54 protein-coding genes (1 of these 54 running past the window's edge) are annotated in these 56438 nt (G+C 72.5%); 29 read left to right on the top strand and 25 right to left on the bottom strand.

Features of this window, described 5'->3' with window-relative positions; translation table 11 throughout:
• Positions 1–380 carry the start of a universal stress protein gene (locus tag Msi02_RS35960; protein ID WP_204052271.1) on the bottom strand. Its footprint begins 529 nt before the window's first position, so 380 of the gene's 909 nt are visible here — the first part of the coding sequence; the start codon lies at positions 378–380; its stop codon lies beyond the left edge, outside the window.
• A 24-nt stretch (positions 381–404) separates the two neighbouring features.
• Positions 405–2090: a sensor histidine kinase gene (locus Msi02_RS35955; protein ID WP_204052270.1), complete on the bottom strand. Its 1686-nt coding sequence runs from the start codon at positions 2088–2090 to the stop codon at positions 405–407.
• A 166-nt stretch (positions 2091–2256) separates the two neighbouring features.
• Here Msi02_RS35955 and Msi02_RS35950 point away from each other — a divergent pair, with 166 nt between their 5' ends.
• A complete protein-coding gene (locus Msi02_RS35950; RefSeq protein WP_204052269.1) occupies positions 2257–2697 on the top strand; it encodes an OsmC family protein in 441 nt (146 codons plus the stop codon).
• On the opposite strand, the gene Msi02_RS35945 is transcribed toward Msi02_RS35950, so the two are convergent.
• Both Msi02_RS35945 and Msi02_RS35940 read right to left on the bottom strand, forming a co-directional pair.
• On the bottom strand, positions 2664–3467 hold the full coding sequence (locus Msi02_RS35945; protein WP_239109057.1) for an SAM-dependent methyltransferase: 804 nt from the start codon (positions 3465–3467) through the stop codon (positions 2664–2666). The two genes, Msi02_RS35950 and Msi02_RS35945, sit on opposite strands and share 34 nt — an antisense overlap.
• Before the next feature lie 34 nt (positions 3468–3501).
• Positions 3502–4287 carry an IclR family transcriptional regulator gene (locus tag Msi02_RS35940; RefSeq protein WP_204052268.1) on the bottom strand — a complete coding sequence of 262 codons (786 nt, stop codon included), beginning with the start codon at positions 4285–4287 and terminating at the stop codon, positions 3502–3504.
• A 69-nt stretch (positions 4288–4356) separates the two neighbouring features.
• Here Msi02_RS35940 and pobA point away from each other — a divergent pair, with 69 nt between their 5' ends.
• From pobA to Msi02_RS35905, 8 genes are read left to right on the top strand one after another with little or no spacing between them, the layout of a single operon-like run.
• On the top strand, positions 4357–5532 hold the full coding sequence (gene pobA, locus Msi02_RS35935) for a 4-hydroxybenzoate 3-monooxygenase (protein WP_204052267.1): 1176 nt from the start codon (positions 4357–4359) through the stop codon (positions 5530–5532).
• On the top strand, positions 5526–6197 hold the full coding sequence (gene pcaH, locus Msi02_RS35930) for a protocatechuate 3,4-dioxygenase subunit beta (RefSeq protein ID WP_143737431.1): 672 nt from the start codon (positions 5526–5528) through the stop codon (positions 6195–6197). The genes pobA and pcaH overlap by 7 nt, the downstream gene beginning before the upstream one ends.
• The gene (locus Msi02_RS35925; RefSeq protein WP_204052266.1) at positions 6194–6703 is read left to right on the top strand and encodes a peptidase associated/transthyretin-like domain-containing protein; all 510 of its coding nucleotides are present in this window, start codon (positions 6194–6196) and stop codon (positions 6701–6703) included. The genes pcaH and Msi02_RS35925 overlap by 4 nt, the downstream gene beginning before the upstream one ends.
• Positions 6693–7889 carry a 3-carboxy-cis,cis-muconate cycloisomerase gene (pcaB, locus tag Msi02_RS35920; RefSeq protein WP_204052265.1) on the top strand — a complete coding sequence of 399 codons (1197 nt, stop codon included), beginning with the start codon at positions 6693–6695 and terminating at the stop codon, positions 7887–7889. The genes Msi02_RS35925 and pcaB overlap by 11 nt, the downstream gene beginning before the upstream one ends.
• A complete protein-coding gene (gene pcaD / locus Msi02_RS35915) occupies positions 7886–8653 on the top strand; it encodes a 3-oxoadipate enol-lactonase (RefSeq protein WP_239109055.1) in 768 nt (255 codons plus the stop codon). Before pcaB ends, pcaD begins: the two co-directional genes overlap by 4 nt.
• Positions 8650–9030: a 4-carboxymuconolactone decarboxylase gene (pcaC, locus tag Msi02_RS43620; protein ID WP_239109053.1), complete on the top strand. Its 381-nt coding sequence runs from the start codon at positions 8650–8652 to the stop codon at positions 9028–9030. Before pcaD ends, pcaC begins: the two co-directional genes overlap by 4 nt.
• Complete coding sequence (locus Msi02_RS35910; RefSeq protein WP_204052264.1) at positions 9027–9947, top strand: carbohydrate kinase family protein; 921 nt, start codon at positions 9027–9029, stop codon at positions 9945–9947. The genes pcaC and Msi02_RS35910 overlap by 4 nt, the downstream gene beginning before the upstream one ends.
• Positions 9944–11284 carry an MBL fold metallo-hydrolase gene (locus Msi02_RS35905; protein ID WP_204052263.1) on the top strand — a complete coding sequence of 447 codons (1341 nt, stop codon included), beginning with the start codon at positions 9944–9946 and terminating at the stop codon, positions 11282–11284. The genes Msi02_RS35910 and Msi02_RS35905 overlap by 4 nt, the downstream gene beginning before the upstream one ends.
• Positions 11285–11298: 14 nt before the next feature.
• On the opposite strand, the gene Msi02_RS35900 is transcribed toward Msi02_RS35905, so the two are convergent.
• Positions 11299–12405, bottom strand: a complete 1107-nt coding sequence (locus tag Msi02_RS35900; RefSeq protein ID WP_239109052.1) for a class I tRNA ligase family protein — start codon at positions 12403–12405, stop codon at positions 11299–11301.
• Positions 12406–12416: 11 nt separating this feature from the next.
• Entirely contained in the window at positions 12417–14135 is a 1719-nt protein-coding gene (gene polX / locus Msi02_RS35895; protein ID WP_204052261.1) for a DNA polymerase/3'-5' exonuclease PolX, read from the bottom strand.
• A gap of 158 nt (positions 14136–14293) precedes the next feature.
• On the opposite strand from polX, the gene Msi02_RS35890 reads away from it, so the two are divergent.
• Together Msi02_RS35890 and Msi02_RS35885 are read left to right on the top strand one after the other, a co-directional pair.
• Positions 14294–15493 (top strand): sensor histidine kinase, encoded by a 1200-nt coding sequence (locus Msi02_RS35890; protein ID WP_204052260.1) that lies wholly within the window; start codon positions 14294–14296, stop codon positions 15491–15493.
• Positions 15490–16095, top strand: a complete 606-nt coding sequence (locus Msi02_RS35885) for a response regulator transcription factor (RefSeq protein ID WP_079316046.1) — start codon at positions 15490–15492, stop codon at positions 16093–16095. The genes Msi02_RS35890 and Msi02_RS35885 overlap by 4 nt, the downstream gene beginning before the upstream one ends.
• Before the next feature lie 32 nt (positions 16096–16127).
• Here Msi02_RS35885 and Msi02_RS35880 read toward each other — a convergent pair whose 3' ends face one another.
• The 4 genes from Msi02_RS35880 to Msi02_RS35865 all read right to left on the bottom strand — a co-directional run bounded on the left by Msi02_RS35880 (position 16128) and on the right by Msi02_RS35865 (position 21634).
• Positions 16128–17798: an RICIN domain-containing protein gene (locus tag Msi02_RS35880; protein ID WP_204052287.1), complete on the bottom strand. Its 1671-nt coding sequence runs from the start codon at positions 17796–17798 to the stop codon at positions 16128–16130.
• A gap of 229 nt (positions 17799–18027) precedes the next feature.
• Positions 18028–19038: an acetamidase/formamidase family protein gene (locus Msi02_RS35875; protein WP_204052259.1), complete on the bottom strand. Its 1011-nt coding sequence runs from the start codon at positions 19036–19038 to the stop codon at positions 18028–18030.
• Complete coding sequence (locus Msi02_RS35870) at positions 19035–20435, bottom strand: APC family permease (RefSeq protein WP_204052258.1); 1401 nt, start codon at positions 20433–20435, stop codon at positions 19035–19037. The genes Msi02_RS35875 and Msi02_RS35870 overlap by 4 nt, the downstream gene beginning before the upstream one ends.
• Positions 20436–20539: 104 nt before the next feature.
• Complete coding sequence (locus tag Msi02_RS35865) at positions 20540–21634, bottom strand: substrate-binding domain-containing protein (protein WP_204052257.1); 1095 nt, start codon at positions 21632–21634, stop codon at positions 20540–20542.
• Here Msi02_RS35865 and Msi02_RS44125 point away from each other — a divergent pair, their 5' ends adjacent.
• The 8 genes from Msi02_RS44125 to fxsT all read left to right on the top strand — a co-directional run bounded on the left by Msi02_RS44125 (position 21635) and on the right by fxsT (position 33540).
• On the top strand, positions 21635–22087 hold the full coding sequence (locus Msi02_RS44125) for a MarR family winged helix-turn-helix transcriptional regulator (protein WP_256862754.1): 453 nt from the start codon (positions 21635–21637) through the stop codon (positions 22085–22087).
• A gap of 88 nt (positions 22088–22175) precedes the next feature.
• Positions 22176–22961, top strand: coding sequence for a TetR/AcrR family transcriptional regulator (locus Msi02_RS35855; protein ID WP_204052256.1), 786 nt, complete (start codon positions 22176–22178; stop codon positions 22959–22961).
• 16 nt (positions 22962–22977) lie between these two features.
• A complete protein-coding gene (locus Msi02_RS35850) occupies positions 22978–24240 on the top strand; it encodes a cytochrome P450 family protein (RefSeq protein WP_204052255.1) in 1263 nt (420 codons plus the stop codon).
• Positions 24241–24249: 9 nt separating this feature from the next.
• Complete coding sequence (locus Msi02_RS35845; protein WP_239109051.1) at positions 24250–24741, top strand: hypothetical protein; 492 nt, start codon at positions 24250–24252, stop codon at positions 24739–24741.
• Positions 24742–24768: 27 nt separating this feature from the next.
• Positions 24769–25701, top strand: a complete 933-nt coding sequence (locus tag Msi02_RS35840) for a DUF4231 domain-containing protein (protein ID WP_204052254.1) — start codon at positions 24769–24771, stop codon at positions 25699–25701.
• Between the two features lie 341 nt (positions 25702–26042).
• Positions 26043–28346 carry an FxsB family cyclophane-forming radical SAM/SPASM peptide maturase gene (locus tag Msi02_RS43610; protein ID WP_239109049.1) on the top strand — a complete coding sequence of 768 codons (2304 nt, stop codon included), beginning with the start codon at positions 26043–26045 and terminating at the stop codon, positions 28344–28346.
• 81 nt (positions 28347–28427) lie between these two features.
• The gene (locus Msi02_RS35830; protein WP_204052253.1) at positions 28428–29642 is read left to right on the top strand and encodes a TIR-like protein FxsC; all 1215 of its coding nucleotides are present in this window, start codon (positions 28428–28430) and stop codon (positions 29640–29642) included.
• A gap of 4 nt (positions 29643–29646) precedes the next feature.
• Entirely contained in the window at positions 29647–33540 is a 3894-nt protein-coding gene (gene fxsT / locus Msi02_RS35825) for an FxSxx-COOH system tetratricopeptide repeat protein (protein ID WP_204052252.1), read from the top strand.
• A 2-nt stretch (positions 33541–33542) separates the two neighbouring features.
• On the opposite strand, the gene Msi02_RS35820 is transcribed toward fxsT, so the two are convergent.
• Positions 33543–34409, bottom strand: coding sequence for an alpha/beta fold hydrolase (locus Msi02_RS35820; protein WP_079316039.1), 867 nt, complete (start codon positions 34407–34409; stop codon positions 33543–33545).
• A 250-nt stretch (positions 34410–34659) separates the two neighbouring features.
• Here Msi02_RS35820 and Msi02_RS35815 point away from each other — a divergent pair, with 250 nt between their 5' ends.
• Positions 34660–35409 (top strand): nucleotidyltransferase domain-containing protein, encoded by a 750-nt coding sequence (locus tag Msi02_RS35815; RefSeq protein WP_079316038.1) that lies wholly within the window; start codon positions 34660–34662, stop codon positions 35407–35409.
• An 87-nt stretch (positions 35410–35496) separates the two neighbouring features.
• Here Msi02_RS35815 and Msi02_RS35810 read toward each other — a convergent pair whose 3' ends face one another.
• On the bottom strand, positions 35497–36447 hold the full coding sequence (locus Msi02_RS35810) for a serine/threonine-protein kinase (RefSeq protein WP_239109047.1): 951 nt from the start codon (positions 36445–36447) through the stop codon (positions 35497–35499).
• Positions 36448–36592: 145 nt separating this feature from the next.
• Here Msi02_RS35810 and Msi02_RS35805 point away from each other — a divergent pair, with 145 nt between their 5' ends.
• Entirely contained in the window at positions 36593–37855 is a 1263-nt protein-coding gene (locus Msi02_RS35805) for a serine/threonine-protein kinase (protein WP_204052251.1), read from the top strand.
• Positions 37856–37873: 18 nt separating this feature from the next.
• Here the strand turns inward: Msi02_RS35805 and Msi02_RS35800 are convergent, their stop codons facing one another.
• Complete coding sequence (locus Msi02_RS35800; RefSeq protein ID WP_204052250.1) at positions 37874–39472, bottom strand: peptide chain release factor 3; 1599 nt, start codon at positions 39470–39472, stop codon at positions 37874–37876.
• Positions 39473–39734: 262 nt separating this feature from the next.
• Here Msi02_RS35800 and Msi02_RS35795 point away from each other — a divergent pair, with 262 nt between their 5' ends.
• A complete protein-coding gene (locus Msi02_RS35795) occupies positions 39735–41198 on the top strand; it encodes an MFS transporter (RefSeq protein WP_204052249.1) in 1464 nt (487 codons plus the stop codon).
• A 31-nt stretch (positions 41199–41229) separates the two neighbouring features.
• A complete protein-coding gene (locus Msi02_RS35790; RefSeq protein WP_204052248.1) occupies positions 41230–42054 on the top strand; it encodes a helix-turn-helix transcriptional regulator in 825 nt (274 codons plus the stop codon).
• On the opposite strand, the gene Msi02_RS35785 is transcribed toward Msi02_RS35790, so the two are convergent.
• The 3 genes from Msi02_RS35785 to Msi02_RS35775 are packed head-to-tail and all read right to left on the bottom strand — an operon-like array spanning position 42051 to position 44629.
• Positions 42051–43208 (bottom strand): acetyl-CoA C-acetyltransferase, encoded by a 1158-nt coding sequence (locus Msi02_RS35785; protein WP_204052247.1) that lies wholly within the window; start codon positions 43206–43208, stop codon positions 42051–42053. The two genes, Msi02_RS35790 and Msi02_RS35785, sit on opposite strands and share 4 nt — an antisense overlap.
• A gap of 11 nt (positions 43209–43219) precedes the next feature.
• Positions 43220–43840 carry a TetR/AcrR family transcriptional regulator gene (locus Msi02_RS35780; protein ID WP_079316033.1) on the bottom strand — a complete coding sequence of 207 codons (621 nt, stop codon included), beginning with the start codon at positions 43838–43840 and terminating at the stop codon, positions 43220–43222.
• Between the two features lie 15 nt (positions 43841–43855).
• Positions 43856–44629, bottom strand: a complete 774-nt coding sequence (locus Msi02_RS35775; protein ID WP_204052246.1) for an SDR family oxidoreductase — start codon at positions 44627–44629, stop codon at positions 43856–43858.
• A 73-nt stretch (positions 44630–44702) separates the two neighbouring features.
• Between Msi02_RS35775 and Msi02_RS35770 the strand changes: the two genes are divergently transcribed.
• Genes Msi02_RS35770 through Msi02_RS35760 form a run of 3 tightly spaced genes read left to right on the top strand, consistent with a single transcriptional unit; the run spans position 44703 to position 47645 of the window.
• A complete protein-coding gene (locus Msi02_RS35770; RefSeq protein ID WP_204052245.1) occupies positions 44703–45542 on the top strand; it encodes an enoyl-CoA hydratase in 840 nt (279 codons plus the stop codon).
• Complete coding sequence (locus Msi02_RS35765) at positions 45532–46662, top strand: acyl-CoA dehydrogenase family protein (protein WP_204052244.1); 1131 nt, start codon at positions 45532–45534, stop codon at positions 46660–46662. Before Msi02_RS35770 ends, Msi02_RS35765 begins: the two co-directional genes overlap by 11 nt.
• Positions 46659–47645, top strand: coding sequence for an acyl-CoA dehydrogenase family protein (locus tag Msi02_RS35760; protein ID WP_204052243.1), 987 nt, complete (start codon positions 46659–46661; stop codon positions 47643–47645). Before Msi02_RS35765 ends, Msi02_RS35760 begins: the two co-directional genes overlap by 4 nt.
• Before the next feature lie 86 nt (positions 47646–47731).
• Here the strand turns inward: Msi02_RS35760 and Msi02_RS35755 are convergent, their stop codons facing one another.
• The 5 genes from Msi02_RS35755 to Msi02_RS35735 are packed head-to-tail and all read right to left on the bottom strand — an operon-like array spanning position 47732 to position 51756.
• Positions 47732–48319, bottom strand: coding sequence for a TetR/AcrR family transcriptional regulator (locus Msi02_RS35755; protein ID WP_204052242.1), 588 nt, complete (start codon positions 48317–48319; stop codon positions 47732–47734).
• A gap of 20 nt (positions 48320–48339) precedes the next feature.
• Positions 48340–49407, bottom strand: coding sequence for an NAD(P)H-dependent flavin oxidoreductase (locus tag Msi02_RS35750; protein ID WP_204052284.1), 1068 nt, complete (start codon positions 49405–49407; stop codon positions 48340–48342).
• On the bottom strand, positions 49407–50159 hold the full coding sequence (locus tag Msi02_RS35745; protein WP_079316027.1) for a CoA-transferase subunit beta: 753 nt from the start codon (positions 50157–50159) through the stop codon (positions 49407–49409). Before Msi02_RS35745 ends, Msi02_RS35750 begins: the two co-directional genes overlap by 1 nt.
• Positions 50156–51007 (bottom strand): CoA transferase subunit A, encoded by an 852-nt coding sequence (locus Msi02_RS35740; protein ID WP_239109046.1) that lies wholly within the window; start codon positions 51005–51007, stop codon positions 50156–50158. The genes Msi02_RS35745 and Msi02_RS35740 overlap by 4 nt, the downstream gene beginning before the upstream one ends.
• Positions 51007–51756 carry an enoyl-CoA hydratase family protein gene (locus Msi02_RS35735; protein ID WP_204052241.1) on the bottom strand — a complete coding sequence of 250 codons (750 nt, stop codon included), beginning with the start codon at positions 51754–51756 and terminating at the stop codon, positions 51007–51009. Before Msi02_RS35735 ends, Msi02_RS35740 begins: the two co-directional genes overlap by 1 nt.
• Before the next feature lie 88 nt (positions 51757–51844).
• Here Msi02_RS35735 and Msi02_RS35730 point away from each other — a divergent pair, with 88 nt between their 5' ends.
• The gene (locus Msi02_RS35730; RefSeq protein ID WP_204052240.1) at positions 51845–52759 is read left to right on the top strand and encodes an SDR family oxidoreductase; all 915 of its coding nucleotides are present in this window, start codon (positions 51845–51847) and stop codon (positions 52757–52759) included.
• On the opposite strand, the gene Msi02_RS35725 is transcribed toward Msi02_RS35730, so the two are convergent.
• From Msi02_RS35725 to Msi02_RS35710, 4 genes are all read right to left on the bottom strand, one after another.
• Entirely contained in the window at positions 52747–52902 is a 156-nt protein-coding gene (locus tag Msi02_RS35725) for a helix-turn-helix domain-containing protein (RefSeq protein WP_204052239.1), read from the bottom strand. The two genes, Msi02_RS35730 and Msi02_RS35725, sit on opposite strands and share 13 nt — an antisense overlap.
• Positions 52903–52914: 12 nt before the next feature.
• On the bottom strand, positions 52915–53382 hold the full coding sequence (locus Msi02_RS35720; RefSeq protein WP_204052238.1) for a hemerythrin domain-containing protein: 468 nt from the start codon (positions 53380–53382) through the stop codon (positions 52915–52917).
• A 67-nt stretch (positions 53383–53449) separates the two neighbouring features.
• Entirely contained in the window at positions 53450–54028 is a 579-nt protein-coding gene (locus Msi02_RS35715) for a PadR family transcriptional regulator (protein WP_204052237.1), read from the bottom strand.
• Positions 54029–54115: 87 nt separating this feature from the next.
• Entirely contained in the window at positions 54116–55093 is a 978-nt protein-coding gene (locus tag Msi02_RS35710) for an ArsR/SmtB family transcription factor (RefSeq protein WP_204052236.1), read from the bottom strand.
• A 63-nt stretch (positions 55094–55156) separates the two neighbouring features.
• Here Msi02_RS35710 and Msi02_RS35705 point away from each other — a divergent pair, with 63 nt between their 5' ends.
• Positions 55157–56137 (top strand): aldo/keto reductase, encoded by a 981-nt coding sequence (locus tag Msi02_RS35705; protein ID WP_204052235.1) that lies wholly within the window; start codon positions 55157–55159, stop codon positions 56135–56137.
• 101 nt (positions 56138–56238) lie between these two features.
• Positions 56239–56438: hypothetical protein (locus Msi02_RS35700; protein ID WP_204052234.1), on the top strand; the 200-nt coding region annotated here is incomplete at its 3' end.

Raw genomic sequence — 56438 nt, 5'->3', positions numbered from 1 at the left:
CCGTGGCTGCCCAGCACCACTTCGGCGGCGCGGGCGGCCTGGTCGCGCAGGACACGGCCCGGACGCCCCTCGACCAGCTCCGTCGTCACATCGAGGCCGGGCCGCCGGTGCCGGGCGACCCGCTCGGCGTGGTCGAGGATCTGCTGCCCGGAGGGTGCCAGCCTGCCGTAGCTGTCGGGGACCGGATAGCGCGGGGCGTCGTACGGCAGGCGCTCGGCGGCGTGGACCACCCGCAGGGGCAGGCCCCGCAGGCCGGCGTGGTCGGCCGCCCACTCCACCGCCCGGGTCGCCCCGGCGGACCCGTCGGTGCCGACGACGACCGGATCGACAGCGGGATCGACGACGGGATCGATGATGGAATCACTGATCGGCTCGGTCATTGCGCGATGCCTCCTCACGGCGTCTCACGCTGTCGACGGGGTCGGCGGGGTCGACGGCAGCGGGACGCTCCAGCACAGGCGGGTTCCCCCGGCGGCGCGGGCCTCGGCGGCGCACGAGCCACCCAGGCTCTCGGCGCGGTCACGCAGGTTGCGCAGGCCGCTGCGGCGTCCCCGCGCCGGGATGCCGACCCCGTCGTCCTCCACGAGCAGGGTCAGCCGGTCCTTGTCCAGGCACACGGTGACGGTGGCGCGGGTGGCGTGGGCGTGCCGCACCACGTTGGAGATCGCCTCCCGCGCCACGGCCAGCAGATGCTCCCGGACCGGTGCGGGCACGCGGGTGTCGAGCTGCCCGTCCATGCGCAGGGACGGCACGAAGCCGAGGGGCCCCCGCGCGCCCTCGACCAGCTCGACAAGCCGGGCACGCAGCCCGGGGGCGCCCGCCGGGGCCCGCAAAGCGAAGATCGTGGAGCGGATCTGCCGGATCGTGCCGTCGAGTTCGTCGATCGCGGTCCGCAGCCGCGCGGCCGCCTCCGGGTGCTCCACCAGCCGCGCGGCGCCCGTCAGCGTCATCGCGACCGCGAACAGCCGCTGGATGACCACGTCGTGCAGGTCCTTGGCGATGCGGTCGCGGTCCTCCAGCAGGCCGAGCCGCTCGGCGTCCCTGCGTGCCTCGTCCAGTTCGAGCGCGACGGCCGCGTGCCCGGCGAAGGAGTGCACCATGCACACCTCCGGCCGGCTGAACGGGACGCGGCCGGGCCGCCTGCCCAGCGACAGCACGCCGCGCACCGCCCCCGGGGCCCCCAGCGGCACGGCGCACACCGCTCCCGTCTCTCCGACCGCCGTGAGGAGGTCGGTGTCGCCCAGGTCGGTGACCACGCGGGGCTCCGCGTGGACGAACGCCTGCCCGGCCAGCGAGCCCTCGACGGGCAGCCGCCGCACCCGGGCCGAGCCGGGCACGCCGTCCGCGATCGCGACCCGCAGCGTCCGGCCGTCGTCCTCCGGCAGCAGGATCGCCACCACGTCGGCGCCGGCCATCTGCCGGGCGCGGCGGGCGATCAGCGTCAGCACCCGCGGGGTCTCGGCGCCGGACAGCAGGCTCCTCGTGATCTCCGCGGACGCCTGCAGCCAGGTCTCCCTGCGGCGGGTGTCCTCGTACAGGCGGGCGTTCTCGATCGCCACCCCGGCGGCGCTGGCGAGGGCCACGACGATCGCCTCGTCGTCCGCGTCGAACTCCCCTCCCCCGCGCTTCTCCGTCAGGTAGAGGTTGCCGAACAGCTCGCCCCGGACGCGTACGGGCACGCCGAGGAAGGCGGTCATCGGGGGGTGGCCGGGCGGGAAGCCGTACGACTCGGGGTGGTCGCGGATGCGAGCCAGCCGCAGCGGCCGGGGTTCCTTGATCAGCAGCCCGAGCAGGCCCAGGCCGTGGGGCCAGTGCTCGATGCCGGCGATCTCCTCCTCGCTCAGCCCCACGGGGATGAAGCGGGCGAGGGTGTCGTCCTCCCCGATCACGCCGAGCGCGCCGTATCGGGCGTCGACCAGCGCGGCGGCGGTCTCCACGATCCGGCGCAGCACGGTCTCCAGATCGAGGTCCCCGCCCACCGAGACGACCGCCTCCAGCAACGCGTGCACACGGTCACGCGTCGACAGGACCGCCTGCAACCTCGTGTGCAGCTCGGCCAGCAGCCCGTCCAGGTGCGTCTGCGGGATCATGGTCCGCTCCCCCGTCGGCCCCCACAGTTGGAGTGTCGCAAACCGGGGCACTCCGGGCTCCTGCTCTTTGCCAGGTCGCGACCGGCTTCTTACGGTCCGTATGCGCCCACCCACCGCCCGCCACGGACATACTCGGATAGAGCCGAATCGGACGCGGGGGTGCGCCATGAGTGAGCCGCGTGACGGTGTCATCCGGGTCGCCTGGCACGGAGCCGACCGGTTCGACGTCCGGATCGGACGCCACGTGATCCGCACCGACCAGCCCGCGGACGTCGGCGGGAGCGACACCGGCCCCACTCCGGCCGAGCTGTTCGTGGGCAGCGTGGCCGCGGGCGTCGCCTGCTGCGCGGAACGCTACCTGCGCCACCGTCAGCTGCCCGCCGGGGTGGGCGTGACCGCGCGGTACGGCCTGGGCGTCTGTCCGGGGCGGATCGACTCCATCGAGCTGTCGGTGGACGCCCCCGGCCTGCCCGCGGGCCTGCGCGCCTCACTCCTGTCGGTCCTGGAGCACTGCGCCGTCTGCGCCACGCTGCGGGTGCCGCCGCAGGTCACGTTCGAGGTCCGCCAGGCCGCTCAGGCCAGCCGGCCGACGCCGCCGAGGACGTAGCCGCCCTTGCTGTGCTCGACGAAGTCGCTGTCGTTGCGCCAGTCGGCCACGTCGACCAGCCCCGGCTCGACCAGCTCGAACCCGGTGAAGAACCGGGCGATGTGCTCCGGCGTGCGGTCGCGGAGCGCGGCCGTGGACTTCTCGTACACCGCCCGGGTCTCGGTGATCGTGTCCTCGCTCAGGCGGCCCTGGGTGCCGTGGGAGATGACGAGGTAGCTGCCGGGGGCCATGCGCTCGCGGAAGTAGGCCACGACCCGCTCGGCGTCGTCGTCGTCCACGAAGTGCAGCACCGCGACGAACAGCACGGCCACGGGCTTGCTGAAGTCGATCAGTTCCTTCGTGATCGGGCTTTCGACGATCTTGTCCGGGTCGCGCATGTCGGCCTGCACCACGCCCGTACGGCCGCTGCCGGTGAGCAGCGCCCGGCCGTGCGCGGCGACGATGGGGTCGTTGTCGACGTAGACGACGGTCGCCTCGGGATCGACCTCGTGGGCGACCTCGTGGACGTTGCCCTGCGTGGGGATACCGGTGCCGAGGTCGAGGAACTGCCGGATGCCCGCCTCGCTGAGGAAGCGGACGGCGCGGCCGAGGAACTCCCGGTTCTGCCTGATCACGAGGCGGCCGTCGGAGCCGACCAGCTCGAGCAGCTTCTCGGCGGCGGCCCTGTCCACCGCGAAGTTGTCCTTGCCGCCCAGCCACCAGTCGTAGATCCGCGCCACACTCGGCGTGGAGAAGTCGATGGCCTTCAGCGCTTCCTCGTCCCGGCCCACCCGCGATCCCCTTTTCTCACGTTCGCCGCCGATCTTAACGAACGTTGATCGATTTCGGGGGACCGGCCACGGCGGCCCGGTAGTCGCCGGCGATGCGGGCCGCGACCGCCAGCAGCGGATCGACCAGGCGGGGCAGTTCGCGCACCCGCCGCGAGGACACCACGATGCCGACGGCCGCGACGGGCCGGTCCCCGACCAGCACCGGCGCGGCGGCCGAGCAGGAGCCGAGCGTCATCTCCTCGTGGGTCGTGGCGTACCCCTGGGCGCGCACCTGGGCCAGCTCGCGGGCCAGCCGGCCCGGCTCGGTGATGGTGTGCGGGGTCGGCCGCTCCAGCGGACGGGACAGGTAGGACGTGACGAACCAGGCCGGCTCGAAGGCGAGCAGCGCCTTGCCGACGCCGGTCGGATGCATGGGCAGGCGCGAGCCGGTACGCGAGACGATCGGCACGGCCCGCTTGCCGTACACCTTGTCCACGTAGAGCACCTCGACCCCGTCGCGCACCGCCAGGTGGACGTTCTCGCCGGTGCCGCCGAACAGCTCCTGCAGCCAGGGGTGCGCGACCTCCTGCAGGGGGTCGGGGGCGAGCTGTCCCAGCTCCCACAGGCGGCGGCCGATCTGGTAGCGCCCGTCGGCGCCGCGGCGCAGGGCGCGCCACTCCTCCAGCTCTGCGACGAGCCGGTGGACGGTGCTGAGCGCCATGCCGGTCCGCCCGGCGATCTCCGTCAGCGTGAGCCGCGGATGATGGGCGTCGAAGGCGCCGAGGATGGCCAGTACCCGGGACGTCACGGAACGCCCCAGGTCGCGCGCGCCACCGGCCATGTGACTCCTTCTTCCACTCAGTAGAAGCAAAGCCTACGCGGGACGGCGGATGCTCCCGATGCTTGAGCCATGCGAACTCAGGTCGGGATCATCGGGGCCGGACCGGCCGGCCTGCTGCTCTCCCATCTGCTCCATCTGCGCGGGATCGAGTCCGTCGTGCTCGAACGCCGCAGCAGGGAGTACGTCGAGCGGCGGGTGCGGGCGGGGGTGCTCGAACAGGGCACGGTGGACACGCTCGTCGAGGCGGGCGTGGGCGAGCGGCTGAAGCGGGAGGGCCTGCCCCACCACGGCATCGAGCTGCGGTACGGCGGAGCGGGCCACCGGATCGCCTTCGAGCGGCTGGTGCCCGGCCGGTCCATCACCGTGTACGGCCAGCAGGAGGTGGTCAAGGACCTGATCGCCGCCCGGCTGGCGGCCGGGGGCGACGTCCGCTTCGAGGTGGACGACGTGGCCCTGCACGACATCGACACCGACCGGCCGTACCTCACTTTCGGGGGCGAGCGGCTGGACTGCGACGTGATCGCGGGGTGCGACGGCTTCCACGGCGTGTCCCGGGCGTCGATCCCCGAGGGCGTGCTGACCGAGTATCGCCGCGACTACCCCTTCGCCTGGCTCGGCATCCTCGCCAGGGTCAAGCCGTCGTCGGAAGAGCTGATCTACGCGCGAACCGAGCGCGGCTTCGCGCTGCACAGCATGCGCTCCCCGGAGATCAGCCGCTTCTACCTCCAGGTGGCGCCCGACGAGGACCTCGAAGCGTGGCCCGACGAGCGGATCTGGGCCGAGCTGCGGGCCCGGCTGGAGACCGTGCCCGGCTTCACCCTCGCGACCGGCGACATCGTCGAAAGAGGGATCACCCCGATGCGCGGCTTCGTGGCCGAGCCCATGCAGCACGGCCGGCTGTTCCTGGCCGGGGACGCGGCCCACATCGTGCCGCCGACCGGCGCGAAGGGGCTCAACCTGGCGGTGGCCGACGTGCGGGTGCTGACCGAGGCGCTGGCCCGCTTCTTCGCCGACGGCTCGACGGAGGCGCTGGACGGCTACTCGCGGGCCTGCCTGCCCCGGGTGTGGCGGGCGCAGCACTTCTCGTGGTGGATGACGACGCTGCTGCACACGTTCGAGTCCGACGACGCCTACGCCCGGCGGCTGCAGACCTCCTACCTCGACTACGTGACGTCCTCAGAGGCGGCCGGGACGACGCTGGCGGAGAACTACGTAGGCCTGCCCTACGAAGAGGAGACATCGTGACACACCCGCCCTACCTCTACCCTGACTACGCCAGCACGGTCCTGCGGGCGCCGTCCCGGCCGCCGCTGGAGATGAAGGAGGACCCGGAGGCGGCCGAGCTGACCGGCCCGGTCTTCGGCCGCGACGAGGTGGACCCGCTCGACGCCGACCTGACCGCGGGCCACGCGGGCGAGCCGCTCGGCGAGCGCATCATCGTCACCGGGCGGATCCTCGACGCGTCGGGCCGGCCGGTGCCGGACACGCTGGTGGAGATCTGGCAGGCCAACTCCGCCGGCCGGTACGCCCACCAGCGCGACCAGCATCCGGCGCCGCTCGACCCCAACTTCACGGGCGCCGGCCGGTGCCTGACCGACGACGAGGGCCGCTACCGATTCGTCACGATCAAGCCGGGGGCCTATCCCTGGCGCAACCACCCGAACGCCTGGCGGCCCGCGCACATCCACTTCTCGATCTTCGGTACGGCGTTCACCCAGCGCCTGGTGACGCAGATGTACTTCCCCGGCGACCCGCTGTTCGCCTTCGACCCGATCTTCCAGTCCATCCCCGACCCGGCCGCCCGCGAGCGGCTCGTCTCCACGTTCGACCTGGACATCACCGAGCCGGAGTGGGCGCTCGGCTACCGGTGGGACGTGGTGCTCGGCCGTACCCCGATGGAGGACGCGTGACCACCCCTTCGCAGACCGTCGGCCCGTTCTTCGGGTTCGCCCTGCCGTACGCGGGAGACTGGGAGCTCGTCCCCGAGGGCCATCCGGGGGCCGTGACGATCACCGGCCGGGTCCTCGACGGAGCCGGCGAGCCGGTGCCCGACGCCCTGCTGGAGCTCTGGACCGGGGAACCCGGCGATCGGGCCGCCCTGGGCCGCGGAGGCGCCGGTGTCTCCGGAGGCAGCGGTGTCTCCGGCTTCGGGCGGTGCGGCACCGCGCCCGACGGCTCCTACCGGTTCCGCCTCGCGCCGCCGTCCCGTCCGTACGCCGCGCTGCTGGTGTTCGCGCGGGGCCTGCTCAAGCCGGTGCGGACCCGTGTCTACCTCGCCGACGCGCCCGACCCCCTGCTCGACTCCCTCGACCCGGCCCGCCGCGCGACGTTGCTGGCCCGCCCGGAGGGGCACGACGTCTACCGGTTCGACGTACGGCTGCAGGGCGAGGAGGAGACGGTCTTCCTTGAGTTCTGACGCGGGTTCTGATCGCGGCCTGCTGTCCCCGGTGTGGGCGGGCACGGAGGTGGAGGCGGTCACGGCCGACGACGCCTGGCTGCGGGCGATGCTGGAGGCGGAGGTGTGCCTCGCGCGGGCGCAGGCCCGCCTCGGCGTCGTCCCTGAGCGGGCCGTCGCCGCGATCGCCGAGGCGGCCGGAGCGCTGTCGAGCGGGGAGGACCGCTACGACGCCGCCGATCTCGCCCGCCGTGCCAGGGACGCGGGCAACCCGGTCGTGCCGCTCGTCAAGGATCTGCGGGCCGCGGCCGGCGAGGCGGGGTCCTGGGTGCACCACGGCGCGACCAGCCAGGACATCCTCGACACGGCGGCGATGCTGGTCGCCGCGCGGGCCCGCGAGACGATCCTGCGCGACCTCGGCCGGGTGCTCGCCGCGCTGGCCCGGCTGGCCGGTGAGCACCGGGACACCCCGATGGCGGGCCGTACGCTCGGGCAGCAGGCCGTGCCCACCACGTTCGGGCTGAAGGCCGCCGGGTGGCTGGTCGGCTGCCGGGACGGGCGCGACCGCCTCGCGGCGGTGCGGCTGCCGGTCCAGCTCGGCGGCGCGGCCGGCACCATGGCCGGGTACGGCGAGCGGGCCCTCGACCTGCTGCCGCTGTTCGCGGCCGAGACCGGGCTGGCCGAGCCGGTGCTGCCCTGGCACACGCTGCGCACGCCCGTGACCGACCTGGCCTGCGCGCTCGCCGCCGTGACGGGCGCGCTGGGCAAGCTCGCCACCGACGTGATCCTGCTGGCGCAGAGCGAGGTGGGCGAGGTCGCCGAGCCCGCCGCGCCGGGCCGGGGCGGCTCGTCGGCGATGGCGCACAAGCGCAACCCGGTGCTCGCCACGATGATCAGATCGGCGGCGCTGCAGGCGCCCGCGCTCGCGCAGATCCTGCTCGCCTCACAAATGGCCGAGCACGAGCGGCCCGCGGGGAGCTGGCACGCCGAGTGGCAGCCGCTGCGCGAGTGCCTGCGCCTGGCCGGCGGCGCGGCCGAGACGGCCGCCGAGCTGGCCGAGGGGCTGGAGGTGTTCCCCGAGCGCATGCGGCACAATCTCGATCACCTGCTCGCCGTGCTGGCCGAACACGGGGAGGACCCCGGCGTCGGGTCCGCGTCCGTTCTCGTGGACCGGGCCCTGCAGCACCACCAGGGAAAGGCATCATGATCCTGCACCACCGATTCGACGGACCGCCGGACGCGCCGGTCGTCGTGCTGGGGCCCTCGCTGGGCACGACGCTCGACCTGTGGGAGCCGCAGCTTCCCGCGCTCACGCGCACCTGGCGGGTGCTCCGCTACGACCTGCCCGGCCACGGCGGGTCGCCGGCCGCATCCGGCTTCACGCGTGGTCCGACGGTGGACGACCTCGCCGCCGGGGTGCTGGCGCTGCTCGACCGTCACGCCGTGGGAACCGTGGCGTACGCGGGGGTGTCGCTGGGCGGGGCCGTCGGGACCACGCTGGCGCTGATCGCACCGGACCGGGTCGCGAGCCTGGTCCTGTGCTGCACCTCCGCCCGGTTCGGCACCGCGGAGAGCTGGCACGAACGCGCCGCGCTGGTCCGCGCCGAGGGCACGAAACCCCTGGCCGAGGCGACGAGGAGACGGTGGTTCACGGCGGGCTTCCCCGACGCCGAGCGCTACCTGGACATGCTCCGCGGCGCCGACCCCGAGGGGTACGCCGCGTGCTGCGAGGCCCTTGCGGTCTTCGACGTCCGTGACCGGCTCGGCGACGTCCGCGCGCCCGCGCTGGTGATCGCCGGAGCCGAGGACCCGGCGACCCCGCCCGAGCACGCCGAGGTCCTCGCCCGGGACATCCCGGAGGCCGAGTCGCTGGTCGTACCGGGGGCCGCCCACCTGGCCACCGCCGAACGCCCGGACGTCGTGAACGAGGCGATCAGGCGGCATCTGACCACCCGCTGGAGGACGGCATGAGCTACGAGGACGGCATGCGGGTGCGCCGCGAGGTGCTGGGCGACGCGCACGTGGACCGGGCGCAGGCGCGGACCACCGAGTTCACCGCGGACTTCCAGGACCTGATCACCCGGTATGCCTGGGGTGAGATCTGGACCCGGCCCGGGCTGGACCGACGCACCCGCAGCTGCATCACGCTCACCGCACTGGTGGCGCGCGGGCAGTTGGAGGAGCTGGCCATGCACGTGCGGGCCGCGCGGCGCAACGGGCTCACGACCGACGAGATCAAGGAGGTGCTGCTGCAGACCGCGATCTACTGCGGGGTGCCCGCGGCCAACGCCGCGTTCGCCGTCGCCCAGCGGGTGCTGGCGGAGAACCCGGGTGAGGATGCCGCATGACGTTCCTGGTGGTCGGCGAGAGCCTGGTCGACCTGATCGGCACGCCGGGATCGTGGACCTTCACCGCGGTGCCCGGCGGCAGCCCGCTCAACGTCGCGGTGGCGCTGGCCGCGCTTGGCCGCACGGTGCGGTTCGCCGGGGAGACCGGCGACGACTTCTTCGGCGGCCTGCTGCGCGACCACCTGACCCGCCACGGGATCGGGACCGGCGACCTCGCCCCGGCGGCGGCGACCGGCCTGGCCTTCGCCCGGGTCGGCGCGGACGGCTCGGCCTCCTACGACTTCCGCTTCGACTGGACCTTCTCGGCACCGGTCGCGCTCGACGGGGTGACCTGCCTGCACACCGGCTCCCTGGCCGTGCTCGCCGGGCCGGGCGCCGCGCACGTGCGGGAGGTGATGCGGGCCGCCGCCGAGGCGGGGATCACCGTGTCCTACGACCCGAACATCCGGCCGTCCCTCGTCGGCGACCGAGCACGCGCCCTGGCCCACGTCGAGGAGTGCGTACGGCTCGCGCGCCTGGTCAAGGTGAGCGCCGAGGACCTCGACTGGCTCTACCCGGGCGAGCCGTACATCGAGGTCGCCCGGCGGTGGGCACGGGCACATGAGCGGCTCGTGGTGGTCACCCGGGGCGGCGACGGCGCGACGGCCGTCCTGGGCGACGAGGTGATCTCTTGCCCGGCCCCGGCGGTCGAGGTCGTGGACACGGTCGGCGCGGGCGACACCTTCACCGCCGCCTGCCTCGACGCGCTCGACGGCGCTCCATTGAGCACGGAGCGCGTGGCGGAGGCGCTGCGGCGCGGCTGCGCCGCCGCCGCGATCGTCTGCACCCGCGCCGGCGCGGTCCCGCCGACCCGGGAGGAGGTGAAGATCTTCTCCCCGGGTACGGGTGCCTCACGAGCCGAGGAGGGACCTGAATGATCGAAATCATCCCTGTCGAGACCCCCTCCCTGGGCGACCGCAGCTACCTCGTCGCCGACGGGGAGGTCGCCTTCGTGGTGGACCCGCAGCGGGACATCGACCGGCTGCTCCGCCTGGCCGAGCGGCGCGGCGTCGAGATCCGCCACGTCTTCGAGACCCACGTGCACAACGACTACGTGACCGGCGGGCCCGCCCTCGCCTCGGCCACCGGCGCGGACTACCACGTCAACGCGGCCGACCCCGTGGCGTTCGACCGCAGCCCCGTCGAGGACGGGGACGTGGTCGAGGTCGGCCCGCGCACGCGTCTGCGCGCCGTCGCCACCCCCGGCCATACCTTCACCCACCTGTCGTACGTGCTGGAGTCCCCGGATCGGCCGCCCGCCGTCTTCACCGGGGGCTCGCTGCTGCTCGGCACGACCGGGCGGCCCGACCTGCTCGGCCCCGAGCACACCGGCACTCTGGTGCGCGCCCAGTACGCCTCGGCGCACCGGCTGGCCCGCGAACTCCCGGCCGAGACGGACGTCCTCCCCACCCACGGGTTCGGCAGCTTCTGCTCGGCCACCCAGTCGGAGGTCACCGAGTCGACGATCGGCCGGGAGCGGCGGGTCAACCCGGTGCTGACCCGGAGCGAGGACGAGTACGTGGAGTCGCTGCTGGCCGGGCTGGACGTCTACCCGGCGTACTACGCGCACATGGCGCCGCTCAACCAGGCTGGGCCGGACGCGCCCGACCTGTCCGCGCCGCGCCGCGCGGACGCCGCCGAACTGCACCGCCGCCTCCGGGCCGGCGAGTGGGTGGTGGACCTGCGGTCCCGTACGGCGTTCGCGGCGGGCCACCTGGCGGGAACGCTCAACTTCGGGCTGGACGGGAACCTCGCCGTCTACCTGGGCTGGCTGATTCCCTGGGGGACGCCGGTGACCCTGCTCGGGGAGACGCCCGGGGACATCGCGCGGGCCCAGCGCGAACTGGCGCGGATCGGCATCGACCGACCGGCCGCGGTCGCCACCGGAGGGCCCGCCGAGTGGACCGGCGACGACAAGCCCGCGTCCATGCCGACGGCGACGTTCGCCGACCTGGCCGCCGTGCGCCGCCACCGCCCGATCGTGGTCCTGGACGTGCGCCGCGACGTGGAGTGGCGCGAGTCGCACGTCCCCGGCGCGGTCCACATCCCGCTGCACGAACTGCCCGCGCGGCTGGACGAGGTGCCGGGCGGCGAGGTGTGGACGCACTGCGCGACGGGCTATCGCGCGTCCATCGCCGCCTCGATCCTGGCCGCGGCCGGGCGGGACGTGGTGGCCGTGCTCGACGAGTACGACTCCCGGGCCGCCGCCGCGTGATCTCTCAGCCGCCCTCAGCCGAGGGCGAGCACCGCGATGACCGTGCGGGCGGCCTGCCCGCCCTCCTCCTCGGCGATCGCCAGGGCGGTCGCGACGTCCAGGTCGTCCAGCAGCGCGCGCACCGCCGCCCGCTCGCCCGCCGCCGAGGCCGCGGGCCGCCCGGCGGCCGCATGCAGGCGCTCCAGGCGGGCCGCGGCCTCCTCCAGGCCGCCGGGACGGTAGTCCCAGTCGGCCGCCCACGGGTGGTCGAGCAGCAGCAGGCGCACCGCGCCGACGGGGTGGTGCCGCAGCAGGTCGGCGGTGAAGACGAGGTTGCCCGCCGACTTGGCCATCTTGGCGCCGTCCACGCGGACCACCCCCACGTGCAGCCAGGCGCGGGCGAACGGCCGCACCCCGGTCACCGCCTCGGCCATCGCGGCCTCGTACGCGTGGTGCGGGAAGCGCAGGTCGGCGCCGCCCGCGTGCAGGTCGAGGGCCGGCCCGTACGTCGTCAGCGCCATGGCGGCGCACTCGGCGTGCCAGCCCGGCCGCCCGTCGCCCCACTCGCTCGGCCAGCCCGGCTCCCCCTTCGCCGACGGCCGCCAGATCGCCACGTCCGCCGGGTCGTCCCTGCGCGGATCGCCCCCACCGGAAGCGGGATGGTCGCCGAACTCGGCCAGCAGGCGGGCCGCCTCCTCGGCGCCGATCCCGGCCCGCTCCCGCACGCCCGCGCCCCGGAAGTACACCGCGCCGTCCCGCTCGTACGCGTGGCCCAGCTCCAGCAGGGCGCGGGCGAGCGCCACGACCTGCGGCACATAGGTGTGCGCCCGCGGCTCGTACGTCACCGGGTGCACGTGCAACGCGGCCATGTCCCGGTCGAAGTAGAACTGCTGCACGGCGGCGAAGCTGTCGTACGGGCTGCCGGCCCGGCGGGCGGCCGAGGTGAGCACGTCGTCCACGTCGGTGACGTTGCGGCACACCTCGACGGGCACGCCGGCGTGCCGCAGCACCCGCGCCGCCACGTCGGCCCACACGAACGTCCTGGCATGACCGAGATGGGTCGTGTCGTAGGGCGTGATCCCGCACACGTACATCCGGGCGCGGCCCACCACGGGCAGCGGCCGCCGGCCGATCGTCAGCATGAAACCCCCTTTCATCCCGGGCGGAGGAACTCCCGCAGCCGGTCGAGTGGCCACGTGTTGATTACCCGGTCGGGCGTGAGCCAGCCGCGCTGCGCGGTGCCGACGCCGTACCGCATGACGTCGAGGTGCGGCACGGCGTGCGCGTCGCTGTCGATCGAGAACAGCACGCCCCGGTCGGCGGCCCGCCGGACGAGGCCCGAGGGCAGGTCGAGCCGGTCGGGGAAGGAGTCGATCTCCAGCGCCGTCCCGGTGCGGACGCAGGCGTCGAACACCCTCGGCCAGTCGGCGTCCACCGGCTCCCGCCTGCCGGCGACCCGCGCCGTCGGATGACCGATGATCTTCACGTACGGGTTCTCGCAGGCCCGGATCAGCCGCCGGGTCATCTCCTCGGGCGACTGGGTGAAGTGCGAGTGCACCGAGGCCACGCACAGGTCGAACCCGGCCAGGAACTCCGGCGGCCAGTCGACCTCGCCCTCCGGGTCGATGTTGAGCTCGCACCCGTGCAGCAGCGTCATGCCGGGGCGGGCGGCGCCGAGGCGGCGGAGCCGCTCGCGCTGGTCCAGCGCCTTCTCGTCGGTCATCCGCTGCATGTAGAGGTTGGGCGCGTGGTCGGTCACCGCGTAGTAGTCGTAGCCGCGCGCCGCGGCCGCCTCGACCATCTCCTCCAGCGGCGCGAGCCCGTCGGTCAGGTCGGTGTGCGTGTGCAGGTCGCCGCGGATGTCGGCCAGGGTCACCACCCTGGGCAGCCCCCCGCCCAGCGCGGCCTCGATCTCCCCGGTGTCCTCGCGCAGCGTCGGCTCGATCCAGGGCAGGCCGAGCATGCCGTACACCTCCGCCTCGTCCGCAGAAGTGATCTTCTCGCCGGTCGCCACGTCGAACACGCCGTACTCCGACAGCTTCAGCTTCCGGTGCACGGCGATCTCCCGGGTGCGGATGTTGTGCGCCTTGGATCCGGTGAAGTACTGCAGCGCCGCCCCCCAGGAGTCCCGCGGCACCACCCGCAGGTCGACCTGGAGCCCCGCGTCCGTGCGGACCGAGCTCTTCGTCTCGCCGTGCGCGATCACCTCGGTGACGTACGGCAGCGTGGTGAAGGCCGCCATCAGGGCGGCAGAGTCGTCGGCCGTGGCCAGGACGTCGACGTCGCCGATCGTGTCCTTCATCCGCCGCAGCGACCCGGCGTACGCGCACCGTTCGCAGCCCGGCACGGCCGACAGCGCGGAGACGACCTCCTCGGCGACCGCCATCGCGATCCCGATGTGCACCCGGCTGCCGGTCTTGCGCATCACCTCGATGCCGTGGAGCAGGTTCTCCTCGGTCTTCGCTCCGAACCCGTGCAGCCCCTCCAGGACCCCGGCGTGGATGGCGTCCTCCAGCTTCTCGATCGAGTCGACGCCCCGCTCGTGGTACAGGACCATGGCCTTCTTCGGCCCGAGCGTGGGAATCGTGGTCAGCAGGCGGACCCCGGCGGGGATCTTCGTCCGCAGCTCCTCCAGCTGGTGAATCGACCCGGTCCGCAGGTATTCGTCGATCTTCGCGGCGATCGACGCGCCGACGTTCGGGATCGCCCGCAGGGCCGCCACGTCCATATCGTCGATTTCCCGGCCGTACCCGCCGACCGACCGGGCCGCCTTCTCGTAGACCCTGACCTTGAACGCGTCGCCCCCGGTGATCGCGATCAGGTCGGCGTACTCCTGCAGCAGCCCGGCGACCTCCTCGTTGCAGCGTCTCATCGCAGGCACCCCCCACGTCAGGCTGCTGCGGCCTCGGAGACCTCTCCAGGTGCGGAGGTCCCGGCTCCGTGGGACCGAAGACCCGGGTGATTCGTACTGCCCGCGAGGTGACATCCCGCCCTGCCCGTCCCGGCCGGAAGCCGACGATAATGACGGCCATGGCAGAGGCGGCGGAGCGGACGTGGGCGGACGGGTGCGAGCCCGATGCCGCCCGGCCGGGCCGTTTCCGGCCGCGCCTGCCGTCGTGGCTTCCGGCCCGGCTGCTCGCGTCGGCGCTGGGGCTGACCGTCCTCCTGCTGCTGGCGCCGGCCGCCGCCGCGGCGTCGGCCGTGCCGGCCTGGCCCGCCTGGAGCCTGGTGGCCGCGGCGGGGGTCTCGTTCGCGGGAGCCGTGGTGACCGGCGCCCGCTCCGGCCCTGGCGTACGACCCCTGCCGGTGGCGTTCGTCGCGCTGCTCGCGGCGATCACGCTCACGGCGGCCCTGGTCTACAGAACGGACGGATGGCAGACGCTGTTCTCCCTGCTCGCCGTGGCCGTGGCGATCGTGCTCCCGGTCCGCGCGGCGCCCCCGCTCGTCGCCGTCACGGCCGCGCTCGCCGCGATCGTCCCCGTGGGCGGCAGGTCGTTCGGCGACGCCCTGTGGGGCACCGCCCTGACCACCCTGTTCGCCGGGATCACCACGTACGGCTTCCGCCGGATGGCCGAGGTGATCGAGGAACTCCGCCGGACCAGGGAGAAGCTGGCCGTCGCCGCCGTCTCGGCCGAGCGCCTGCGCTTCTCGCGCGACCTGCACGACCTGCTCGGGCACACGCTCTCGATGGTGGTCGTCAAGGCCGAGGCCGTACGCCGGCTCGCCCCGCGCGACACGGACGCAGCCGTGCGGCACGCCGCGGACATCGAGGCCATCGGGCGGCAGGCGCTGACCGAGGTGCGCGAGGCGGTCACGGGTTACCGGGACGCGAGCCTCGCCTTCGAACTCGACAGCGCCCGGGCGGCCCTGGCCACGGCCGGCGTCGACTGCGTGGTGAAGGAGTCGGGGCCCGCGCTGACGCGGGAGACCGACATGCTGCTGAGCTGGGTCGTCCGGGAGGGGATCACGAACGTCGTGCGGCACTCCGGCGCCCGGCGCTGCGTCATCACGCTGCGCCGCGACCGCGACCCGGTGCTGGTCGAGATCAGCGACGACGGCACAGGCGGTGCCGTCGGCGAGGAGGACGGCAGCGGCCTGCGCGGGCTGCGCGAGCGCCTGGCCGCCGCGGGCGGGCGGCTGACCGCCTCCCGCCTGCCGCGGGGGTTCGTCCTCACGGCCGAGATCCCGCACGCGGGCGTGGACGACGACGATCGGAAGGACGGCCTGTGACCCGCGTGCTGATCGCCGAGGACCAGACGATGATGCGCGACGCGCTCACCGTGCTGCTCGACCTGGAGGACGACTTCGAGGTCGTCGCGCAGGTCGCGTCGGCGGGCGAGGTCGTTCCCGCCGCACTGCGGGCCAGGCCCGACGTGGCCCTGCTCGACATCGAGATGCCCGGCGGCAGCGGGCTCGACGCGACCGCGGACCTGCGGGCCGCCCTCCCGGAGTGCGTGGTGGTCATCGTCACGACGTTCGGGCGGCCCGGTTACCTGCGCCGGGCGCTGGACGCGGGCGCGCGCGGCTTCGTGGTCAAGGACCGGCCCGTCGGCGAACTCGCACAGGCGATCAGGCGCGTGCTCGCGGGCGAGGTCGTGGTCGACCCCGCCCTGGCCACGGCCGCCCTGAGCGCCGGGCCGAACCCGCTGACGCCGCGCGAGCGCGAGGTGCTCGCCGCCGCCGCCGACGGCTCCACCGCCGCCGACATCTCCCGCCGCCTCTACCTGTCGGAGAGCACCGTACGCAACCACCTGTCGGCGTGCATCACCAAGACCGGCACCCGCAACCGCATGGAGGCCGTCCGGGTCGCCCGCCACAACGGCTGGCTGTGAACGGGCGGCCCGGACGCTCTCATGCCCGTCTGTTACGGCGTCACCGGCCTGCCGCCGAAGGTCACCACGAGGCGGCCGTCCGAGGCGTACGACCAGCCCAGGGCGCCGGTGTAGGAGGAGCACCGGGACCCGTTCGAACCCGACCAGAACTGGTTGGAGCTGTCGGCGTTGCCGACGATCTTGTCGTTTGACCCGCTGCCGCTACGGCACGAGGTGTTGTTCCGGAACACCGAGGTGCCGCCGTCGAACGAGAAGTTGCGCTGGGTGTTGTCGATGCCGACGTTGTCCGAGATCGACATCGTGCCGAGGTTGCGGTTGTAGGTGAACCCGTGCTTGCCGTTGTGGTAGGCGATATTGCGCCTGATGATGTGGTTGACCGGGATGTCCTCTCCGCCGAGCTTGTAGCCGTTGCGGTCGCCGTTGCCGGCCTGGCTGCCGTCCGTGAGGGTGCCGTTGTTGTACGACAGGGAGTCCTCGATGGTCACCGGGCCGATGGGACCGGTGTCCGTCTTGGTGTAGAGGTCCCAGCCGTCGTCGATGTTGTTGTGCGACACCGCGTAGCGGAAGACGTTGCCGGAGCCGACGGTGAGCTTCGCCGCGAACCCGTCGGCGTCCTCGCCGTCGGAGTCGGCGTTGTCGTGCGACTCCGCACTGAGGATGAGGTTGTTCGACGGCCACTGGTCGCGCGGAGTGTCGGAGGCGATCCGCGACAGTTGCAGCCCGGTGTCGCGGTTGAACCGCGTCACCGTGCGCTCGATGATGTTGTCGCTGCCGCCGACGAAGATCCCGTTGTCACCGGCGCGCTCGACGACGAGGCCGTAGACGTGCCAGTACGACCCGTTCACGGCGAGCCCGCGGTTGGCCGGGTCCTCGCTCTGCGCCGAGAAGTTCAGCACCGGAGTCTCTCCGGGGTAGGCGGACAGGGTCTTGCGTGCGCTCGCCGTGCCGTTGTTGCCCGGTGCGATGACGACCGTCTGCGAGAGGTTGTAGGTGCCGCCGCGCAGGTAGATCGTCCCGCCCGACGTGACGCGGGTGATCGCCGAGGTGAGAGTCGTCGGGTCCGACTGCGTCCCCGCCGCACCGTCCCTGCCGTTCGGCGCGACGTACAGCGCGCCCCCCGGCGGCGGAGTCGGTGAGGGAGTCGGTGAGGGCGTCGAGGACGGTGTCGGGGACGGCGTGGGGGTGCGCGTGGGCGTGGGGCTCGGCGTGGAGCCCGCGGGGTTGAGCGACCACTGCTTGCTGGTGACCGAGTCGCAGGAGTTCTGCTGCACGAGCGCCCCGGCGCTCGTGGAGCTGTCCTTGACGTTCAGGCACTTGCCACTGTTGACGTTGACGACGCGATACCTCGCGCCCGACTCGGTGAGCGTCCAGGCCTGGGAGGACGCGCCGCTGCAGCTCTGCAGCTCCACCGCCTTGCCGACCGAGGTGCCGGCGTCCCGCACCCCGGCGCACAGCCCGCCGCTCCCGGCCTTGAGGGTCACCCCGCCGCTCGTCGAGGCCAGGATCCAGACCTGGCCGGCGCTGCCGTCGCACGCCCGCTGGACGAGCTGGGTCCCCGCCGAGGCGCTCGGCGCGGCCAGGCACAGACCGCTGCCGCCGTTGACCACGGTGAAGGAACCCGACGACGGGGCCGCGGCCGCGGACGTCGCGCCGGCGACGCCTCCCGCCAGCGCGACGGCCGCCGCCGCCGTCAGGGCGAGCATGCTGCCCGCCCGTCTTCTTTCCAGACTCACGTTCGCTCCTCGTCTGCGAGACGATGTAGTTCACACATGTGAACGTCATACATGTTCGCGAACACCCTAAAGGTAGGAGCGGACCTCACAGGTGTCAACGGGCAACGTGAGGAGATTTCGCACGAGGAGTTGGCGGACGGCCCACCCGCTCCGGCACGTTGAAACTTTCACAGCTCCGGCCACGACGGCCGGTCGGGCCTCAGCGGGTGGAGAGATACTCCTCGCCGAGGGCGCGCAGGCGGGCGTGCGCGGAGCCGTACACGTCCGGGTCGCCCAGGTACGCCTTGGGCAGCTTGGCCACCATCGTGTAGTTGGTGTCGCAGACGTTGCCGACCGGGGCCTCGCCGCCCTGGCTGACGAGCTGGTAGGCGTCCAGCTCGTCGAGCCCGGTGAGGGAGGCCGTCCAGGTGACGAGGTCGTGCTGGCTGATCCGGTAGGCGTCCTCCAGCGGCCGGGCCGAACCGGTCGACATGATGTGGCGGTCGTCCTCGAGCCGCGGCCACGGGGTGGCGACGCCCTTGATCAGTTCGACGGCGACGACCGTGTTCATCGCCGCCTCGACGGCGGTGCCGCAGACCTCGCCGTGGCCCTGGCGGCAGTGGCCGTCGCCGATCGCGAACAGCGCGCCCGGCACGTTGACGCCCAGGTAGACGGTGACCCCGGCGCGCAGCTCGGGGGTGTCCATGTTGCCGCCGTGGGCGTCCGGGGTGATGGTCATCCGCGCCTCGGCGGCGGCCGGGGCGACGCCCACGGTCCCGTGCATCGGGTCGAGCGGCATCTCGACGGCGAAGTCGCCGCGCCGCGAGCGGTAGCGCACGGTCCGCCGTTCGGCGTCCACCTCGTACATCCACACGGCCTCCTCCAGCGGCGGCTGGAGCGTCGCGGTGGTGTGCGTGGAGGTCAGCGCGCCGAAGTGCGGGAACGTCGTGGAGACCGCCCAGTCGCGGGCCGGCTCGATGGAGACGAAGTGGAGGGCCAGGGTGTCGCCGGGCTCGGCCCCCTCGACGTGGAACGGCCCGGTGACCGGATTCAGATACGGGAACTCGCAGACCTGCGACGGCAGGTCTGCGGTGCCGCGCACCCGGCCGCCGAAGCAGTCCTCGGTGTACAGCTCCAGCACCGCGCCGGGGGCGACGGACTCGACGGCCGGGCGGCCGCCGAAGGTGTAGGACAGGTCGTCGGGACCGGGACGGTAGGACACGACGTTCACTCGTTGGCCTCCGGGGTGACGGCGGACAGGGTGGGGCGCCGGCCCATCAGGGAGGAGCCGACGAGGATCACGATGCCGATGGCCAGCCAGACGAATCCGAGCACCTGGGCGGCGACCTTGGCGTTGATCACGACATAGAGCAGGATCAAGAAGCCGATCGCGGGAGCCACGAGGTGCCGCCACCAGTCACGGCTGCGGTTGCGGACGACGTAGTGGACGACGACCGACACGTGCAGGGCGAGGAACGCGGTCATCGCGCCGAAGTTGACCAGCGAGCCGAGCAGCGTGATGCCGTCCTTGCGCGTGCTCATGAACAGACCGAGGACCAGCGACACCCCGGCCACCAGGAACGTGGCGTTGACCGGCACCTTGTGCTTGGGGTGCACCTTGCCGAGGAACTTCGGGAGCTGGCGGTCGCGGGCCATCGCGAACAGCAGGCGGGAGGTGGCCGCCTGGGCGACGAGGGAGTTGGCGAACCCCCAGGCCACGGCGGTGGCGACGGCCGTCAGCACGCTCAGCCAGTGGCCTCCGGCGTACTCGGCGGTGTCGTAGAACGCGGTGCCCCCGGGGTCACCGTTGGCGAGCAGGTCGGCGCGGTTGGGGGCGAGCAGCGCCGCCACCCAGGTCTGCACGACGAACAGCGCGCCGGCCAGGGCGAGGGCGAAGACCATCGAGCGGCCGAGCCGGCGGGTGCTCTCGCGGCTCTCCTCGGCGAGCATCGAGATGCCGTCGAACCCGAGGAACGACAGCACCGCCACCGACACGGCGCCGAACGCCAGCGGCCAGGAGAACGTCGAGGAGTCGAACAGCGGGCTGAGAGCGTTGCCGTGGCCCTTGCCCTGCGCGAGGGCGACGATCCCGACGACCAGGAAGATCGCCAGCACGATCAGCTCGGCGACCAGCATGATCTTGTTCATCCGGGCGGTCATCTCGATGCCGAGGTAGTTGACCACCGTGTTGAGCACGATGAAGGCGATCAGCCACACCCAGATCGGCACTCCGGGCACGAACGACGTCATGGCGGCGCTCGCCACGAGGTAGAGCAGCGCAGGCACCAGCACGTAGTCGAGCAGGATCACCCAGCCCGCCAGGAAACCGACCGGGGCGGCGATGCCCCGGCCCGCGTACGTGTAGACCGAGCCCGCCATCGGGAACGCGCGGGCCATCTGGGCGTACGACAGGGCGGTGAACGCCATCGCGACCATGCCGATCACGTAGGCGAGCGCCACCATCCCGCCGGACGACTGGAAGACGCTGCCGAAGATGCCGAACGGCGCGATCGGCACCATGAAGATCAGACCGTAGATGAGCAGGTCGGCGAAGCTCAGCGAGCGCCGCAGCTCCTGTTGGTAGCCGAAGCGCTCGACGCCGGGCGCCTCTGGTTGAGGGGAGGACATGGATCGGCTCCTTGAAGCACGGGTCCGTGAAGCACGGGGGCAGAGCCGTACGATAGGGGCAATCCTTGAAAACGAAAAGGTTTCTGTTGGAAGTTTTACGCTCGTCACACCGACGTGACGACCTCGAAGTCCAGCCCGTCGGCGCGCGCGACGTACACCCGCTGGCGCACCCGGCCCGCGGCCAGCGTGAGCGGGCCGCGCCCGGAGACGACCGTCGTGCCGTCGGCGACCGCCTCGACGGCCGGCACCGCCAGCGTGCCCGCGCGCCGCGCCAGGGCGGCCAGCATCAGCACGCCCTCGTAACAGCCGTGCCCGTGCCCGTTGAGCAGCGGCGCCTCGGGGCCGAACATCGCGGTGTAGCGCTCGGCCAGGCCGAGGTTGGCGTCGGTGGCGATGCCGCCGAAGTAGCCCATGGCGGCGTACAGGCCGCCGGTCGCGTCTCCGCCGGTCGCGAGCAGGCCGTGCTCCTCCAGCGCGCCGCACAGCCGCGCGCAGCCGAGACCGCTCGCGGCGAAGGCCCGGTTGAAGGCGATCAGGTCGCTGCCGATGAGAGTGAGCAGCACGGCGTCCGGCCGCACGGCGGCCAACTGCTCGAGCAGCAGGTCCATCGCGGTGGTCCCGGGCGGGACGAGACGCTCCCCCACCACCGTCGCGGACCGGGCCCGCAGGTGCCCGCGGGCCGAGGCGTGCACCAGGCGCGGCCAGACGTAGTCGTTGCCGAGCAGGAACCAGCGCCGGGCCCGCCGGCGCTCGACCAGCCAGTCGATCCCCGGCCCGACCTGCAGCGAGGCGGGCTCGCCGAGGTAGTAGACGCCCGGACGGCGGACGCCGCCCTCGTACGGCGGGGTGTAGACGAAGGGGGCCGAGCCGCCCAGCGCACGTTCGACCGCCACGCGCACGTCGCTGGCGTGGGTGCCGACCACCGCCTGCACGGCCCCGGAGCGCACCAGCCCCCGCACCTCAGCGGCGACCGCGGCCGGGCCGCGGCCCCCGTCCACGAGCACGAGTTCGACCGGCCTGCCCAGCACTCCCCCCGCGGCGTTGACCTCCCGGGCGGCGAGCACGGCGCAGTTGATCGCTCCCGGCCCGAGCAGGCCGAGCACGCCGGAGACCGGCACCACCAGCGCGACGCGGAGCGTGTCCGCGCGCAGCAGATGAGCCTCGAGAGGGTCGATGACGACTGTGACAGGATCGGCCACGTGCACGAGTATCCCCTGACCGAACAGGTGACCGGCCTCGGGTCGTCACTCGCCTACCTGCTGAGCAGGGCCGAGCGCAGCGTCAACCGCGGGCTGGCCGCCGCACTCGCCGCCGAGGACGTGACCGTCGAGCAGTGGCGCATCCTGCAGGCACTCGCGGACGGGCGCGGGCACTCGATGGGCGACCTGGCCGAGGCCGCGCTGATGCCCCACCCCACGCTGACCAAGGCGGTGGACCGCCTGGTGGAACGCGCGGTGGTCTACCGGGGGCACGACCCGGCCGACCGCCGCAAGGTCGCGGTCTTCCTCGCCGACCGGGGCCGCGACCTGCTCGCCCGCCTGGAGGCGGGCATCGCCGAGCACCAGCGGGCGATTCTCGCGGCGTACGGCCCGGCCCGCACCGAGCGGCTCATGCGCGACCTGGAGTCACTGCTGGCCTCCCTGGAGGCCTGACAGGCGTCGCGCTCGCAGGAACAACGCCGACGCGCGGCCGGTGAGTTCCGTCTTGCCCGGCCGCGTCCCGCGGCGTACGTTCGACTGTGTGACCGGAATCGTCATCCCGGTCACGGCCACGGCGGAGGGGGGCGCGGTGACGGACCTCGACTCCCGGCCGGCGGGCCCGGCCTCCCCCTGGCGCGAGCGCGAGCGGCGGGCCGAGCGCATCCTGGACGCCGCGGGCGAACTCCTGGTGGCCTGGGGCTACCCGCGCATCACGGTCGAGGACGTGGCCCGGCGGGCGGGCGTCGGCAAGGGTACCGTCTACCTGCACTTCAGCACGAAGGACCTGCTCTTCCTCGCGGTGCTGATACGGGCCGAGACCCGGATCATCGAGCGGTTCGCCGCCGGCGTCCGCGCCGACCCCTCCGCGGTCCTGCTCAGCAGCGTGGCCAGGTCGACGTACCTGTGGATGCACGAGGAGCCGATCTTCCGGGCGACGCTCCTCGGCGACGGCGACACCCTCGGCACGCTGAGCAGGAGCGCCGCCGAGAACCTGCCGGACCTGCTCGACGTGCGCGACCGCACGCTCCGGGCGCACGTCGAGGTGCTGCGCGAGCACGGTCTGGTCCGCACCGAGCAGTCCCCGGCCCTCCAGGTCCACGCGTACGAGTCGATCCTGACCGGCTTCGTCACGATCGAGCCTCTGTCGCCGTCCACCGTGCCCGCCCTGGCGGACAACGCGGACATGATCGCCCATGTCGTCCGCTCGGCCTTCGAGCTCCCGGGGCGGCCCGAGAGCGTCCGGGCGGCGGCGCCGCGAGTGAACGAGATCTACCAGCGCCTGCTGGACCGGCTGAATGAGGAGATCCACCGGCACAGACGCACCTGACACGTGGAGGTAGGCAATGAGCACTTCCAGCACGGCGGGACCCGTCAACCTGTTCGACGCGGACCTGGTGCGCGATCCGTTCGGGGGCTACTCGCACCTGCGGGAGCAGGCCCCGATGGTGCGCGGCTCCTTCCCCGGCCTGGACTCCCCGGTCTGGCTCGTCACGCGGTACGACGACGTCAAGACCGTGCTGGGCGACCGCCGGTTCGTCAACAACCCGGCCAACGTGCCGGGTGCGGACGTGCACAACATCCGCGAGCAGCTCATCGAGGCCCGCGGTATCCCCCGCGAGTACGCCGTGTACATCCTGGACAGCGTCCTCGACTCCGACGGCGACGACCACCTCCGGCTGCGCAGGCTGGTCTCGCGGGCCTTCACCGCCCGCCGGGTGGCGGAGCTGCGGCCCCGGGTCGAGGAGATCGCCGAGGACCTCCTCGACCGGCTGCCCGGCCACGCCGAGGACGGCGTCGCCGACCTGATCGAGCACTTCGCCTATCCCCTGCCGATCACCGTCATCTGCGAGCTGGTCGGCATCCCCGAGGAGGACCGGCCTCTGTGGCGGGAGTGGGGCAGGAGCCTGGTCTCGCTCGAACCGGGAGCGATGGCCGAGCCGCTGCGGCACATGGTGACCTACATCCGGGAGCTCATCGCCCGCCGCCGGTCCGAACCGGGCGGCGACCTGCTGACCGGTCTGATCCGCGCGCACGACGAGGACGGCGACCGGCTGACCGACACCGAGATGGTCACCATGGTCCTCACGCTCGTCCTCGCCGGGCACGAGACCACCGCCCACCTGATCGGCAACGGCACCGCCGCCCTGCTGACCCACCCGGACCAGCTCGCCGCGCTGCGGGCCGACCCGGGACTGCTGCCGCGCGCCGTGCACGAGCTGATGCGCTGGTGCGGGCCCGTCCAGGGCACCCGGATCCGGTACGCCGCCGAGGACGTCGAGATGGACGGCATGACCGTGCGCCGGGGCGAGCCGGTGATGGCGGTGCTGGTCTCCGCCAACTACGACCCCCGGCGCTTCGACGACCCCCACCGTCTGGACATCACCCGCGAGCCCGACGGGCACAAGGAGGTCCACGTCGGCTTCGGCCACGGCCTGCACTACTGCCTGGGCGCGGCGCTGGCCCGGCAGGAGGGCGAGGTCGCCTTCGGCGCGCTGCTGCGCCGCCATCCCCGGCTCGGACTGGCCGTGGCGCCCGAGGATCTCGACCGGCAGTTCCTCCCGTTCTCCTGGCGTCTCGCCCGCCTTCCCGTACGCCTGGGTGCGTAGTCTTCCTTCGTGAGCAGTGACAGGACCCTCCGGCCTCCCGTCCGGATCGCCGTCACGGGGCACCGGGACCTCGATCCCGAGACCCAGTCGCTCGTGGACGCGGAGGTCCGGAGGTTCCTGCGGGCGTACGCCCCCCACGTGGTCGGCATCTCGTGCCTCGCCCTCGGGGCGGACCAGATCTTCGCCGCCGCGGTCCTCGACCTCGGCGGCGTTCTGGAGGCCGTCGTGCCCGCCCGCGAGTACGGCGAGGGCGCCTTCCGCGCGTTGCTGGCCGAGGCGAGCGAGGTCCGCAGGCTGCCGTTCGAGCGCGCTTCACCCGAGGCGTACGCCGCCGCGAACGAACTGCTGATCGAGACGGCCGATCTGCTCGTCGCCGTGTGGGACGGGCTTCCGGCGCGGGGGTCGGGGGGGACGGCGGAAGCGGTCACGGCGGCGGCGCGCCGGCGAGTGCCTGTGCGCGTCATCTGGCCCTCGGGAGCGACGAGGGTTGACACGGTCTGAGGCATCGGCTCACCTCGAAAGGTGGAGGTGCTACCGGAGTCAGAGTTCCCCGCCCTGTACCGCGCCGCCGACCGCACCGCCGTCGCGAACCAGCGCAGGCTGCTGACAGCGACCTCCGTCCGCCTGTCGTCCCTGGTCACGGCCGCCGTCTGCGGATCGTTCAGTCTCGTCGTCGGACGGCTGGACCTGACGGCGACGATCGCCGCGGGGGCGATGGGGGTGGCCCTCGTCACCGAGGTCTACCTGCTGACCGCCCGCCCCGACCGGCGCTGGTACGAGGCGCGGGCCGCCGCGGAGTCCGCCAAGACGCTGGCGTGGCGCTACCTGGTGGGAGGCGAGCCGTTCGGCATCGGTACCCTCGCGGGCCACCACGCCGGAGGCGCCGGGGCGGACGCGGACGGCCACACGGCCGACGGGCTCCTGCTGCGCCGCTTCAGCGAGATCACCTCCGACCTGCAGACCATCGGCCCGGTCTCGGTATTCGACGGCGACTCGCAGGTCACCGAGGGCATGCGCGCGGTCAGGGCGCTGACTCTGGAGGAACGCCGACGCCACTACGTCACCGGCCGGCTCAACGAACAGCGCGCCTGGTACACCGCCAAGGCCCTCGACAACCAGCGCCGGGCCGCCAAATGGCTGCTCCTGGTGGCCGCGGCGGAGGCGCTGGGACTGGTCACCGCCGCCGTGAAGGCCGCACTGGGCGGAGACGGCCCGGACATCGACCTGCCCGGCATGCTGGGCGGAGTCGCGGCCGCGGGCGTGGCGTGGTTGCAGACGCGTCAGCACCAGCAGATCGCGAGCGCCTACGCCGTCGCCGCGCTGGAACTCGGGCACATCGTCGTCCGCGCGGACTGGCCGTCCACGGAAGCGGAATGGGCCCATTTCGTGGACGAGGCGGAAGAGGCGATAGCCCGTGAGCACATGCTCTGGTCGGCGTCCCATGCCTTGTCGAGCGATTAGTACATCAGTGGCAATTAGGGGATTTTTGGTACCGGCCAACCGAATCGGCCCGCAGTCCTGACCCTTAGGAAGGAGCGCCAGGCTGGCGGGTGCGGTAGCGTTAGCCGCCTACCGTCCCTTGCATCGTTATTCGATTGCACGTTCGCATTGGTGGAGCTAATGAACATTACCGATGAGAAGCAGTCCGAGGTCCCATCAAATGTGACGGACCTTCGAGACATTCCACTCTCCCATGTCTCCGACATCGACCGCGAGGGCATTATCCGGAGGGTCCTTCCGGAGACCCTGGTCGAACGCGTGCCCGTCGCGCGCTTCAACTCGTCGATCTGACCTTCCTCGCGGTGAATCGACCCTCGGTGCCGTTCCGGCAGTTCGTGCTCAAGGTGCACAGCCGGTGCGACCTGGCCTGCGACCACTGCTACGTGTACGAGCACGCCGACCAGTCATGGCGGAGCCGGCCTGCCGTCATGTCGGACGAGACCGCGGCGTGGGCCGTCACCCGCATCGCCGAGCATGTCAAAAGCCACGGGCTCGCCCAGGTGCACGTCGTGCTGCACGGTGGCGAGCCCCTGCTGGCCGGTCACGGCCGGCTCGGGCGCCTCATCGCCGAACTGCGCGGCGGCCTCGGTGGGCTGTGCGCGCTGGACCTGCGGGTCCACACCAACGGCGTGCTTCTCGACGAGCGCTTCCTCGACCTGTTCGAGGAACACGACGTCAGGGTCGGGGTCTCACTGGACGGCGACCGGGCGGCCAACGACCGGCACCGGCGCTACGCCGACGGCCGCAGCAGCTACGATCGCGTCATCCGGGCCGTGGAGCGGCTACGGCGCCGTCCTCAGCTGTACGCGGGGTTGCTGTGCACGATCGACGTCGCCAACGACCCCGGGGCCGTCTACCGGGCGCTCGCCGCCCTGGAGCCGCCGCGCGTCGATTTCCTGCTCCCGCATGCGACGTGGGACTCCCCTCCCTCGCGGCCGACTCCGACGGCCTACGCGGACTGGCTGATCGAGATCTTCGAAATCTGGTCGGCCGAGGGCCGTGTCGTGCCCGTGCGCATGTTCGAGTCGATCCTGCGCACCAGCCGCGGCGCCCCGAGCCTCACCGAGTCACTCGGACTCGAACCGGCCGACCTGGTCGTCATCGAGACCGACGGGACCTACGAGCAGGCCGACTCGCTCAAGGTCGCCTACGAGGGCGCGCCGGCCACGGGGCTCGAAGTCTTCCACCATGACCTCGACGCCGTCGCGCGGCACACCGGCGTGCTCGCCCGGCAGCAGGGCCTCGGCGGGCTGTGCGCGACCTGCCGGGCCTGTCCTGTGGTGGACAGTTGCGGCGGCGGCCTGTACGCGCACCGGTACCGGACCGGGTCGGGCTTCGCGAACCCCAGCGTCTACAGCGCCGACCTCTTCAAGCTCATCACGTACATCCGGCGGAGAACCGCCATGCCCACGCACTCGGTGCCCGCCGCCACCATGGACGCCCTTTCGGCGGGCTTCGGCGACCAGGAGGACGTCCGCTGCCTGGCCGCGGCGCAGCGCACGATGCGCCGGGCACTGCTTGCCGGCGTCAACGCACACGAGACCCCGACGGCGGGATGGGAGTTGCTCACCCGCCTGGACGACGAGCACCGCGACGCCGTCGACGCCGTGCTCGACCATCCGTACGTGCGGGAGTGGGCGGTGCGGTGCCTGCGCCAGGGCGGCGACGCGGGCTACCTCGCCAACATCGCCGGCGCCGCGGCCGTCCGGGCGGGCGCCGTCGCCGAAATCGCGATCACGGCGGTGGACGGCGTGTTCCACCTGCCCACCCTGGGAGCGTTCGAGGCGGGCTCGGCCACCACGGCCCGGCTGGTCGCCGAGGGAGGGCGATTCTCGCTCGAGGACCTGCCCGGCGCGGTCTGGCACCCTCTGCGACGGCTGACCGCGGAGGGCCTGTCCGTCGTGCTGGAGGACACCGATCCCCATCGGCGCTGCCACGGCCACCCGGTGGCCGGGCGGCTCACCGAGGAGGAGGCGGCCGCGTGGCAGCGCGTGTTCGCCGAGGCGTGGGCCCTCATCGAGTCGGACCACCCCGCGTACGCCTCCGGGCTGCGTGCCGGGCTGACCACGCTGGTGCCGCTCGACCCGCCCGCAGGGGGCGGCAGCGCCAGTTCGGCGGCCCGCAACGCGTTCGGGGCCGTGGCCGTCGCGCCTCCCGCCGATCCGGCCACCCTCGCGCTGCTGCTGGTCCACGAGTTCCAGCATGTGAAGCTGGGCGCTGTGCTCGACCTGGTCGACCTGTGCGATCCCACGCACACCGGGCTCTACTACGCGCCCTGGCGGCGGGAGAGCCCGCGGCCTCTCGAGGCACTGCTGCAGGGGGTGTACGCGCATCTGGCGGTCACGGACTTCTGGCGGGTGCGGCGGCACCGCTCCGAGGACGGCCCCGGCGAGGTGCAGTTCGCGCTGTGGCGGGAGCAGACGGCGCGGGCGATCGGCGACCTTGACGGCTCGGGAGGCCTCACGCCTCTGGGCGCGCGTTTCGTCTCCGGCATACGCCGGACGCTGGAGCCGTGGCTGGACGAGCCGGTCTCCGGGCAGGCGGCCGCGGCCGCGGCCGAGCTGGCGGAGCGCTACCGCGCGGAGTCCGCCGCCCTGCGGCGCTGACCCGCCGTCCCGGTATTTCCCGGCAGCGGCACTTTCCTGACATAGACCTCGTTCCTATAGTGAAATCCGGGAAGGAGGCGAATGGCGAATCCACACACGCCCGCTCAACCCCCAGGGCCGTACTTCTTCCTCAGTTACGCGCACGTTCCCCCGTACGATCCGGCGGACGGCGGCGATCCCAACCAATGGGTGGAGAAGCTGTTCAAGGTGCTCTGCGAGCACATCATGCACCTGACCAGAGTGCCCCCCGGCGCGGCCGGATATATGGACAGAGAATTACGCACCGGGGACAACTGGCCACAAATGCTCTCTGAGCGCCTTTCTAGTTGCCGGGTTTTCGTCCCCCTGTATTCGCCTCGATACTTCGAGAGCGAGCACTGCGGGAAGGAGTGGGCGGCCTTCCTGGAACGGGTTCCCGGGCACACCGGGCCCGCGGCGATCGTGCCCGCCATCTGGGCCCCGATGCGCACGATGACTCTCCCCCGGGCGGCCCAGGCGATCCAGTTCAACCACGCGGACCTCGGCACCCGCTACGCCGAGGAGGGCTTCTACGGAATCATGAAGCTCAGCAAGTACCGGAGCCAGTACCAGACGGCGACGCTGGGGCTCGCGCAGCGGATCATCGAGGTGGCCGAGACCTCGCCCATGCCGTACGGCAAGATCCGCGACTACACCACCGTGCCGAGCGCGTTCGCCGACCACACGCCGGAGCGGCCGGTGACCGTCACCGTCGTCGCCCCCGACCTGCGGCATCTTCCGGACGGCCGGGATCCCTACCACTACGGGCGCACCGCGTACGAGTGGGACCCGTACCGCAGCCGCAACGGCATGCGGCCCCTGGCCGACTGCGCCGCCGAGGTCGCCCGTTCCCGCGGCTTCCTCCCCGACGTGGGCACGCTGGAGGACCACGGCCGGACGCTGGAGGCCGAGGCGCCGAACGCGCCGGGTGTGATGCTGGTCGATCCCTGGGCGACCTCCCAGGCCGGCTGTCAGGAGGCGCTGCGCGGGGTGAACCGGCCGGGGCGGCAGTGGATCACCGTGATGGTGCCGTGGAACCGGGACGACCCGGAGACCGTGGAGCACGAGCCCCGGCTCAAGGGCTGCCTGAGGGAGGCGCTCGGGCACAAGCTGTCGGAGCCCGCGGCCGCACCCGAGGTGCCGAGCCTGGAGGCTTTCCGGAGTTTGCTGCCCGACGCGTTGCACAAGGCGACACAGCAGTACTTCAAGCACGCCCCCGCCTACCCGCCGGAGGGCGCGAGAGTCGACAGACCCAGGCTTATCGGGCCGGAGGAGTAGCGACATGAGCGAGGGCCGGATCGTCACCTTCTACTCGTACAAGGGCGGTACGGGGCGGACGATGGCGCTGGCGAACACGGCGTGGGTCCTCGCGAGCGCAGGCAAGCGCGTGCTCGTCGTCGACTGGGACCTGGAGTCGCCCGGCCTGCACAAGTTCTTCCGCCCCTTTCTCGACAGCGGGGTGGTGACCACCACCTCCGGAGTCATCGACCTCATCACCACCTATCAGTGGGCGGCGATGAAGCAGGCGGCGAGGCCACGCGACTGGCACCGGGAGTACGCCCGAGTCGAACCGCACGCCGTCTCCCTCGACTTCGACTTCCCCGGTGAGGGCACGCTCGACTTCCTCTCGGCGGGCCGGCAGAACCGCGACTACTCCTCGCTCGTCTCCGGGTTCGACTGGGACACCTTCTACGAGCGACAGGGCGGCGGGCAGTTCTTCGACGCGCTGCGCGACGACATGAAGGCCTGCTACGACTACACGCTCATCGACAGCCGCACCGGCCTGAGCGACATCGCGGAGATCTGCACCGTGCAGTTGCCCGATGTGCTCGTCGCCTGCTTCACCCTCTCGGACCAGGGCATCGAGGGCACCTCGTCGGTGGCACGGCACATCGACGACCGCTACGGAGACCGCAACATCCGCGTCCTGCCCGTGCCGATGCGCGTGGAGATGGGCGAGAAGGAGAAGTGCGACGCGGGCCGGAGCCTGGCCAAGCGGCGGTTCGACAAGTTCCCCCGCGGCATGAGTCAGGAGGAGGCCGACCAGTATTGGGGCGCGGTGGAGATTCCGTACACGCCCTTCTACGCCTTCGAGGAGATCCTGGCGACCTTCGGCGACGAGCCGAACCGGCCGACCTCGATGCTGGCCGCGTTCGAGCGCCTGACCGGTGTGATCACCGAAGGCGAGGTCACGTCCTTCCCGCAGATGGAGGAGTCGCTGCGGCTTCGCCACCTGGACGCGTTCACTCGCCGGCACCCCGCTCACCAGGCCGACGTGTACCTCAGCTACGCCTCCGAGGACCGGATGTGGGCCGACTGGATCGCCGCCCTGCTCGACCGGTACGGCTACCGGGTGAAGCTGCGCGGCGTCGACACCGACGAGGCGCTGGAGCTCGGCGGCGAGGGCCTGCGGACGGTCGTCGTACTCTCGGGCGCCTACATCCGCGCGTCCCGCGGGGAGGAGGTGTGGCAGCGGCTGACCGGCCCGGAGGCATCGGGCCGCGGCGAGGTCGTCCCGCTGCGCGTTTCGGAGTCGCGGTTCCCCTCACCGTTCGGCGACCGGGCGCTCGCCGACCTCACCAGGATCTCCGAGCACGCCGCGGCCGAGACCGTGCTGCGGGCTTTCGGCCGCGCCGAGGACGGGCCGGCGCTCGACACCGGAGGGCTCGGCGCCCGCTTCCCGGGCAGTGAGCCCGCCGTCTGGAACGTCCCAGCGCGCAACGCCGCCTTCACCGGGCGCGGGCTGGTGCTCGACCGGCTGCGCGACCAGCTCGTCGGCGGCAGTTCGGCGGTCGTGCTGCCGCAGGCGCTGTACGGCCTCGGCGGGGTCGGCAAGACCCAGGTGGCGCTGGAGTACGCCCACCGCTTCCGCGCCGACTACGACCTCGTCTGGTGGATCTCCTCGGAGGATCCCGAGCGGATCAACTCGGCCTTCGAGGAGCTGGCGCGGCAGCTGCGCATCCCGGTGGCCGACAACATCGCCGAGGTGGTCTCCGCTGTGCGCGAGGCGCTGCGCCTGGGCCGGCCGTACGGCCGCTGGCTTCTGATCTTCGACAACGCGGGGGATCCTGAGGACCTGCGGGACTTCTTTCCCGGCGGTTCGTCGGGGCACGTCATGATCACCTCGCGCAACCAGGCGTGGTCGACGGTGGCGGCCCCCCTTGAGGTCGACGTCTTCAGCCAGGAGGAGAGCCTGGAACACCTCGGCCGCCGGGTGCCGGGACTGGCCGCCGAGGACGCCCGCCGGGTGGCGGAGGCCCTGGGCAACCTGCCGCTCGCGGTCGAACAGGCCGCGGCCTGGCTCGCCGAAACCGGCCTCCCGGCGGCGACGCTGCTGGAGCAGCTCGACACCGAGGCGGCGCGCGTGCTCTCGTCTCTGAACCAGCCGGCGGACTACCCGCACCCCGTGGCCGTGACGTGGAACCTCTCCCTGACCCAGCTCCAGGAGAGCTCCCCCGCGTCGGTGCGGCTGCTCCAGCTGTGTGCCTTCTTCGCCCCCGAGCCCATCTCGATGCAGCTCCTCTACAGCGACGAGATGGTGGAGTCGCTGCTGCCGTACGACGACACGCTGCGCGAGAAGCTCGTGCTCGGCCGCGTCATCCAGGAGATCGGCAGGTTCGCCCTCGCGAAGGTGGACCAGGGCAACAACACGATCCAGGTGCACCGTCTGGTGCAGTCGGTGATCCGCAGCCAGATGCCGCAGGAGGAGCAGGAGAAGGCCTGCCACGCGGTGCACCGCATCCTCGTCGGCGCGCGCCCCCGCCAGGGCGACGTGGACGACCCGGAGAACTGGATCCGCTACGACCTGATCTGGCAGCATCTGCAGCCGTCCCGTGCCACGGAGTGCACCGAGGAGGAGACCCGGCAGCTCCTCACCGACCGCGTGCGATACCTGTGGAAACGCGGCGACTTCGACAGCGCCCTGGCCCTCGGCGAACGGCTCGCGAACTTCTGGGAGGAGGAGTTCGGGCAGCACGACAGGCAGCGCCTCCACCTGCTGTTCAACGTGGCCAACGTGAAACGTTCGCAGGGGAAGTACGAGGAGGCCAGGGACCTCGACATGTGGGTTCGCGAGCAGCAGCTCCAGGTGGTCGGGGACCGGCACCCGCACACGCTGCTGACGGCGGGCGGCCTCGCCGCCGACCTGCGGGGGCTCGGGGAGTACGAGAGCTCGCTGGAGATGGACCGGGTCACCTACCAGCGGTGGAAGACGCTGTTCGGTGAGGACCATCCGCGCACTCTCGCCTCCGCGAACAACCTGGCGCTGTGCTACCGGCTGGTCGGCGACGCCGTCAGCGCCCGCGACCTCGACCAGGACACCCTGCAGCGGCGGACCAGGGTGCTCGGGGTGAACCACCCCTACACGTTGTTCTCCGCCGCCCACCTCGCCCGCGACCTGCGCGAGATCGGCCTCTACCGGGAGTCGGTGGACCTGTTGCGCACCACCCTTCAGCACTACCGGGAGTCGCTCGGCGAGGCGTTCGTCGACACCCTCAGGGCGGCCAAGAGCTTGGCGGTGTCGCTCCGCAGAGCCGGCGAGCAGCAGGAGGCGTGGGAGCTGGCGAAGGAGACCGAAGAGCGGTACCGGCAGCGTTACGCGGGCACTCCCGACGCGCTGGCCGCGACCTTGGAGCTCGCCTGCTGTATGTCGGCGCTCGGCGACAAGGCCGGAGCCCACGAGCTGGCCGGCAGGATCGTGCACATCTACCGGCAGACCCTGGGCGACAACCACCCGGGCACTCTGATCGCGATGAACAACCTGGCGATCTACCTGCGCGGGTCCGGAGAGCTGGACCGTGCGACCGCCGTCGCCGTCGCGACCCACGACGGGCTGGGCGCCAACCTGGGCCCGGACCATCCGTTCACGCTCTCCGCGGCGATCAACCTGGCGAACTGCCTCGGAGAGGAGGGACGGCGCGACGAAGCCGAGCGGCTGGAACGGCGCACCCTGGAGGCCCTGCGGGCGAAGCTCGGCGACCTCCATCCGGACACGCTCGCGTGCGAGGCCAACCTCGCCGTGACGCTGTGGTCGGCGGGGCAGGTCGCGCAGGCCGAACGGATCAGGGACCGCCTGCTGCCCGTCCTCGGCAGGGTCCTCGGCGAATCCCATCCGACCCTGGGCCACCTGAAGGAGTGGCGGCGCATCAACAGGGACCTCGAACCCCAGCCGTTCTGATGTCAGGCCGCCGACAGCCAGGTGAGCACATCCGGCAGGACCTGGATCGCACCGAAATGGGCCGCGCCCTCCTGGATCACCACCCTCGCGCCGGGGATCCGCTGGCCCAGCCATCGGGAGTGGCCCACAGGGGAGAAGACGTCCGCTCCGCCGTGCCACAGCAGCGTCGGTACGGAGATGCTCTCCGGCTCGAAACCCCAGGGTGAGCTGAACGCGACCGCGTCGTCCACCCAGCCCGCCGCCGAGCGCCGTACGGCCTCGGCGAAGTTGTCGGCCAGCATGGTGCGGATCCCGATGTCCGCGATGACATGGCGGTCGGGCTCGGGCAGGTCGTCGTCGAGCGCCGGCACCAGCCGCGTCGGATCCTCCCTGATCCGCTCCACCGCCGGAGAGAGCAGGTCCATCATCGCGTGGTAGCCCGTCTGGGCCGCCGTGTACTCGGCGACGTTCGACTCCGTCATGCCGTGGAACCAGTCCAGTCCCTCGGCCCCGGGAGGTGCCAGCGGGACCAGCGCGGCCACCCGCGTGGTGCGGTCGGGCAGCAGCGCCGCGCAGGCCAGGGCATGCGGGCCGCCCCCGGAACGCCCGATAACGGCGAAGCAGCCGATCCCCAGCGCGTCGGCGATGGCCGCCACGTCCTCGGCGACGTCCGCCACCGTCCTGCCGATCCTGCGGTCGGACAGGCCGTATCCGGGCCGATCGTAGGTGATGAGCCTGACCCCGAGCCGGTACAGCACCGAGGCCCGCGGGCAGGGCCCCAGCCTGCTGCCGGGCGTGCCGTGCAGCAGGAACACCGGGGTCCCCTCCAGTTCACCTCTCTCCTCGACTGCGAGCGTCCGTCCGTCATGGGCATGCACGATCGTCGTCAAGGCGCCTCCCGTCTTTTACCGCGATTTTCCCCACTTAACGGTGTTTGTCATCGCAATCACCATGCGGCATCGGGAAATGCACGGGGCGGGTCGCCGCTCCGGGCAGGGCGTCGGGCGGTGGACCGCTCGACAGGTAGCATCAGGGGCGTGAAGTGACGACGTGGGTTTCCCGTCCGGTCGAGGCCGTTGGAGCGCTGCTCTGGCCTCGGTTTGGCCTGTCCTTCCACGTCTCACGAGAAACGGCATCTCCATGAACGACCAGGCGTTCCTCGACCACGTCGCCGACCGCCTCGCCGCCCTGCCGGGCGTACGGGCCGTCACCCTCGGCGGCTCCCGCGCGCAGGGCACCCACGCGCCCGGCAGCGACTGGGACTTCGCCCTTTACTACCGCGGCCCCTTCGACCCGGCCGGCCTGCGTGCCGTCGGCTGGGAGGGCGAGGTCTCCGAGATCGGAGGCTGGGGCGGCGGCGTCTTCAACGGCGGCGCGTGGCTGACCATCGACGGCCGCCGCGCCGACGTGCACTACCGCGACCTCGACGTCGTCGAGCACGAGCTCGCCGAGGCCGAGCGGGGCCGCTTCCACTGGGAGCCGCTGATGTTCCATCTCGCGGGCATTCCCAGCTATCTGGTGGTGGCCGAGCTGGCCGTCAACCGGGTCCTGCGCGGCGCACTGCCCCGGCCCGGCTACCCGGAGCCCCTGCGGAGGTCGGCCCCGCCGATGTGGCGGGACCGGGCGGCCATGACCCTCCAGTACGCCAGATCCGCCTACGCCGCGCGCGGTCTGGCCACCGAGGTCGCCGGCGCTCTCGCCACCGCCGCCATGCAGACGGCCCACGCGGTCCTCGCCGCCCGAGGGGAATGGGTCACCAACGAGAAGCGGCTGCTGCTGCGGGCCGGTCTGCGCGGCGTCGACGCGATCGTGGCGGCGCTGCGGCCGGATCCGCAGACCCTCACCCGCGCGATCGCCGAGGCGGAGGCCCTGTTCGCGGCGCCCGGGTGACGTGACGGCCTGCAGGCCGGCCAGGATCTCGCGTACGCGCTCGGTGGCCGGGGCCGTAGAGCGCGGTCAGGTCGCCGAGCGGGCTCGTCAGCGTCCGCCGGGCCTCGCCGCGGTGCCGTCAGTGCCGGTACGGCCGGCCGCCGCGGCGTACATCCGGGCCGGGCTCGGCGCGGGTGAGGTGAAGCCCGGGAGCGGCGCGGTCTCCGACAGGTACGGCATGAGCCGGTCGTGGACCTCCCGCGCGCTCGCCGGCCGGTCCTCGGGGTCCTTGGCCAGCATCGACAGCAGCAGCTCGTCCAGTGCGCCCGGCACGCCGGTCCGCCACCGGGCCGCAGGCGCGGCCGGGACGCTCACCTGCTGCCGCATCACGCTGAAGACGGTCGGGCCACCGAACAGCGTCCGGCCGGTCAGCAGTTCGTGCAGCACGCAGCCCAGCGCGTACAGGTCGCTGCGGGGAGTGGGCTCCTCCTGGCGCACCTGCTCGGGCGACATGTACGACTCGGTGCCGAGCACCTCGCCGGTGCGGGTCAGCTTCGTCAGCGCGGGATCGTGCATAACCGCGAGCCCGAAGTCGACCACCTGGACCGAGCCGTCCGTGCGCAGCATCAGGTTGGCCGGCTTGAGGTCGCGGTGCAGGATCCCCCTGGCGTGCGCGGCGTCGAGCACCGCGGCCACCTGCGCGCCGATCGACGCCACCCATCCGACGGGCAGAGGCCCGATCTCGGCCAGGACGTCGTCGAGCCCTGCCCCCTCCACGTACTCCATGACGATGAACTGCCGCCGTCCGCGCAGCGGGTCGTCATACGCCCCGATGTCGTGGACGGCGGGTGTGCCCGGGTGGGACAGCCTCGCCATGATCGTGGCCTCGTGGCGGAAACGGGCCTCCCACCTCTGGTCACGGACGTCGTCGGGGAACCTCACGAACTTGATGGCCACCCGGCGCCCGAGTCTCTCGTCGACGGCGCCCCAGACGTCGCCCATGCCGCCCCCGCCGGCGCGTGCCGGGTCGAGCGTGTACCTGCCGGCGATGAGGGTCACCGCGCCTCCCCGGGACTGTCAGATCATTCGAGTCGCAGGTGCCATCGAACAGGCCGCCGAAGCCGGCCGCAACCAGCCTCTCGCTCATCTCCCGCGCGGCCCCGGCGCTGATTCCCGACATTGTGATCACTTATCATGGTGAATCATGCTCCCCGGCCCGCACCAGCCACTCCACACCCGCAGGTCGGGACGAAAACGGTCGGGCAAGAGCGTGTTGTGGGCGCTCGTGCCTCTGCTCACCTGCGGGCTCGGCACGCCCTTCGTCATCGGCTTCGCAGCGGGCCGGCTGAGGAGACGGGGCCTCACCCTCGGCGCCGTCTGCTACTCCCTCGGGCTGATCGCCTTCATGGTCGTGGCCAACCTGCTGACGGGGGTGCCGAGCGACGACTGGCGGAACACCCTCACCGCCTACGTCTGGTTCGGCACGATGTGGGCGGGAGGCACGGTCCATGCCTTCCTGTTGCGCGGCAAAGTGTTCCCGCATGTCACCACACCGGCGCCGGCACCGTCCACGTACCCGCCGGCGTACGGCGCCCCGGCCCCGCCGCTGCCGCACTCCCCGGGATCGCCCTCCTTCGGGGCGCCCTCGTTCGGCATGCCTTCCTCCGGTCCGCAGCCGGCCCCCGGCCAGGCCTCGGCCATGGCCTGGGTGGGGCCGTACGCGCTGCTGACGAAGGTCGGCGAGGGCGGGCAGGGGACGGTCTACCTGGGCCAGGCGCCGGACGGGCAACAGGTGGCGGTCAAGATCCTGCACGTCAGGGTCGGGCCGGACTCGGGCGAGCGGGACGCCTTCGTCAGGGAGGCGCTGGCCGCCCGGCGCGTGCCGTCGTTCGCCACCGCCCGCGTCATCGACGTCGGCGTCCAGGGCGACCTGGCGTACATCGTGAGCGAGTACGTGCACGGCCCCTCTCTGGAGCGGCTCGTGCGGGAGCAGGGGCCGCGCGATCCCGACGGTCTCACCAGGCTGTCCATCTCGACGCTGGCGGCGCTGCGCGGAATCCACAACGCGGGCATCGTCCACCGGGACTTCAAGCCCGGCAACGTGCTGCTCGGAGCCGACGGGCCGCGCGTCATCGACTTCGGCGTCGCAAAGGCGATGGACCGGCTCACCACGAGCGCCGGGACGAAGGGGACGCCCGCCTTCATGTCGCCGGAGCAGGTGCTCGGGCAGCAGGTCGGCCCGGCCTCCGACGTGTTCAGCTGGGGCAGCACGATGTACTACGCCGCCACCGGCAGGCTGCCGTTCGACGGCCCCTCGGTCTTCGCGGTCTCCCAGCAGATCATGGAGCACTCGCCCGACCTGGGCCCCGTGCCCGCCGCCCTGCGGAGTCCGCTCGCCGCCGCCCTGCACAAAGAGCCACACGAACGTCCCACCGCCGCCGACCTGATGCTGGCCCTGTCCGGCTGATCGGGCGTCACTGGTCCCTTAGGCTGACGGGCCGGGGAGTCCCTGGCCGGCGATGAGCGGTTCGAGGGTCAGGCCCTCGTGCTCGCGCTGGATGGAGCGCATGCGCCACTGGTCGGTGAACACGGCGAGCAGGGCCTGGTCGCGGCTGCGGACCAGCACCTCCGCGCCGCGCTGGCGCCGCAGCACCTCCGCGGACTCGGCGTCGGTGCGGAGGGCGAGGGTGTACTCCAGCCGGTCGAGGACGATCTCCGCGCCGAACTCGGTGGCCAGGCGGTGCTGCACGACCTCGAACTGCATGGGGCCGACCGCCGCGAGCACGGGGGCCTGGTCGCCCCGCAGGTCGGAACGGAGCACCTGGATCACGCCCTCGCCGTCGAGCTGGTCGATGCCGCGGCGGAACTGCTTGGCCTTGGCCGTACTCCGGGACCGGGCCACGGCGAAGTGCTCGGGGGCGAAGCTGGGGATGGGCGGGAACTCCACCGGCTTCCCCTCGTAGAGCGTGTCCCCGGGCCGCAGCGCGGTGGCGTTCACCAGCCCGACGACGTCTCCCGGGTACGCCTCGTCGATGGTGGCGCGCTCCTGGCCGAAAACCGACTGGGCGTACTTCGTGGCGAAGGGACGGCCGGTGGCGGCGTGGGTGAGCACCATGCCACGCTCGAACCGGCCGGAGCAGACCCGGACGAACGCGATGCGGTCGCGGTGGGCGGGGTCCATGTTGGCCTGCACCTTGAACACCAGGCCGGCGAACGGAGCGTCCAGCGGCCGGACCGCGCCCTCGACGTCCGCCCGGGGCGCCGGGGCGGGGGCGAGGTCGACGAGCACGTCCAGCAGCCGGGCCACGCCGAAGTTGGACAGCGCCGCGCCGAACAGCACCGGCGTGGACTCGTGCGCCTCGAACGCCTTCTGGTCGTGCTCGGCGCCGATCGCGGCGAGCAGGTCGGCCTCCTCCTCCGCGCGGGCCCAGTCGGCCCCGAGCTCGGCGGCGGCCTGCTCGGGGGTCAACTCGGTCTCCAGCGCCTTCGTGGCGCCGCCGGGGGTGCGGATGTAGCGGACCGCGCGGCCCTCCAGCCGGTCGACCACGCCGTGGAAGTTCCCGGCGGCGCCGATCGGCCAGGTGACGGGCGTGGGACGCAGGCCGGTGCGCTCCTCGATCTCGTCGAGCAGTTCCAGCGGCTCCCGGCCCGGCCGGTCCCACTTGTTGACGAACGTGATGACCGGGATGCGGCGGTGGCGGCAGACCTCGAACAGCTTCATGGTCTGCGGCTCCATGCCCTTGGCCGCGTCGAGCAGCATGACCGCGCAGTCGACCGCGGCCAGAACCCGGTAGGTGTCCTCGGAGAAGTCCGCGTGGCCGGGGGTGTCCACCAGGTTGAACACGTGGCCGCGGTAGTCGAAGCGCAGCGCGGCCGAGGTGATGGAGATGCCGCGGGCCCGCTCCATCTCCATCCAGTCGGACGTCACGCCCCGCCGGCCCGCCTTGCCGTGCACGGCTCCCGCCTGGGTGATCGCCGAGGCGTGCAGGGCGAGCGCCTCGGTCATCGTGGACTTTCCGGCGTCCGGGTGACTGATCACCGCGAACGTGCGGCGGCGCGCCGCCTCACCCGTGACGGCGCTCATCGCCACATCACCCCGGCGGCGCGGGCGCGGGCGCGGGTCGTCGTGGTGCGGTCGTGCGTGCAGGCCATCCGGGCTCCCAAACAGCGGTGGACGGTTGAGGTTACCGCGCCGGGCGCCGCGCCCCGGAATCGGCGCCGCACGGCCCGAGACGGGCGTCGCGGAAGGTGGCACTCGCGATACCGGCATCGGCCGATTCTGGCCCTCCCCGCCGTGGCCGGAGAGGCTCTGGCCGGGACCCTCCACCACGACCAGGAGACGAAGCATGTCCTCTCTCGCAACGGAACCGGCCGGGACCGCCGTGCGGGGGCGTCGCCGCTGGCTCGCCCTCCCGGTGATCCTCGTCGGCACGTTCATGACGATCCTCGACTTCTTCATCGTGAACGTCGCCATCCCCTCGGCCCAGGCCGAGTTGCGTGCCACCGACGCGCAGATCCAGTTCGTGGTCGCCGGATACGGCATGGCGTACGCGTCGGGCCTGATCACGGGCGGCCGCCTCGGCGACCTGTACGGCAGGCGCAGGGTGTTCGCGATCGGCCTGGCGGGGTTCACCGTCGCGTCGGCGTTGTGCGGCCTGGCGACGGGCCCGGTGATGCTCCTGGGCGCCCGCGTCCTGCAGGGAGTCGCGGCGGCGCTGATGTTCCCGCAGGTCCTGTCCGTCATCACCGTCACCTACACGGGCGACGACCGGCCCAGGGCGTTCGCGGGGTACGGCGCCGCGCTCGGCCTGGCCACCGTCGGCGGGCAGGTCCTCGGCGGCCTGCTCATCGCGGCGGACGTGCTCGGCCTGGGCTGGCGCGCCTGCTTCCTGGTGAACCTGCCCGTCGGCGTGGTCACGCTGCTCCTGCTGCGCCTCGTGCCCGAGTCGCGCTCCGAGACCGCGCGGACCCTCGACCTGGCGGGTGTGGTCCTCGTCGTGCCGGCGCTGCTGCTCCTGCTGGTGCCGCTCGTGGAGGGCAGGCAGGAGGGATGGCCGGGCTGGACCTTCGCGTCGCTGGCGGCGAGCGCGGCGATGTTCGCCCTGTTCGCGGTCCAGCAGGTGCGCCTGTCGCGGGCCGGCGGCGCCCCGCTGGTGGAGCCGTCGTTGTTCCGGTCCCGGTCGTTCACGGCCGGCCTGGCCACCGTGCTCGCGGTCTACGGCGGCATGGCCTCGTTCATGCTCGTCATCGCGCTGTACGTGCAGGACGGGCTGGGCCGCTCCCCTCTCGGGGCCGGCCTGGTGTTCCTCCCTATGGGCGTGGCCTTCTTCGCCACCTCGGCGAACGCCGCGAGGTTCACCCGCCTGCTGGGCCGCCGTACGCTCACGGCCGGCGCGCTCCTCGTCGTCGCCGGGGAGGGCTGTCTCGCGCTGGTCACCCGGAACGCCGGCTCGGGGGTGAACCTCCCGCTGTACGAGGCGCTGATGGCCGTGGCCGGAGCGGGGATCGGCATGGTCGGCGCCCCGCTGCTGTCGCAGGCGCTGTCCGGCGTCGGCCCCGGCGACGCGGGTTCGGCCTCCGGCGTGCTGTCCACGGTCCAGCAGATGGCCGGGGCGCTCGGCGTGGCGGTGATCGGGATCGTCTTCTTCGGCGTCCTCGGCGGCGATCCCTCCCCCGCGACGTACGGCAGGGCGTTCGCGGCGAGCCTGGTCTGCCTCGGGGCGCTGGCCGCGGCCGCCGCGGTGCTCACCGTGCCGGACCGGTGGTGGGGCGGGCCGGGCTCTTCTGCCGGGCGGGCCGGTTCGCGATGATGGAGCGACGCGGGCGACCGGCGGGGGTGGGATGGGCGGCGAAACCGGGCACGACAACAGGCGCGAGCTGGCGCGGTTCCTGCGCGACCGGCGGGCCCGGGTGGCGCCGGAGGACATGGGCCTGCCGGTGGGCCCCCACCGGCGGACGAAGGGCCTGCGGCGCGAGGAGGTCGCGGTGCTCGCCGGCCTCAGCCCGACCTGGTACACCTACCTGGAGCAGGGCCGTGACATCAATCCCTCGCCCCAGGTGCTCGACAGCCTGGCCCGCGTGCTCGGTCTCAGCGAGGACGAGCGCCGCTACGTCCACCGGCTCGCGCGCACCCGGCCGGGCGCCGTGGACGAGCCGGTCATGGGCGACGACCTCGTCGTACGGCTGGTCGAGGCCGCCGGTCAGGGTCCCTGGCCCCTCTACGCGGGCAACCGGTACGGCGACGTCGTGGCGTGGAACCGGGCGGCCGCGGAGTGGTACACGGACTTCGGGCGGCTGCCGGACGCACGCAGGAACATGCTGTGGTGGCTGCTGACGGAACCCGAGGCGAGGCGACGGCTGCCCGGCTGGGCCGACGACGCCCTCGACGTCGTCGCCCGGCTGCGCACCGCCTACCCGCTGCTGGCGGGCGACGCGAGGATGAGCGCGCTGGTGGCCGGTCTGCGGGAGGCCAGCCCCGAGTTCCGTCGTTGGTGGGGCGAGCGGCACGTCCACGGCCCGCGGCTGCGGCCCCGCACGATCACGGCTCCCGGCCTCGGCACGCGGACCTTCCGGCTCGCCCTGGTCGACGTGGTCGACAGCCCGGGGCACTCGCTGGTGTTCCACCTGCCCGCGCCGGACGGCCGGGAGCCCGGGAGCCCGGACTAGAGACGCTCGATGACGGTCACGTTGGCCTGGCCGCCGCCCTCGCACATCGTCTGCAGGCCATACCGGCCGCCGGTGCGCTCGAGCTCGTGCAGCAGGGTGGTCATCAGCCGGGCGCCGGTCGCGCCGAGCGGGTGGCCGAGCGCGATCGCGCCGCCGTTGGGGTTGACCCGGGCGTGGTCCGCGCCGGTCTCCTTGAGCCAGGCCAGCACGACCGACGCGAACGCCTCGTTGATCTCGACGACGTCCATGTCGCCGATCGACATGCCGGTCTTCTTCAGCGCGTACGCCGTGGCGGGGATCGGCGCGGACAGCATCCGGATGGGGTCCTCGCCGCGGGCCGACAGGTGGTGGATCCGGGCCCGGGGCCGCAGGCCGTGCGCCTTCACCGCGGCCTCTGAGGCGATCAGCAGGGCGGCCGCGCCGTCGGAGATCTGCGAAGCGACGGCGGCGGTCAGCCGCCCGCCCTCCTCCAGGGTCTTCAGGCCCGCCATCTTCTCCGGCGAGGTGTCCCGGCGGGGGCCCTCGTCGGCGGTGACCCCCTCCAGAGGGGCGATCTCCCTGTCGAACCGGCCCTCGTCGATCGCCCGGATCGCCCGCTGGTGCGACTCGAAGGCGAACGCCTCCATGTCCTCGCGGGAGATGTCCCAGTCCCTGGCGATCATCTCGGCGCCCCGGAACTGCGACACGTCCTGCTTGCCGTACCTGGCCTGCCAGCCGCGCGAGCCGACGTACGGACCCTCGGTGAAGCCGAGGGAGTCGGCGGCGCCGCGCGAGGCGAAGGCGATCGGGATCTGCGACATGTTCTGCACACCGCCGGCCACGACGAGGTCGCTGGTGCCGGACATCACCGCCTGCGCGGCGAAGTGGACGGCCTGCTGGGAGGAGCCGCACTGCCGGTCGACGGTCACGCCCGGCACCTCCTCGGGCAGCCCGGCGGCCAGCCAGCAGGTGCGGGCGATGTCGCCGGCCTGCGGGCCCACCGTGTCCAGGCAGCCGAAGACCACGTCCTCCACCGCGGCCGGGTCCACGCCCGAGCGCTTCATGAGCTCGGTCAGCACGTGCGCGCCCAGGTCGGCGGGGTGGACGCCGGAAAGGCCTCCGCCGCGCCTGCCCACGGGGGTGCGCACCGCCTCGACGATGTATGCCTCCGCCATCGCACAACTCCTCAGGTTGTTGTCAGGATCCCTTCCAGGACCATCGCTATGTACTGCCGGGCGATCTCTTCGGCCGGCAGCGGGCCGTCACCGCGGTACCAGCTCGCGGCCAGCCACACGGTGTCGCGGATGAAGCGGTAGATGAGGCCGGTGTCGAGGTCGGCCCGGAAGACGCCGTCGGTGACGCCGCGGTCGAGCACCGACAGCCACATCTCGCGGAAGCGCCGCTGCGACTCCGTCAGGTAGGAGAAGCGCGGGTTCGTCGCGAGGTGCTTGGACTCGTTCTGGTAGATCACGACGGCCGGGCGGTGCCGGTGGATGGTGCGGAACGACTCCACGATCAGCGCCTCGAACGTCTCCCGCGCGCCGAGGCCGGAGCCGGTCACCTTGTCGTACGCCGCCCACATCTCGGTGAGGAAGGCCGACAGGATCTCGTCGACCATCGACTCCTTGGAGTCGAAGTGGTAGTAGAGGCTGCCGCCGAGCATGTCGGCGGCCTCCGCCACCTCGCGGACCGTCGTGGCCGCGTAGCCCCGTGACGCGAACACCTCGGCCGCGGTGGCCAGCAGCTCGGCCCGCCGCTCGGCGCGGGCGGCCGCGGTGCTCTCTGCGTCTCTGCGTCGTGGGCTCATGGGAAAGTCGACCTCTCAGGGGTGCTGGCTGGAGACCGAGACGACCTCTCCGGTCATGTAGGAGGAGTAGTCGCTCGCGAGGAAGACGATAACGTTGGCGACTTCCCATGGTTCCGCGTGGCGGCCGAAGGCCTCCTTCCTGGTCAGTTCGGCCAGCAGTTCCTCGGTCGTGACCTTCGCCAGGTGCGGGTGCATGGCCAGCGAGGGGGCGACGGCGTTGACCCGCACGCCGTACGGCGCCGCCTCGATCGCCGCGCACCTGGTCAGCGCCATGACGCCGGCCTTGGCCGCCGCGTAGTGCGCCTGGCCCTCCTGGGCCCGCCAGCCGATCACCGAGGCGTTGTTCACGATCACGCCCCGGCCCCGCGGCTGCATGCGCGTCAGCGCGGCGCGGGTGCAGCGCATGGTGCCGTTCAGCGTGACGTCGAGCACCCGGCTCCACTGCTCGTCGGTCATCTCGGCGAGCCTCGCCGTGCCGCCGAGACCGGCGTTGTTGACGACCACGTCGACGGGCCCGAACCGCTCCTCCGCGGCCGCGAACAGGTTCTGGACCTGCTCCTCCGAGGTGACGTCGCAGGGCACGGCGATCACCGCGTCCGCGCCGAACTCCTGCTCCAGGACGGCCAGGCTCTCGCCGAGCCGGCGCTCGTGGGCGTCGCTGACGACGACCCGCGCGCCCTCCTCCAGCATGCGCCGGGCGCAGGCGCCTCCGATGCCGGTGCCGGCCGCGGCGGTCACCACCGCCACCCGGTCGCGCAGCAGACCGTGACCGGTCACGTAGGTCGGCATGCCCACCCTCTCCTCACCGTACGACTCGTGATTTACTCTATCAAATAGTTGTTAGAAAGAATGCGAGGGTCGCATGACAGTGGTGCGTTACGAGCGCCGCGGGCCCGTGGCGGTGGTCACCATGAACCGCCCGGAGTACCGCAACGCGCAGAACTCGGCGATGACGTACGCCCTGGACGAGGCCTTCTACCGGGCGGCGGCCGACGACGAGGTCAAGGTGATCGTGCTGGCCGGCGAGGGCAGGCACTTCTCGGCCGGGCACGACATCGGCACGCCGGGCAGGGACGTCCACGTCTCGTTCGAGCGCAAGGCGGGCCTGTGGTGGGACCACGTCGGCAAGGAGGGCGCCGAGAGCCGCTTCGCCCGGGAGTCCGAGGTCTACCTGGGCATGTGCCGGCGGTGGCGTGAGATCCCCAAGCCGACGATCGCCATGGTGCAGGGCGCGTGCATCGCGGGCGGGCTCATGCTCGCCTGGGTCTGCGACCTGATCGTCGCCTCCGACGACGCGTTCTTCGCCGACCCCGTCGTACGCATGGGCATCCCCGGCGTGGAGTACTTCGCCCATCCCTGGGTCATGCCGCCCAGGATCGCCAAGGAGTTCCTGTTCACCGGCGACCGGATGCCGGCCAGGCGCGCGTACGAGGTGGGGATGGTCAACCGGGTCGTGCCGCGCGACGACCTGGAGACCGAGACGTTCGCACTGGCCGAGAAGATCGCCGCCATGCCGCGGATGGGCCTGGCGCTGACCAAGAAGGCGGTCAACCAGGCCGAGGACCTGCAGGGCATGCACACCGGGATGGACTCCGTCTTCGGCCTGCACCACCTCGCCCACGCCCACAACGCCGAGACCTCGGCCGACTCCCTGGCCGGGATGGACCCCAAGAGCATGAAGGCGGCCGCCGATGGATCTTGACCTCTCGCCGGTGGAGCCGTTCCGCGCCGAGGTGCGCGCCTGGCTCCGCGAGCACGTCCCCGCCGCTCCCCTGCCGTCCCTGGAGACCGAGGAGGGCTTCGCCGCCCACCGCGCCTGGGAGCGCGAGCTGCACGAAGCCCGCCTGTCGGTGGTGTCGTGGCCCGTGGAGTACGGCGGCAGGAACGCCTCCCCGCTGGAGTGGCTCGTCTTCGAGGAGGAGTACTACGCGGCCGGGGCGCCGGGACGGGTCAGCCAGAACGGCATCAACCTGCTCGCGCCCACCCTGTTCCAGCATGGGACGCCCGAGCAGCTCGCCCGCGTCCTGCCCTCGATGGCCTCCGGCGAGGTGATCTGGGCCCAGGCGTGGTCGGAGCCGGGCGCGGGCAGCGACCTCGCGTCCCTGCGCGCGACCGCGACCCGCACTGACGGCGGCTGGCTGCTCAACGGCCAGAAGACGTGGAGCTCGCGGGCCGCCTTCGCCGACTGGGGCTTCGGGCCGTTCCGCTCCGACCCGGAGGCCGAGCGGCACCGGGGGCTGACCTACCTCATGTTCCCGCTCGACGCCGAGGGGATCACCCGCAGGCCGATCGGCCGCATCGACGGCAAGCCGGCCTTCGCCGAGCTGTTCTTCGACGACGTGTTCGTCCCCGACCGCGACGTGATCGGCGAGCCGGGCGCCGGGTGGAAGGTCGCGATGAGCACCACGGGCAACGAGCGCGGGCTCACCCTGCGCAGCCCCGGCCGCTTCCTGGCCGCCGCCGACCGGCTCGTGGAGCTGTGGCGCGAGCACGGCGACCCCGCCGACACGGCGATGCGCGACCGGGTGGCCGACGCGTGGATCAAGGCACGCGCCTACCGGCTCAAGGGCTTCGAGACGATCTCCCGTACGGAGGACGTGGGCGCCGAGTCCAGCGTCAACAAGATCTTCTGGTCGGAGCTGGACGTGGCGCTGCACGAGACGGCCCTCGACCTGCTCGGCCCGGACGGCGAGCTGGCGGGCGAGTGGCTGGAGGGATACGTCTTCTCCCTGGCCGGCCCGATCTACGCCGGGACCAACGAGATCCAGCGCAACGTGATCGCCGAGCGCGTGCTCGGCCTGCCGAAGGCGGGAAGCCGATGAGATTCGTCCTCGACGCCGAGCAGCGGCTGTTCGGCGAGACCCTCGACAAGCTGCTCACCGAGGCGGCCGTGCCCGGCGTGGTCCGCGACTGGGCGGCCGGGCGGCGCGAGGGCGGCCTCGCGCTGTGGCGCACGCTGGCCGACGCCGGAGTGTTCGCCGTCACTGTGCCCGAGTCCGCCGGAGGGGCAGGGCCGCTGCCGGTCGAGCTGGTGACCGCGTTCCACGAGCTCGGCAGGCACGGCGTGCCCGGGCCGTACGCCGAGACCGTGGCCGCCGCCGTGCTGCTCGACCGGCTGGGCGAGGAGGCCCTGGCGAGCCGGTGGCTGCCGCCGATCGCCGAGGGCACGGCCGTGGTCACGCTCGCGCTGCCCCCGGCGGTGCCGTACGCGCTGGACGCGGACGCCGCCGACCTGGCGTTGCTGGTGGACGGCGAGCGGCTGTGCGCCGCCGTCCCCGGCGAGGCCCGCGCGTCCCTCGACCCCGCCCGGCGGCTGTTCCCCGTCACGCCGGGCGAGGTGCTCGCCGAAGGACCGCACGTGGCGGCGGCCGCCGCCGAGGCGTACGACATGGGCGTGCTCGCGTGCGCGGCGCAGCTCGTGGGGACCGGACGCCGCCTGCTGGAGGTGTCGGTGGACTACGCGAAGACCCGGCGGCAGTTCGGCCGGCCGATCGGCGAGTTCCAGGCGGTCAAGCACCACCTGGCCGACGCCCTGGTCGGGCTGGAGTACGCCCGCCCGCTGGTGCACGGGGCCGCCCTGGCGTACGGCACGCCGGACTTCACCCGCGACGTGTCCGCGGCCAAGGCCGCGGCGTCCGAGGCGGCGTACGCCGCGGCGAAGATCGCCCTGCAGGTGCACGGTGCGATCGCCTATACGGACGAGTACGACCCGAGCCTGCTGATCCGCAGGGCCCGCGCCCTGCACACGGCGTGGGGCTCGCCCTCGGACCACCGGGCGCGGGTGATCGGCTCACTGGCCGGCTGACGGCGATGCGGGGCCGCCGCCGGCCCCGTACCGCTCCAGCTCCCAGGGGTCGTGGGCGGTCGAGCCGCAGTCGAGGTGGTGGACCCTCATTCGGAGCCCTTCGGCCGGGCGGCGTCCGCGACCAGGCCGCCGATCCGTCGCGTGACCGAGTGGATGACGCCGGTGTCGCGACGCACGCGGGCGAGCAGGAGTGCTCCCTGCAGCGAGGACAGCACCAGGTCGGCGAGCGCCTCGGCGTCGTCCACGCCGTGCCCGCGCAGATAGTCGGCCAGGCCGCGCAGCCAGGAGGCGTACGCCGCGTCGCAGGCCGACCGGATGGGCTCGCTGTCGCCCGCGGCCTCCAGCGCGACCGTGGCCACCGGGCAGCCCTCATGGAACCCCGACTGCTCCAGGTTGTGGGCGAGCAGCTCGCCGATCCCGACGACGGCGTCGGCGGGACCGGGGGCGGCGGCCACGGCGGCGGCGATCCGCTCGCCGAGCTCGCCGCCCGCGATCGCCACCGCCTCGGCCGCCAGCTGCTCCTTGCCCTCGGGGAAGTGGAAGTAGAGCGAGCCCTTGGGCGCCCGGCTCTCCGCCAGCACCTGGTTGAGGCCGGTGGCGTTGTAGCCCTGCCGCTGGAAGAGCCCGGCGGCCGTGCGCAGAACGCGCTCGCGCGTGTCGTTCCTTCGCGTCATGCCGGTCAGACTAGACCGGTCTACATACTATCGGCAAGATTCCGGCCGAGGCCGCGCACGACCTCGGCGGCCTGGGTGACGATCGAGTCGATCAGCTCCTCACAGGTGGGCAGGTCGTCGATGAGCGCGACGACCTGACCTGACGCCATCACGCCGAGGTCCGGGCGGCCGTCCACCATCGCCGCCTTGAGCAGCATCGGCGTGTTGGCCGCCATCAGCACCTGCGACCAGCTCAGCTCCTTGCCGTGCTTCATGGCCAGGCCGTCGCGGATCATCGCGGGCCACGACATGCCGGAGATCCGCTTGAAGCGCGCGGCGTTGCGCACGGCCCGGACCAGGCCGGACACCTTGCCCGACCGCTCCAGCCCGTCCACCAGTTCGGTGCGCAGCACCCGGTGCGGCATGCCGTCCACCTGGCGGGTGACGACGGTCTCCGACATGCCGAGGTAGGTCCGCTTCACCGCGTCGGGCACGGAGCTGTCGCTGGTCAGCAGGAACCGGGTGCCCATCGCCACGCCCGCCGCGCCGTACGCCAGGGCGGCGGCCAGGCCGCGCCCGTCGAAGAAGCCGCCGGCGGCGATCACCGGGATGTCGACGGCGTCCACGACCTGGGGCAGCAGCAGCGTCGTGGCCACCGCGCCGGTGTGGCCGCCGCCCTCGCCGCCCTGCACGAGCACGGCGTCGGCGCCCCAGGCGGCGACCTTCTCCGCGTGCCGCCGGGCGCCGACGGACGGGATCACCACGATCCCGGCGTCCTTGAGCCTGGCGATCAGCTCCTGCCGCGGGGCCAGCGCGAACGAGGCCACCTTCACCCGGTGCTTGATGAGCAGGTCGACCCGCTCCCCCGCGTCGCCGGCGTCGGCGCGCAGGTTCACCCCGAACGGCGCGTCGGTGCGCGAGCGGACCTCCTCGATGGCGGCGGCGAGCTGCCCGACGGTCATCGTGGCCGAGGCGAGGATGCCGAGGCCGCCCGCGTTCGCCACCGCCGACACCAGCCGGGGGCCGGCCACCCAGCCCATGCCGGTCTGCACCACCGGGTGGCGCACGCCGGTCAGGCGTGTGAGCGGGGTGTCCAGCGCCGGCCCGATCACGCCTTCACCTCCCGGTCGCGCAGTCCCTTCGGGTCGAGCACCTCGCGGATGAGCCGCAGCTCCTCGTCCGTGGGCTGCCGGGTCTCCGGCACCTCGCCCTCGATGACCAGGTCGAACCCGGTGGCCGCCCGCACCTGCTCGACCTCGACGCCGGGATGCGCCGAGACCAGCCGCATCGAGCCGTCGGGGGTGCCGAAGTCGAACACGGCGAGGTCGGTGACCACCCGGCGCAGGTCGTGGAAGCGGGCGGCCCGCGGGCCCAGCTCGGCCGCGCGGTCGTGGCCCACGCCGCTGACCACGTCCACCTTCGGCACGAAGACGCGGGTGGACTGCTTGGGGATCCAGTAGCTGGTCGGGTTGCAGATCGTGTTGCCGGGGGCCCCGCGCACGCCGAGGAGCTGCGACTTCGGCCGAGCCCAGTCGCCGATCGCAGAGATGTTGGTGTTGCCGTGCCTGTCGATCTGCGAGGCGCCCATCATCACGTGCCTTCGGCCGTTCTGCACCAGCCACAGATGCTCGCGGAACGGCAGCCAGCCCTCGACCGCCCCGGCCGGCGCGCCGAACGGCACCGCCTCGGCGGTCAGCAGCGCGCCGCCGTCCGTGGTCAGCAGGCCGGGCTCGAACGTGAGCCGGGCCAGCCGGGCGCCCAGGATGGAGCAGGTGCCCATCGCCGCCGCCAGGATCTCGCCGTCGCCGCGCCACGCCTCCGCGCAGGCCACGACGCAGACCTCCGCCCGGGTCGCGCTCATCGCCCCTCCTCCTCACGCCACTGCTGCACGGCCTCCTGGTAGGCCGCCTCGTCGCCGGACAGGAACCGGTCCGCGAACGCCGCCCACGCCTCCGGGTCGGCCGCCGAGGCGGCGTAGTGCCGCTGGAACGCCTCGTCGCGGCCCTCACCGCAGTCGGTGAAATGGCCGCCGCCGGGGGTCTCGACCACGCCGGTCACGTGCATGCGGCTGACCAGCAGCGTCTGCGGCGGGCCGTCCAGCTCGCCCGGCCGCACCATCCGCTCGCAGGAGACGAAGCACCGCCCGGCCGCCTTGGCGAACAGGTCGTCCATGTACGGATCGGGGCCGAGGTAGCGGCCGTTGCCCCGGGTGTCGGCCACGTCCATGTGCACCAGCGCCACGTCCATCGTGAGCGCGGGCACCGCGACGAGTTCCTCCTGGTCCTCGTACGGCGAGCGGACCGTGCGCAGGCCGGGGTTCACCCGCATGACGTCCGAGCCGAGCCCGGCCCGCGTGGGCAGGAACGGCAGCCGGTGCGCCGCCGCGAGCAGGCCGAACATGAACATGCCCTCGTCGTACTCGGTGAACTCGACGGACCCGCGCTGCCGGGCCGCCCGGAAGTGCGGTTCGAGGGCGATCGAGTCGAGCGTCACGAACGGGGCGACGACCCGGCGCACCTTGCCCGCCGCGCAGAGCAGGCCCACGTCCGGCCCGCCGTACGACACGATCGTCAGGTCGGTCAGCGCGGACCGGTGGATGGCCCGCACCAGCGCCATCGGCTTGCGCCGGGAACCCCAGCCGCCGATGCCGATCGTCATGCCGCTCTCCAGCGAGCCGACGACCTCCTCGACCGACATGACGACGCCCATCACCGGCCTCCTTCCGCGACGAAGGCGTCCCGGTGCCGGTCGCCGGCGCCCATCAGGTTGAGCTCGAACGTGAAGCCCTGCTCGAACCGGTAGCTGCGCTTGACGTCGACCGGGTCGATGCCGTTGAGCGACTCCTTGGCCCGCCGGATGACGTACGGGTCCTTGGCGGCGATCTGGGCCGCCACCTCCAGTGCCGCGTCGCGCAGGCGCTCACGCGGCACGACCTCGAGCACCGAGCCGAACGCGTGCAACTCGGCGGCGGTGACGTTGCGGCACGTGTAGACCATCGCGCGCATCAGGTGCTGGGGCACCAGCCTGGCGAGGTGGGTGGCGGCGCCGAGCGCGCCCCGCTCCACCTCGGGCAGGCCGAAGTAGGCGTCGTCGGAGGCCACCACGATGTCGGCGTTGCCGGCCAGCCCCACCCCGCCGCCCAGGCAGAAGCCCTGCACGGCCGCGACCACGGGGACCTCGCACTCGTAGACCGCCGCGAACGCCTCGTAGCAGCCGCGGTTGGCGCCCACCAGCGCGTCGAACCCGCTGGTCGCCTGCATCTCCTTGATGTCCACGCCGGCGTTGAACCCGCGGCCCTCGGCCCGCAGCACCACGACGCGGGTCTCCGGGTCTCGCCCGGCCTGCCGTACGGCGTCGGCGAGCTCGAACCATCCGCGTACGGTCAGCGCGTTGACCGGCGGGGCGTCCACCACGACCTCGGCGACGCCCTCGCCGTGACGGCTGGTCGAGATTCCCATACGTCACCTTTCCATCTAACATTTGTTAGAAAATACGCTAGCAGAGCGGATCGCCCCAGGCGAGGCCGACCGAGCGAGGAGACCAGAGATGATCTGCAGGGACCGAGTCGTGATCGTGACCGGCGCGGGGCGCGGCCTCGGCCGGGCGCACGCGCTGGAGTTCGCTCGTCAGGGCGCGAAGGTCGTCGTCAACGACCTCGGCGTGAGCCTGTCCGGCGAGGGCGGGCCGGACACCGGATCAGGGGGTCCCGCCCAGGACGTCGTCGAGGAGATCCGCGCGCTGGGCGGCGAGGCGGTGGCCGACCGGTCCGACATCGCCACCGACGAGGGCGCGCGGCGGCTGGTGGCGACCGCGATCGACCACTTCGGCCGCCTCGACGTGCTGGTCAACAACGCCGGGTTCCTCCGCGACCGCATGCTGGTCAACCTGTCGGAGGAGGAGTGGGACGCGGTGATCCGCGTGCACCTGAAGGGCCACTTCCTGCCGCTCAAGCACGCCGGGCTGCACTGGCGAGCCGAGTCGAAGGCCGGCCGCCCGGTGGACGCGCGGGTGGTCAACACCTCCTCGGGCGCGGGCCTGCTCGGCAGCGTGGGGCAGGGCAACTACTCGGCGGCCAAGGCCGGCATCGTGGGCCTGACCCTCGTCGCGGCGGCCGAACTCGGCCGCTACGGCGTGACCGTCAACGCCATCGCCCCGGCCGCCCGTACGCGGATGACCGAGCAGGTCTTCGCCCAGACGATGGCCGCCCCGGAGGAGGGCGCGTTCGACACGATGGCCCCGGAGAACGTCTCCCCGCTGGTGGTCTGGCTCGGCTCGGCCGAGTCGAAGAACGTCAGCGGCCGGGTCTTCGAGGTGGAGGGCGGCCGGATCTGCGTCATGGAGGGTTTCCGGCACGGCCCGGTCGCCGACAAGGGCGCCCGCTGGGACCCCGTCGAGATCGGGCCGGAGGTGGCGAAACTACTCGGCCAGGCCGCCGGGCCGGAGCCCGTCTACGGCGCCTGATCCTCCCCCGCCGGCCCGCGACGGTACAGATGGCGTGTCGCGTCGCTCCCGTCGCGGGGTCCGATCTTCGCGAATGCGCTGTCGACGCGTGTCTTCACCGTCGTCTCACCGATGCTGTCTGCGGCGATCCGCACGTCGTCCATGCCCTTCGCGATTCAGATGCCGCCGAACATCCGGTCCCTGTCATCGGCCTGCGCGTGGAAGGCATGCAGTGCGGGGTTCAGGGACCGTTCCTCGTCGGCGAAGTGGGCGTTCATGACGGACTTGATCTCGTTGATCTTCCTGAGCAGCCGCTCGGGAGAGGACTGGGCCGAGTCGAGACATTCCTGGAAGTCGGCGAGAAGCCGCGCGAGCCGGCGGTGGTCGCGGGTGAGGCGTTCGATCACAGGCCTCAGCTCCGGCATCTGCCGCACCAGGGCAGGAAAGAAGCCGTCGTCCTCACTGCGGTGGTGGCTGCCCAGCGCGGCGCAGAAGGTGTAACAGTGGCTGCGCAGGTCGGGTTTGGACGCCTTGGCGTTCTTGCCGGAGAGGATGGACACCCTGGCCTGCTCCAATGCCTGCTCCAGTCGGTGATGGGCGTTCTGCAGTTCGAGGTCCCAGGCATGGACGCGGTCGCGCGGCACCGTGCGTTCCTCACTTTCTGTCGTGCTTCTCGGCACCGTCCGGGCAGCACGGGCCATGGCCGGCGTTTCAGACCGGTGAGTCATCCGAACCCTTCCGGGTCTTCTCGTCGACGAGCAGTTCGGGCAGCTGCGACACCAGCCGCCGATGCCAGGCGATCTCAGCGCGCAGCCGGCTGACGCGGTGCTCCATGGCGAGGGTTTCCGCCAGGGTCAGGTACCGCGCGACCGCCCGGGCATGGGCTTCGTACTCGGCGAGCATGGCTTCCAGGGACGCCACCCTCGCGTCGGTGATCGCGGGCAGGTCGTCAAGATGCTGCGGATCCAGCCGGGTGAGGACGAGGTCGAATGGATCGGGCTTGAGGACGATCTCGCGTAGCCCGCTCAGCCGCAGCGATGACAGCGCCTGCGCACCGGCGTCGGTGATCTGCCAGACCTTGCGTTCGGGATACGCGCCGACCTGCTCGGTTCTCACCCCTTCGATCAGCCCTTCCGCGGCCAGGCGCTTGATCGCCCCGTAGAGCCCGCCGACGGTGATGTCGGTCCACATGTCGAGGCGTTCCTCCTCGAACAGGAGGCGCAACTGGTGACCATGCATGGGGCCGCGCTCGGCCAGGGCACCGAGAATGAAGATCCGGATCGATGACACACGACTACTCTCGCGCGGGTAGTCCCTCCTGGCAACACTTATGGCAGAAGCGACAGCGGAGAGCTGCGAGGCCGCGGCCGAGCCTGTCTACGGCGCCTGATCCTCCCCGGCGAGCTGTTCGCCGAGGCCGGTGCGCCGGTAGCGCAACCGGCGGCCCTCCCGTTCGCCGGTCACCAGCCCGGCGTCCCTGAGCGTGGTCAGGTGGTGCGAGGCGGTCGCCGGGGCCAGCCGGAGGGCCCCGGCCACCTCCCCCGTGCTGGACGGCTCGGCCAGCAGGGCGAGCACGGCCGCGCGGGTCGGGCCGAGCAGGGCGGCCAGCGCCTCCGGCGGCTCGGCCGGCACGGGCCCGTCCCACAACCGGCCGTGGCCGCGCGGCGCGTACCACAGCGCACGCCCGGCCGGGGTGTCGGTCAGCGCGTAGACGTGCGGGCCGGTGAACCCGGTGGGCAGCAGGGTGAGCGGGTGCCCGTCCAGGCCGAACTCGCCGTCCTTGGCGTACGCCAGCCGCAGCGCCTCGCCGTCCCAGTCGAGCCTCGGGTGCAGGTCCGTCAGCAGCGCCCGCGGCCCGCGCTCGGCGGCGAGCAGCCCGCGGCGGGTCAGCTCGCCCTCCGCGAGCGCGCGCAGCCGCGGCCAGCTCGGCGCGATCGCCGATGCGAAGTAGCGCCGGACCTCCCGCACCGTCACGGCCAGCGCGCCCGCCGGGTCGGCCCGGAACCGCTCGACCTCCGGAGGCGCGCCGTGCCCGGCCCAGGCCCGCTCCACCTCGGACGCGACCTGGTCGAGCGGAGTGGCGGCGACCACCCGCAGCTCCTGCTCCAGGGTCGGGCGGGTGGCGGACGGCGCCGGGGTGAGGAAGTCCGGGACATAGCCGGTGGGGCCGGGGACCAGCGGGTGGAGTGTGGTCAGGCCGCGCAGCAGCGGCTCGGCCCGGGCCCGCCAGGACGCGGGGACCAGGCGCGCCGAGCGGGACCGCAGGGCGAGGCAACTGGCCACGACCTCCGCCATCGGGCTGTGCGCGAACCTGAGCCGCAGCAGGTCGGCGGAGGCGAACTCGATCCGGATCACCCGTCCATTCGAGCACGCTCGAACGGTTAACGGAGAGCACGCCCCGGTTCCTACGGTCGGCGCATGGAATACACCCGTTTGGGGCGGACCGGTCTGCTCGTCAGCCGGATCTGCCTCGGCACGATGAACTTCGGCTGGCAGATCGGCGAGGACGAGAGCCACGCGATCCTCGCCCGGGCGCACGAGGAGGGCGTCAACTTCGTCGACACCGCGAACATGTACGGCAGGGAGACCGGCGACGGACTGAGCGAGCGGTTCATCGGCCGCTGGTTCGAGAAGGCCGGCCACCGGGACCGGATCGTGCTGGCCACGAAGGTGTACGCCCCGATGACCGACTGGCCCAACGACGGCGGGCTGTCGGCACGTCACATCATCGCCGCCTGCGAGGCGTCGCTGCGCCGTCTGCGGACCGACCGGATCGACCTCTACCAGATGCACCACGTGCAGCGGGACACGCCGTGGGAGGAGATCTGGCAGGCGATGGAGACGCTGGTCGTCCAGGGCAAGGTGCGTTACGTCGGGTCGTCCAACTTCGCCGGCTGGCACCTCGCCCGCGCGCAGGCGGCGGCCGACCGGAGGAACTTCCTCGGCCTGGTCTCCGAGCAGTGCAAGTACAACCTCCTCACCCGGCACGTCGAGCTGGAGGTGCTGCCCGCGGCTGTCGAGCTGGGCATCGGGATCCTGCCCTACTCGCCGTTGCACTTCGGCGCGCTGTCCGGGGCGCTGCGCAAGCAGCGCGAGGGCGCGGCCGGCCGCAGCGTCCTGCACGCGCCCGAACGGGTCGAGCCACACCGGGCGGCCATCGAGGGTTACGAGAAGCTGTGCGCCGAGATCGGCGAGGAGCCCACCGCGGTCGCGCTCGCCTGGCTGCTGTCGCGGCCCGGGGTGACCGCCCCGGTCATCGGGCCGCGCTCCCCCGGGCAGCTCGACCTGCCGCTGACGGCGCTGCGCACCGAGCTGTCCGCCGAGACCCTGGCCCGGCTGGACGAGCTGTTCCCGCCCATCGGCAACGGCGGCCCCGGCCCCGAGGCCTGGGCCTGGTGAGGCTGTGCCTGTAGCTCCAACAAATCGCGCGGTGCGGTTGCTTCAGGCAAGGCAGCAGGAGAGAATTCATACATACTTTCGAATTCCTCCATGGAGGTGTGGTGGGCCTGCTCGACCATGACAGCGAATGGTGGGACCGTTGGACCGCCGGTTCGCCATTGTGGTCGTCCGAGGGCTCAGCCGCCCCCGACGAATACTCCGATGGCCCCTTTCCGATCGTTGAGCCCAAGATGCGGGGTTCCGAAGACCGAGGTGCGAGTGCCGGGTCTGGGGATGCCGGTCGGGACAGCCGGGAGAGGGG

Origin of the sequence: Microbispora siamensis (genome assembly GCF_016863095.1) — a bacterium.
GTDB lineage: Bacteria > Actinomycetota > Actinomycetes > Streptosporangiales > Streptosporangiaceae > Microbispora > Microbispora siamensis.
This window is presented reverse-complemented; position numbering and strand designations above follow the sequence as displayed.

Excerpts from the sequence above, each read along its gene's own strand:
- Msi02_RS35955 (WP_204052270.1), bottom strand. The coding sequence starts at position 2,090 with ATGATCCCGCAGACGCACCTGGACGGGCTGCTGGCCGAGCTGCACACG.
- Msi02_RS35950 (WP_204052269.1), top strand. The coding sequence starts at position 2,257 with ATGAGTGAGCCGCGTGACGGTGTCATCCGGGTCGCCTGGCACGGAGCC.
- Msi02_RS35940 (WP_204052268.1), bottom strand. The coding sequence starts at position 4,287 with ATGGCCGGTGGCGCGCGCGACCTGGGGCGTTCCGTGACGTCCCGGGTA.
- pobA (WP_204052267.1), top strand. The coding sequence starts at position 4,357 with ATGCGAACTCAGGTCGGGATCATCGGGGCCGGACCGGCCGGCCTGCTG.
- pcaD (WP_239109055.1), top strand. The coding sequence starts at position 7,886 with ATGATCCTGCACCACCGATTCGACGGACCGCCGGACGCGCCGGTCGTC.
- pcaC (WP_239109053.1), top strand. The coding sequence starts at position 8,650 with ATGAGCTACGAGGACGGCATGCGGGTGCGCCGCGAGGTGCTGGGCGAC.
- Msi02_RS35910 (WP_204052264.1), top strand. The coding sequence starts at position 9,027 with ATGACGTTCCTGGTGGTCGGCGAGAGCCTGGTCGACCTGATCGGCACG.
- Msi02_RS35905 (WP_204052263.1), top strand. The coding sequence starts at position 9,944 with ATGATCGAAATCATCCCTGTCGAGACCCCCTCCCTGGGCGACCGCAGC.
- Msi02_RS35900 (WP_239109052.1), bottom strand. The coding sequence starts at position 12,405 with ATGCTGACGATCGGCCGGCGGCCGCTGCCCGTGGTGGGCCGCGCCCGG.
- polX (WP_204052261.1), bottom strand. The coding sequence starts at position 14,135 with ATGAGACGCTGCAACGAGGAGGTCGCCGGGCTGCTGCAGGAGTACGCC.
- Msi02_RS35890 (WP_204052260.1), top strand. The coding sequence starts at position 14,294 with ATGGCAGAGGCGGCGGAGCGGACGTGGGCGGACGGGTGCGAGCCCGAT.
- Msi02_RS35880 (WP_204052287.1), bottom strand. The coding sequence starts at position 17,798 with ATGCTCGCCCTGACGGCGGCGGCGGCCGTCGCGCTGGCGGGAGGCGTC.
- Msi02_RS35870 (WP_204052258.1), bottom strand. The coding sequence starts at position 20,435 with ATGTCCTCCCCTCAACCAGAGGCGCCCGGCGTCGAGCGCTTCGGCTAC.
- Msi02_RS35850 (WP_204052255.1), top strand. The coding sequence starts at position 22,978 with ATGAGCACTTCCAGCACGGCGGGACCCGTCAACCTGTTCGACGCGGAC.
- Msi02_RS35830 (WP_204052253.1), top strand. The coding sequence starts at position 28,428 with ATGGCGAATCCACACACGCCCGCTCAACCCCCAGGGCCGTACTTCTTC.
- fxsT (WP_204052252.1), top strand. The coding sequence starts at position 29,647 with ATGAGCGAGGGCCGGATCGTCACCTTCTACTCGTACAAGGGCGGTACG.
- Msi02_RS35815 (WP_079316038.1), top strand. The coding sequence starts at position 34,660 with ATGAACGACCAGGCGTTCCTCGACCACGTCGCCGACCGCCTCGCCGCC.
- Msi02_RS35805 (WP_204052251.1), top strand. The coding sequence starts at position 36,593 with ATGCTCCCCGGCCCGCACCAGCCACTCCACACCCGCAGGTCGGGACGA.
- Msi02_RS35800 (WP_204052250.1), bottom strand. The coding sequence starts at position 39,472 with ATGAGCGCCGTCACGGGTGAGGCGGCGCGCCGCCGCACGTTCGCGGTG.
- Msi02_RS35795 (WP_204052249.1), top strand. The coding sequence starts at position 39,735 with ATGTCCTCTCTCGCAACGGAACCGGCCGGGACCGCCGTGCGGGGGCGT.
- Msi02_RS35790 (WP_204052248.1), top strand. The coding sequence starts at position 41,230 with ATGGGCGGCGAAACCGGGCACGACAACAGGCGCGAGCTGGCGCGGTTC.
- Msi02_RS35785 (WP_204052247.1), bottom strand. The coding sequence starts at position 43,208 with ATGGCGGAGGCATACATCGTCGAGGCGGTGCGCACCCCCGTGGGCAGG.
- Msi02_RS35780 (WP_079316033.1), bottom strand. The coding sequence starts at position 43,840 with ATGAGCCCACGACGCAGAGACGCAGAGAGCACCGCGGCCGCCCGCGCC.
- Msi02_RS35775 (WP_204052246.1), bottom strand. The coding sequence starts at position 44,629 with ATGCCGACCTACGTGACCGGTCACGGTCTGCTGCGCGACCGGGTGGCG.
- Msi02_RS35770 (WP_204052245.1), top strand. The coding sequence starts at position 44,703 with ATGACAGTGGTGCGTTACGAGCGCCGCGGGCCCGTGGCGGTGGTCACC.
- Msi02_RS35765 (WP_204052244.1), top strand. The coding sequence starts at position 45,532 with ATGGATCTTGACCTCTCGCCGGTGGAGCCGTTCCGCGCCGAGGTGCGC.
- Msi02_RS35760 (WP_204052243.1), top strand. The coding sequence starts at position 46,659 with ATGAGATTCGTCCTCGACGCCGAGCAGCGGCTGTTCGGCGAGACCCTC.
- Msi02_RS35755 (WP_204052242.1), bottom strand. The coding sequence starts at position 48,319 with ATGACGCGAAGGAACGACACGCGCGAGCGCGTTCTGCGCACGGCCGCC.
- Msi02_RS35745 (WP_079316027.1), bottom strand. The coding sequence starts at position 50,159 with ATGAGCGCGACCCGGGCGGAGGTCTGCGTCGTGGCCTGCGCGGAGGCG.
- Msi02_RS35740 (WP_239109046.1), bottom strand. The coding sequence starts at position 51,007 with ATGGGCGTCGTCATGTCGGTCGAGGAGGTCGTCGGCTCGCTGGAGAGC.
- Msi02_RS35735 (WP_204052241.1), bottom strand. The coding sequence starts at position 51,756 with ATGGGAATCTCGACCAGCCGTCACGGCGAGGGCGTCGCCGAGGTCGTG.
- Msi02_RS35730 (WP_204052240.1), top strand. The coding sequence starts at position 51,845 with ATGATCTGCAGGGACCGAGTCGTGATCGTGACCGGCGCGGGGCGCGGC.
- Msi02_RS35725 (WP_204052239.1), bottom strand. The coding sequence starts at position 52,902 with ATGGACGACGTGCGGATCGCCGCAGACAGCATCGGTGAGACGACGGTG.
- Msi02_RS35705 (WP_204052235.1), top strand. The coding sequence starts at position 55,157 with ATGGAATACACCCGTTTGGGGCGGACCGGTCTGCTCGTCAGCCGGATC.